Below are 57671 nucleotides of genomic sequence, written 5' to 3' on the forward strand. Positions count from 1 at the left end.
CAGAGATGACTTTTTAACAGGTCGACTAGTTGGTGAAATTGTGACAGCCCAAGTAAAACAAGCTACTCTTGAGAAATGGAGAAAAGAATTAAAACTACCCAAAGAAAGAATGATTGCCATCGGTGATGGTGCCAATGACCTCTTGATGTTAAAGTCAGCAGGTCACGGTATAGCCTTTTGTGCCAAAGAAGTCGTAAAAGCTGAAGTAGTTTGTCATGTAGATACGAGGGATCTTTTAGAAGTTTTGCCTTTGATTGATTTCTTAGAATGAGAGGGAACTATGAAAATTGTAATTGCACCCGATTCTTTTAAAGAAAGTTTGACGGCAGAAGAGGTCGCTCAAGCTATAAAAAGAGGCTTCGAACAGTCAATAGCGGATGTAGAATGTCTGCTTTGCCCTGTAGGTGATGGTGGGGAAGGAACTGTAGATGCTATTCGCCATTCTCTTGAACTCAAAGAAAAATGGCAAGAGGTGACGGGACCTTTTGGTCAAAAAGAAACCATGCGCTACTTTCAGAAAAATCAAACAGCGCTCTTTGAAGTTGCTGACTTGGTTGGTTTAGGAAAGATCCCTCATGAGAAACGAAATCCTCTCCACATCCAAACTCGCGGTATTGGAGAGTTGATTCGCCATCTCATTGATCAAGGGATGAAAGAAATCTATATCGGTGTAGGTGGTACGGCTAGTAATGACGGTGGGATAGGCATTGCTGCTGGCTTAGGTTATCGTTTTTATGATAAGAATGGAAAAGAATTGCCAGCTTGCGGTCAGACTTTGCTTGAGTTCGAGTCAGTTTCAAATAGCAAGTTGTATAGGATTCCCGAAGATGTACAAATTCGCATTTTAGCAGATGTCGTGAGCCCTCTATGTGGTCATCAAGGGGCAACCTATACATTTGGCAGACAAAAAGGTCTGGATCCTGCTCTGTTTGAGACAGTAGATCTGGCTATACAGCGGTTCTATGAAAAACTTTCGCCATCAATCCTATCTCTGAAAGGAGCAGGAGCCGGCGGTGGCATTGCTGCTGGGCTATGTGCCTTTGCTGAGGCCTGTATCGTATCTGGGATTGATACTTGCTTGGATTTGATAGACTTTGAGAAGAAAGTTGCAGGGGCCGACTTGGTTATCGTTGGTGAAGGTAGACTGGACAGTCAAAGCTTTGTTGGAAAAGCTCCTATCGGTGTAGCAAAAAGAACTCCTGAAGGAGTTCCAGTTATCGCTATTTGTGGTAGTCTTGCTGATGATTTGCCTCCCCTACCATTCGAAAATATACAAGCAGCCTTTTCTATTTTAGAGAAAAGTGAACCTTTAGAAGATAGTCTGAAAAATGCAAGTCTCTATTTGGAGCACACAGCTACTAATATTGGTCGTTTGTTAAATTTGAGAAAGGATTAACCAAACCATTTTTTCCAGACGGATTTTTTAGGTGGATCTGCCTTTTTCTCTTCCCAAAGACTTGAAAATGCAAGTCTAAGGTCCTTTTCGTCCACTTGAACAGGTTCATTCGTGTGAATGACAAGGCCAAAAGGAGAGGTGATATGATCATCTGAAACAATAGTCGCCTGACAGTTGCTTTCCTTTGCTTGTTTTAAGTAAAAGACCTGTTTGTCAAACTCGATATTTGGTGAGATTTTCACAAAAAGCATCTCTACCTTTTCTTGAAAACCCTCTAAAATAGAGAAAAATCCATGTTCTAATTCAGGACTATTGGCAGTACTGATATCAGCGTAGCCAAGAACTCTTTCCTCGAAAGTGCCGAGAAAACGACGTTGTTCATCCGGGTTTAGTTTTGGCCCACCGTGAGCCTTTTCTAGTAGTTGTTTTGATAAATCTGTCATAAAATTAGTATATCACAAAAGCTATGAGAAAACAGACCAAAGAAAGCGATTACTTTATAAAGTTAAGGAAAATTTGCACAAAGATAACGTTTTTTCTTGAAAAACGCTTATTTTTAAGGTATCATAGAGGTGTAAAAAATTTAACTCAAAGGAGAGTAAAAAATGTCAATTATTACTGATGTTTACGCTCGCGAAGTCCTAGACTCACGCGGTAACCCAACACTTGAAGTAGAAGTTTATACTGAATCAGGTGCTTTCGGACGTGGTATGGTTCCATCAGGAGCTTCTACTGGTGAACACGAAGCAGTTGAACTTCGCGACGGTGACAAATCTCGTTACGGTGGTCTTGGTACACAAAAAGCTGTTGACAACGTAAACAACATCATCGCTGAAGCAATCATCGGCTACGATGTACGTGACCAACAAGCTATCGACCGTGCTATGATCGCACTTGACGGTACTCCTAACAAAGGTAAATTGGGTGCAAACGCAATTCTTGGTGTGTCTATCGCTGTAGCTCGTGCTGCTGCTGACTACCTTGAAATCCCACTTTACAGCTACCTTGGTGGATTCAACACTAAAGTTCTTCCAACTCCAATGATGAACATCATCAACGGTGGTTCTCACTCTGATGCTCCAATCGCTTTCCAAGAATTCATGATCGTACCTGCTGGTGCACCATCATTCAAAGAAGCTCTTCGTTGGGGTGCTGAAATCTTCCACGCTCTTAAGAAAATCCTTAAATCACGTGGTTTGGAAACTGCCGTAGGTGACGAAGGTGGATTCGCTCCTCGTTTCGAAGGAACTGAAGACGGAGTTGAAACTATCCTTGCTGCGATCGAAGCTGCTGGATATGTTCCTGGTAAAGACGTATTTATCGGATTTGACTGTGCTTCATCAGAATTCTACGATAAAGAACGTAAAGTTTACGACTACACTAAATTCGAAGGTGAAGGAGCTGCTGTACGTACTGCTGCAGAACAAATCGACTACCTTGAAGAATTGGTAAACAAATACCCAATCATCACTATCGAAGATGGTATGGATGAAAACGACTGGGACGGTTGGAAAGCTCTTACTGAACGTCTTGGTGGTAAAGTTCAATTGGTTGGTGACGACTTCTTCGTAACAAACACTTCTTACCTTGAAAAAGGTATTGCAGAAGGTGCTGCTAACTCAATCCTTATCAAAGTTAACCAAATCGGTACTCTTACTGAAACATTTGACGCTATCGAAATGGCGAAAGAAGCTGGTTACACTGCCGTTGTATCACACCGTTCAGGTGAAACTGAAGATTCAACAATCGCTGATATCGCAGTTGCAACTAACGCAGGACAAATCAAGACTGGTTCACTTTCACGTACAGACCGTATCGCTAAATACAACCAATTGCTTCGTATCGAAGACCAACTTGGTGAAGTAGCTGAATACCGTGGATTGAAATCATTCTACAACCTTAAGAAATAAAATAGTTCAGTGAACTATTTTATCCCGAACCTTGAAATTCAACAGTTCGGCCGTTGATTTAACAACGTTTTTAGCCCCTCGGATTTTATCTGAAGGGCTTTTTGTATGTAAAGGCAAAAAATAGAAAATAGTTTATGGTATAATAGACAAAAAACTTGTATTAGAAAGCAATTATGTCTAAAGAAATTGATATTGAGTATTACCACCAGCTAGCCTTGCAAAAACAGAAGGAGCACCGCAAAGTTTTAGCAAATCTAAAGAAAAAGCCACTAAAGAATCTAGATAAGATTGCCCAGCAGATCCACCAAGAAGTCTTTGCTGAGATAGATTGTACTGCCTGTGCTAACTGTTGCAAGACATTGGGACCCGACTTTAAAGAGGCAGACATCACCCGTATTGCCAAGTATTTTAAGATGAAATTACCAGCCTTTGAAGCAGAATTTTTACAAGTAGATGAAGATGGGGATAAGGTTTTTAAATCTATGCCTTGCCCCTTTCTAGGAGGAGATAATCTCTGTTCCATCTATGATGTTCGTCCCAAGGCCTGTCGAGAGTTCCCCCATACAGATCGTAAAAAAATCCATCAAATTAATCATTTGACGATTAAGAATACCTTGACCTGCCCAGCAGCTTATCTCTTTGTTGAGAAATTAAAAGATAAGTTATAGAATTTACACCTTTAAATCTTGTACAAAGATTCTAGGGTGGAAGTATCTTGTATTTGTTAGAATATAGATAGAATTGAACACGGCCTAAAGCTGTGTTAAAAAGAAAAAATTTCTAGGACTAGAAGCTGCAGCGTCAATTTTTCTGTTTTCACTTTGCTTTTAAGGACTTTTGTATCTTGTGGAGGTAAGAAGAAACGAATATGATGCATCAATTCAACCAAACCATGGATTATTTGGAGCAGCAGCTGACTGGAGAAGTGGATATGAAAAGATTTCAGCAGCTATCAGGCTATTCTTATCCTCTTTTTAGCAGAATCTTTTCCATCATGGCTGATATGACATTAGCAGAATACTTGCGCAATCGCAGGCTATCAGAAGCTGTGACAGACTTGCGGGAAAGCTCTGACAAAATCATTGACATAGCAATGAAGTACGGCTACGAATCTGCGGATTCCTTCAGCGCAGCCTTCAAGAAATTCCATGGGGCAACTCCCTCAGAAGTTCGAAATGGAAAACCTTATCGGGTCTTTCCTAGACTTCAATTATCCTTAAAAATCACAGGAGGAAAGAACATGGATATCAAGATTCAAAAGAAACCTGCATTTACCGTGGCAGGTGTCCTATTGGAAGCTATTGACAATAGCCAATGCCCATCTGCTTGGGAACAACTCTATGAGAAACACAGCTTTGAAAATCTAGAAAGTCTGGGTAGTGGCCAATCCTTTGGTGTCTGCTCCGATGTCAAAGAAGGCGAAATCATCAACTATATGGCTGCTTATGATGTGACGGATAAAGTCAAAGCAGAAGAGCTAGGTCTATCAATCAAAGACATCCCAGCAGCTGAATATGCTATCGTACCAGTCAAGGGGGCTATACCAACCAGCATCCACCATGCTTGGAAATATGTTCTAGAGATTTTTTTCCCAGAAACTGGTTATCGTCACTCAGGAGCACCAGACTTTGAAGTTTACACCAAGGGAGACATGTCCTTACCTGACTATCAAATGGAACTCTGGATACCAGTGATTAAGAACTAGATAATTTTCTGACATTTTATAAAGATGTAAATCGAACTCTGTAGAAGATATCTTTTACAGAGTTTTTTATTGTTGAAGTTCATGACTATAGATCACAAATACCCATATTTTTTGTTTGGATTTTATGGGGCATGCGAATAGTTTTCTCGGTATAATAGTCCCATAGAAGATAAGGAGGCAGGAATATGCAGATGTATTTTGGAGATGTGTCACTTTGCTATAGCTATTCATTGGCAATGGCACTGGATAGCTATGGTTATGACTTTAAAGCAGATTTTTTAGAGGCAATCATGGTGATGGGAAATGGCGCTAGTATCGTAAAGAAAGATGACCAGCACCCTCTAGTATTCTTTGATAACGGAATGCCAGATCTTTCTATTTCTCATTCTTTAAAAATACTTGGATTTGACTATGAGGACTTCTATCTAAAAGGTGGAACTGAAGTAGATTTGGAAGAGATTAAAGGAAAGTTGGAAACCTTTCTGTCCAATGGACCTGTCGTTCTGGGACCTCTTGATATGGGCCATCTGACTTACAATCCCAATCACACAATCCTTTATGGTGTGGATCACTTCGTAACCGTGTATGGCATTGATCATCAGCACCTCTATTTGCATGATCCAGCTGGGTTTGCCTGTATGAAGGTTGCTTTTAATGACATACTAGAAGCCTGGAAGGCAGAGGCTATTGACTATAAGCGTGGAGCCTACTCCATGTGGGGAAATTTTAAGAAGGTTAAGAGTCCTAGTCAGACTGAAATCTATCAGGAAACAGCAAAGATTATAAAGTCCCGATATCTGAATGGTCAAAACGGTGTTTTGAAATGCTATGCAAAAGCAGTTGCTGAAAGCGGCTTAAATACGGAGCAAAAACAATTGCATCAGTATTTTAGCTTCAAACTTGCTGCTGTTCGAAATCTCTACCTCAGTGAGTTCTTAAAAGACCATGATCCAGAAGGGGCAAGATTAAAAGAAGAATTGGCATCTCTATTTGGCCAAGCCCACCTTTCATGTTTAAAAGAAGATTACCAAGAACTATCCCGCTTGCTCTATCAGATAGCAGAAGTGGATGGTCGCTTTAGAGATTTATATGTAAAGTAGTGACTATAAGCATAAAAAAATAGCTCGTAAAAGCAGTTGTTCGTAAAATGAAGAACTGCTTTTTGATTATGGTATAATGAAGTAAGAAAATACCTCAACCTACTAGAAAATGAAGGGAGAACGCCTATGCCAAGACCAAAAACAAAAGAGGAGCTAGTGTTAGCCTCTAAGGAAAACTATGAGAAGCTCAATCGCTTTATCTCTAAATTAAGCGAAGAGGAGCTACAGACTCCTTTTGATTTTTCAAAAGATCAAAAGAAAAAAGAAGCTCACTGGAAAAGAGATAAAAATCTAAGAGATGTTCTGATCCATCTCTATGAATGGCATCAGTTACTTTTGACTTGGGTACATTCCAATCAAAAGGGTCATAAAAGACCTTTTCTCCCTGAACCTTATAATTGGAAAGCTTATGGGGAAATGAATGTCGCTTTTTGGAAGAAGCACCAGAGAACGTCCTTAGAAGAAGTGACCAAACTCCTCAATCAATCACATAAAGAGGTTTTAGAGTTGATGGAAGACTTCAGCAATGACGAATTGTTCACAAAAGGTGTCTATAAGTGGACGGGAGGAACAAGTCTAGGCTCCTACTTTGTGAGTGCCACTTCCAGTCACTATGATTGGGCTTTGAAAAAACTCAAAGCTCATCAAAAGAATTGTAAGTCCTACTAGTTAAAGTGAGTATGAAGTTTAGAAAAAGGTCTTCTAAGCTTCGAATTGCTTCATTCTCGTTATTTTTGAACAATTCTAGCTTTAGAATCCTTCTAAAATTAAAATTTAGGGTTGTCATAAACTTAGAATAGCACCAAAACATTTATATCAATGCAATTCTAAGTTTAGAATTACACTGATATTAAAGGAATTGAGCTGTTCGATGCTTAGAATGCCTTTGTTCTGAGAAATGTTGACTAGAAAATGGTTCGAATGGCTTTTTTCTGATATAGGATGATAGATAGATGGGGGAAATGATGAACATACAAAAAGAGAAAGTTAGAAAAGAGTTGGTGTCCCTCTGTTTTGGAGAGTTCACAGCCGTCCTATCCATTTGGTTTTGCTTTTTCCTTTTGAAAAATCGGCTTGGTGACGTGAATAGTCTAGTAACCATTCTCTATCCTTTGTCTTTACTGACATTTATATTGCTTCAAGGTTCAATCTATTGGGCGATTTTGATTAGAAGACTCTCGAAACCTCAGTTCGGAAGCGCTAGTGTCCCCAAACTATATGGTGGTTTCAGAATACTAGACCTTGTTTTACTTATTTCAGGCTTTCCTTTTATAGTCTGGAACACCCAGAGTTTCCAAGTGGCTATCTTAGCTACACTGATACAACTTTTTGCCCTAATCGAATGGGTTAATTATTACCTCGTACGCCTATCTTATAGCTTGAATCCACTTGTATTATGGAAACGAATTGCAAAGGGAAAACTTGAAAAAAGCAAAATAGCCAAGGAGTTGGGGTAGGGGAGTGTAGTATTTGAAAGTATTTCAGTCCTTTAAATTAATTCAGATATAGATTAATGCATATTTAAACTAGTAATAACTTATAATAAATTTCAATGAAAAACTCAAGTATGTATTTGTAGAGAAAATCTTAATAATAAATTACGGATATCAAATGTAGTTAGTCAGTTTTTATTTGTGTAGTATGTTATAATTTGAATTGAAATGTATTATTTATGGAATAGGAACTGATAACAAATGATAAATTTTCGCGATTATTTTTCTATTTTCAATAGAAAACAATATCCAAATTTCAAAAGTTTTAGTGAAGATATCTTACTTGATGAAACCGGTCCGTGTTTATGTTTATCGGGAAAAATATTTAATGATTGTTGTAGAAAAAAACGGGAAGAAGCTTTTAGCCTTCCAGGAATTGAACGGAAAAAAAGACTAAGTGAATTTTATCAACTTTCTTTATATGAGAAGGACCATCATATTGCACCAAAGTCAAATAGTGTGATCTTTGAAAAAGATTCAAGAGGAAAGAAGAAAAGAATCAAATATTGTACCGCGAAAAAAATTTATTCAAAAGATTGTGAAGATCTTATAAAAAATGCTCATACATTGTCAAGAGGAAACAATTTTAAAAGTTTGACTGATGAAAATTCTGTATACACTTTTAATGAACACGTTCCAATTATATTCTGGAATATTGATAAAATCGATTCTTGCTATATTAATCAAAAAGTTGAAAATCAAGCTAGTGCTTACCCCATGTATTGCGACAAACATGATACTTTAATTTTTAAGGAAATTGAACAAGCGGGCAAATCTCCATTCAAAAACACTTACATAGAAAATATTGAGTACGCAATTAAAAGTTGCTCTTTCGAACTATACTACAAGGTTTTAAATCTGAAGTATTTAGCAAACATGTTTGAACAAGAACCTTTAGTTTCAGATAATAGCTTTATTGATTATTATTTTTTAACCCAAAAATCTATGTTTGAGACTAATAAAGTATCAAACAAACTACTAGATTTACACAAAAGATATTCTAGAAAGGAGTACAAGTTCAAGAAATTTAAAACAGTTGTTATTGATATTCCTTCAAAAAAAATTGAATGTATATTGTCAGAAATGATGAAAGTTGATGGCAAAAATGTTTTTATTAATATGATAAATTGCCCTTTGCCTAAAATAATTATTTCTTGGTATGATAATGGTCAAGTGTGTAATCGTGATTGGGAAGAATGGGTGAACTTAATACTAATGAATTCAACTAATATTTTTTTTAGTAATCAATTTATCAGTGGTTTAGATCAATACGAAAAAACGTACCTATTCCTCAATCACAGAAGAACTCCCGAACTTTCTCAAGAACAACAAAATTTTTTAAAAATAAACGATAAATTATTAAAAGGGATAATTAATAAATTATGTAATCTCGCCCCCTTTTAGATTTATTGCCTCCCCTAGAAAGGAAACTCAATGCCCTACAAATTTCTACTCTTCGATCTTGACCATACTCTTCTTGATTTTGATGCTGCTGAGGATGTAGCTTTGACACAACTTCTAAAAGAAGAAGGAGTTGCGGATATCCAAGCCTATAAAGACTATTACGTTCCTATGAACAAGGCTCTCTGGAAGGACTTGGAGCAAAAGAAAATCAGTAAACAAGAACTGGTTAACACGCGCTTTTCTCGTTTATTTTCTCATTTTGGACTGGAGAAGGACGGTGTTATACTTGCCCAGCGTTATCAATTTTATCTGGCCCAGCAGGGACAAACTCTTTCAGGTGCTCATGAACTCTTGGACAGCCTCATCGAGCGTGACTATGACTTGTATGCTGCGACAAATGGGATTACTGCCATCCAGACAGGTCGTTTGGCTCAATCAGGTCTGGCTCCCTATTTCAACCAAGTCTTTATCTCCGAGCAATTGCAAACACAAAAGCCTGATGCACTATTCTATGAAAAAATCGGTCAGCATATTGCTGGTTTCAGTAAAGAAAAGACACTGATGATTGGAGATTCCTTAACGGCTGATATTCAAGGTGGCAATAATGCAGGGATTGACACTATCTGGTACAATCCCTATCACCTCGAAAATCACACACAAGCCCAGCCAACTTATGAAGTTCATTCTTACCAAGACTTGCTGGATTGTTTAGATATAAATACTCTTAAAAAGATCACATTTTAAAGGAGACGCTCTAATGACTAAAAAAAATGCCAATATTACTATCGAAGAGTACATTAAAATTTCTGAAGTTGATTTTAATGAAGCTGTGAATTATGAATTTATATCTGACAATTGTCGATTAGCAAATAGTATTTATCAATCTCTTTTTAAGTTTTTTGATAAAGAAAATTTCTCCGGAGATTTAATTTTTACTTGGAACTCCCCATCGTTAGTTAAAGACGGAGATTATATTGGGAAAAGGGATTCTCAAATAGATAATCTTAGAGTAATAGGAAACATATTTCCGAATTATGTTACTAATCGAAAATATAGCCTCAATATGAATCGTAATGGTTGTATGGGAGATTTTCCTCATGACTTTTTTGATATATACCTAGATCATGTAGCAAAATATGCCTACAAACAAAAAGTTAATAATATTAAAGAGTATTATCCTTTAAAAAGAGCGATTTTACACCAAGAGAATGTATTGTATTTTCAAAAGTTTTCTAATTTTGACGACTTTTTAGAAAAAAATTATTTAAAGACTATATGGAAAGTTTCTAAAGAAACTCCTTTTTCTGAAATGGATTTTAATAAGTTTAAAAATATTTCAGAAAAGATAATCTTCGAAAGAGGAAGTAAAATGCTTAATGATTTAAAAAGTAATTATAAAAAATAGCCATTCTTTATAAACCGTATTCACGTATTCAAATCGTATATATAGTCGATTTATTAAATCTATAGATAAACTGTAAAAAGTGGTTTAGATAGCCACTTTTTGCTATAATAGAGGCAGTAAAAATGAAGGAATAGTAAACGATGTCAAGACCAGAACTTTCTCTTTATGAACCATTGTATACACTAAAGGAAGTTGATCAGAATATCTGGATAGTAGATGGTGATTTGATTCAAATGGACATGAAGATCTTCAACCTTCCTTTTCAGACACGTATGACGGTGATTAAGTTAAATGATGGCAAACTTTGGATTCACTCTCCGATTGCGCCAAATGAGAAACTGTTTACTGAACTGGACGCTTTGGGCAGAGTCGCTTACCTGATTTCACCAAATAAGATTCACTACGCCTATATTGAAGATTGGAAAAAAAGATATCCTTATGCACAAGCATGGTCTAGTCCAGGAGTTGAAGAGAGAGCAAAAAGTCAGAATGTCATGGTGGAATTTGATGCTCCTTTAACAGATAAGGCACCTGACTTATGGTCTGATGAGATTGATCAACTTATTTTTAAGGGAAGTTCTGTGATTGAAGAAGTGGTGTTTTTTCATAAATCAACTAAAACACTCATTGTAACGGACCTTATAGAGAATTTTGAACCAGAAAAGATAGCTAGTCCAATCCGAAGAAAAGTTTATCGTTTAGCTCGTGTAACAGCCCCTGATGGTCAAACTCCTATTGACTATCGGATGACTTTTTTAGGAAGACAAAGGGAAGCAAAGGTTTCCTTTTCCCGTATGTTAAACTGGAAACCGGATAAAATCATACTTGCACATGGTTTATGCTTTTTTAAAAATGGTACGGATGAATTAAGACGTGCTTTTAGATGGATACGATAAAGGAGAGAAAGATGCAACACTCATCTTGGCATGCTTTGATTAAGGAGCAATTACCTGAGGGGTATTTCGGGAAAATCAATCAGTTTATGGATCAGGTCTATGCTCAGGGAACTGTATACCCACCCAAGAAAAAAGTTTTTCAGGCTCTATTAACTACACCGCTTGAAGAGGTTAAGGTGGTGATTCTGGGGCAGGATCCTTATCATGGACCAGGTCAGGCGCAGGGCTTAAGTTTTTCGGTACCTGACTCTATCCCAGCTCCACCATCCTTGCAAAATATCTTGAAAGAATTAGCAGATGATATTGGAGTTAAAGCATCTCATGATTTGGCTGCTTGGGCTGAGCAAGGAGTTTTACTTCTCAATGCTTGCTTGACGGTTCCTGCTGGTCAGGCCAATGGTCATGCTGGGCAGATATGGGAGCCTTTTACGGATGCTGTGATTCGGGTGGTCAATGATCTAGACAGACCAGTCGTTTTTGTACTCTGGGGATCCTATGCACGTAAGAAGAAAGTCTTGGTTACCAATCCTCATCACTTGATTATTGAATCAGCTCACCCAAGTCCTTTATCTGTTTACAGAGGATTTTGGGGTTCCAAGCCTTTTTCCAAGGCTAATGCATTCTTAAAAGAGACAGGACAAGTGCCAATAGATTGGCTTAGATAAGGAGAAATTATGCCTCAGTTAGCGACGATTTGCTACATTGATAACGGAAAAGAACTACTCATGCTCCATCGCAATAAAAAGCCCAATGATGTCCATGAAGGCAAATGGATTGGTGTGGGTGGTAAGCTAGAGCGAGGGGAGACTCCACAGGAATGTGCAGCGCGTGAAATCCTCGAAGAAACAGGGCTCAAAGCCAAGCCAGTTCTAAAAGGTGTTATTACTTTTCCAGAATTTACGCCTGATTTAGACTGGTACACCTATGTTTTTAAGGTAACGGAGTTTGAGGGGGACTTGATTGACTGCAATGAAGGAACTTTAGAATGGGTTCCCTATGACGAGGTTTTGAGCAAGCCAACTTGGGAGGGTGATCACGCTTTTGTTGAGTGGCTTTTAGAGGACAAACCTTTCTTTTCAGCCAAGTTTGTTTATGATGGGGATAAATTATTGGATACCCAAGTTGATTTCTATGAATAAAGGAGAAAGCAGATGCTACTTATCAAAAATGGTCGTGTAATGGATCCCAAGTCTGGTTTGGATCAAGTGTGTGATATTTTAGTCCAAGATGGGAAAATTGTCAAAATAGCTGCCGAAATCAAGGAAGAAGGAGCAGAGGTGCTTGATGCTACTGGTCTTGTAGTTGCGCCTGGACTAGTTGATATTCATGTTCATTTCCGTGAACCTGGTCAGACCCACAAGGAAGATATCCATACTGGTGCCCTAGCAGCCGCTGCAGGTGGCTTTACAACCGTTGTCATGATGGCTAATACTAGTCCAACCATTTCGGACGTAGAAACTTTGCAAGAAGTTCTTCAGTCAGCTGCCAAGGAAAAAATTAATGTCAAGACAGTTGCGACTATTACCAAGAACTTTAATGGCCAAGACTTGACAGACTTTAAGGCACTCTTAGAAGCTGGAGCTGTTGGTTTTTCTGATGACGGTATTCCGCTTGAGAGCAGCAAAGTGGTCAAGGAAGCCATGGAAGAAGCTAAAAAACTTAATACTTTTATTAGTCTTCATGAGGAAGATCCAGGTTTGAATGGGATTCTTGGCTTTAATGAAAACATCGCTAAGGAACATTTTCATATCTGTGGAGCGACTGGGGTGGCAGAATACGCTATGATTGCGCGTGATGTTATGATTGCCTATGCAACCAAAGCCCATGTTCACATCCAGCATTTGTCTAAGGAAGAAAGTGTCAAGGTGGTGGAGTTTGCTCAAGGACTAGGTGCGCAGGTCACAGCAGAAGTAGCGCCACAACATTTCTCTAAGACAGAAGCTCTTCTTTTAACTCAAGGAAGCAATGCTAAAATGAATCCTCCGCTTCGTTTGGAGTCAGATCGTCGTGCCGTGATTGAAGGTCTTAAGTCAGGAGTCATATCCGTAATCGCGACAGACCACGCGCCTCACCATGCAGACGAGAAGAATGTCGAGGATATCACTAAAGCACCATCTGGTATGACAGGCTTGGAAACATCACTTTCTCTCGGTTTGACTTATTTGGTCGAAGCTGGAGAGTTGAGCCTGATGGAATTGCTAGAAAAAATGACTGTTAATCCAGCCAAACTTTACAACTTTGAAGCAGGCTACTTAGCTGAAAATGGTCCAGCGGATATCACTATCTTTGATGACAAGGCTGATCGGACTGTTGGTCCAAACTTCGCTTCAAAATCATCAAATTCTCCATTTATCGGGGAAACTTTAAAAGGGCAGGTCAAGTATACTATCTGTAAGGGACAAATCGTCTACCAAAACTAGATGGGACTCTGCTCTTAAATTGAAAAGAATAGAGAGCGTTCATGTATCCAACCCATCAATTTAAAGATAAGTTTATCTTATTTCTTAAGATATTTTTCCCTATCCTGATTTATCAGTTTGCCAATTATTCTGCCTCTTTTGTTGATACAACCATGACTGGGCAGTACAATACTATGGACTTGGCTGGTGTTTCAACTGCAACGAGTCTATGGAATCCTTTCTTTACTTTTTTAACAGGGATTGTTTCGGCCATGGTTCCCATCATAGGCCATCATCTGGGACGGGGTAAAAAGGAAGAAGTAGCATCTGACTTTTACCAATTCATCTACTTAGCTTTCGGACTGTCTTTGGTCTTGCTTGGCATGGTAGTGTTCTTAGCGCCGCCTGTCTTAAACCATATCGGACTAGAAGCTCAAGTAGCTACGGTTGCAGTTTCCTATCTTTGGTACCTGTCTATCGGGATTATTCCCTTGTTGCTTTTTAGTGTCATTCGGTCATTGTTAGATTCTCTTGGTTTGACCAAACTATCGATGTATCTGATGCTCCTATTACTTCCGCTAAATAGTGGTTTTAACTATCTCTTGATATATGGAGTATTCGGTTTTCCTGAGCTTGGTGGTTCAGGAGCAGGGCTAGGAACTTCGCTAGCCTATTGGGTTTTATTGGGCATTTCCCTGCTTGTTTTGTTCAAACAAGAAAAGTTAAAAGCGCTACATCTTGAAAAACGTATTCCACTCAATATAGATAAAATCAAGGAAGGTGTTCGATTAGGTCTACCAATCGGAGGAACCGTCTTTGCGGAAGTGGCTATTTTCTCCGTTGTGGGACTGATCATGGCTAAGTTTTCATCGCTCATCATCGCTAGTCACCAGTCAGCTATGAACTTTTCCAGTCTCATGTACGCTTTTCCCATGAGTATTTCCTCTGCTATGGCGATTGTTGTGTCTTACGAGGTTGGGGCTAAACGGTTTGAGGATGCAAAAACCTATGCTCGTCTGGGAAGAGTAACCGCCCTTATTTTTGCAGGTCTTACCCTATCTTTTCTCTACATTTTTAGAGATCGTGTAGCAAGTCTATATGGGAATGACTCTCACTTCATTGAAACAACTGCTGTATTTCTAACCTACAGTCTCTTTTTCCAGCTAGCTGATACCTTTGCGGCTCCGCTCCAAGGAATTTTAAGAGGGTATAAGGACACTATCGTTCCTTTCTATCTTGGTCTAATCGGATACTGGGGAGTAGCGATACCTCTAGGATATCTACTAGATCAAGTAACTGACTTAGGGGCATTTGCCTACTGGATTGGGTTAATTGCCAGCTTGATTGTTTCTGGTTGTTTGTATCAATGGCGTTTGAAAACCGTAATGAAAAGATTGAGCTAATTTTAAGAAAATATCCTGATAAACGACTTTGTGAAATAATGCTCTAACTAGAGAGAATCCCTGTTTTAACAGGGATTTATTTTTTTATATTGTGAAATTTTAATAGCCATATACTTTGACAGTGTATACTAAAAAAGGTAAAATAGTAAGGTAAGTACAAAGTTAGAAAGGCAAGATTATGTCAACTTTAGATAAGAATCTTTTGCTAGAGATGTTCCGTAAGATGGAAGAAATCCGTCGCATGGACTTAAAAATTGCTCAGTTAGTGAAAAAGGGGAAAGTTCCCGGTATGACTCACTTTTCTGTCGGAGAGGAAGCTGCTAACGTCGGAGCGATGCTGGCTCTTAATCCAGATGATCTGATTACCTCAAATCACCGTGGCCATGGTCAAGCTATCGCTAAGGGGATTGACCTCAACGGCATGATGGCTGAAATCCTTGGGAAGTACACTGGAACCTGTAAAGGAAAAGGTGGTTCTATGCATATCGCTGACCTGGATGCTGGTAACCTTGGTGCCAATGGTATCGTAGGTGGTGGTATGGGAATCGCTGTCGGTGCAGCCCTCAGTCAGCAAATGCAAAACACTGGAAAAATCGTCGTTTGCTTCTTTGGAGATGGTGCGACCAACGAAGGTGTCTTCCACGAAGCAGTAAACATGGCTTCTATCTGGAACCTTCCTGTGATTTTCTACTGCATTAACAACGGTTATGGGATCTCTGCGGATATCAAGAAAATGACCAATGTGGAGCATATCCATCAACGTAGTGCGGCATATGGAATTCCTGGAATGTTTATCGAAGATGGAAACAATGTCATCGATGTTTATGAAGGATTTAAGAAAGCTGTAGACCATGTTCGTGGTGGCAATGGACCAGTTTTGATCGAAAGTATCACTTATCGCTGGCTTGGTCACTCATCATCTGACCCTGGTAAATATCGTACGCGTGAAGAAGTGGAATTGTGGAAACAAAAAGACCCAATCGAAAATCTACGCAAATACCTCATTGAAAACAATATTGCAAGTGCAGAAGAATTGGAAGAAATTCAAGCACAAGTCAAGGAAGCAGTAGAAGCTTCTGTTAAATTTGCAGAAGAAAGCCCATTCCCACCACTAGAATCAGCATTTGAAGATATTTACGCGGACTAAGGAGAAAGAGATAAAAATGGAAACAAAAACAATGTCCTTCCGTGACACCATTATCCTTGCTATGTCTGAGGAAATGCGTCGCGATGAAAATGTGTTCTTGATGGGAGAAGACGTCGGTGTCTTCGGAGGAGACTTCGGAACTTCTGTTGGAATGCTTGAAGAATTTGGTCCAGAGCGTGTCCGTGACTGTCCTATTTCTGAAGCTGCCATTTCTGGAGCAGCAGCAGGAGCAGCCATGACGGGACTTCGTCCAATCGTCGATATGACATTCATGGACTTCTCGGTTATTGCCATGGACAATATCGTTAACCAAGCTGCTAAAACACGTTATATGTTTGGTGGTAAAGGTCAGGTTCCAATGACAGTTCGATGTGCAGCTGGTAATGGAGTTGGTTCTGCAGCCCAGCACTCGCAATCCCTAGAGTCTTGGTTTACTCATATCCCAGGACTTAAGGTTGTGGCACCAGGTACACCTGCGGACATGAAAGGACTGCTGAAGTCTTCTATCCGTGATAACAACCCAGTTATCATTCTTGAATACAAATCAGAATTTAACCAAAAGGGGGAAGTGCCAGTTGATCCAGACTATACAATCCCACTTGGAGTTGGCGAAATCAAACGCGAAGGAACGGATGTAACAGTCGTTACTTACGGTAAAATGCTTCGTCGTGTGGTTCAAGCTGCTGAAGAATTAGCTGAAGAAGGAATTTCAGTTGAAATTGTGGATCCACGTACATTAGTGCCACTTGATAAAGAAATTATCATCAACTCTGTTAAAAAGACTGGTAAGGTGGTGCTTGTCAACGACGCTCACAAAACAAGTGGCTATATCGGAGAGATTTCAGCTATTATTTCAGAATCAGAAGCATTTGATTATCTAGACGCACCAATCCGCCGTTGCGCCGGAGAAGATGTGCCAATGCCTTACGCGCAAAACCTTGAAAATGCAATGATTCCAACAGTTGAAAGCATCAAAGATGCAATCCGTAAGACTTATAACAAGGAATAATACATAATATAAGTTATGTAAATAAAATAAAAAAGACGAGAAACTTTGTATCTTTTAGGTGCAGAACTCTTTTCGTTCTTAATATCTTAGATTAGAGCACGGGCTAAAAGCTCGGAAAAAAGATAAATCTCCTTGGCTTTATCAAAGCCAGCGTCGATTTCCTATTTTTCAGTCGCTTTTAACACCCTTTGTATCATGTAATTGAATTCGGACGGAGGTCTGTGAAAAAAAGATAGATTTCCTTGTGTTCATCGAACACATCGTCAATCTCCTATTTTTTCATTGCCCTCTGCGTCCTTAATATCTTAGTATAGAATTGGAGAGGTCATGGCTGATGACAAGCTAAGAGCGACTCCTGCGGCTAGAAAGTTAGCGGATGATCTAGGGATCAACCTCTACGACGTTTCTGGCTCAGGTGCAAACGGTCGTGTCCACAAAGAAGACGTGGAAACTTATAAAGACACAAACGTGGTTCGCATTTCGCCACTTGCAAAACGAATTGCCCTCGAACATAACATTGCTTGGCAGGAAATCCAAGGAACGGGTCATCGTGGTAAAATCATGAAGAAGGATGTTTTGGCCTTGCTTCCTGAAAATATCGAAAATGATACCATCAAGTCTCCTGCTCAGATCGAAAAAGTGGAAGAAGTTCCAGACAATATCACTCCTTATGGTGAGATTGAGCGTATCCCGATGACGCCAATGCGTAAGGTTATTGCCCAACGTATGGTTGAATCCTACCTAACTGCGCCAACCTTCACGCTCAACTATGATGTCAATATGTCAGAAATGTTGGCTCTTCGTAAGAAGGTTCTTGAGCCAATCATGGAAGCAACTGGCAAGAAAATTACGGTTACAGACCTTCTTTCTCTCGCTGTTGTGAAGACCTTAATGAAACACCCATACATCAACGCTTCGTTGACCGAAGATGGCAAAACTATTATCACTCACAACTATGTCAACCTTGCTATGGCAGTTGGAATGGATAATGGATTGATGACACCTGTTGTTTACAATGCTGAAAAGATGAGCTTGTCAGAGCTGGTTGTAGCCTTCAAGGATGTCATTGGTCGTACCTTGGATGGTAAATTGGCTCCAAGTGAGTTACAAAACTCAACCTTCACAATCAGTAACTTGGGAATGTTTGGTGTTCAGTCCTTTGGCCCTATCATTAACCAACCAAACTCAGCAATTCTTGGTGTCAGTTCAACAGTAGAGAAACCTGTAGTTGTCAATGGTGAGATTGTCATTCGCCCTATCATGAGCCTAGGATTAACCATTGACCACCGTGTCGTAGATGGTATGGCTGGTGCTAAGTTTATGAAAGATTTGAAAGCCTTGATTGAGAATCCGATCTCAATGTTGGTTTAAGTCAGCTATTGTATTTTAGAGATTTAGATAAAGGAAGTAAGACATGGCCTTAGAAGTAATTATGCCAAAAGCCGGCGTGGATATGACAGAAGGACAAATCGTCCAATGGAATAAAAAAGTAGGTGAATTTGTAAAAGAAGGAGAAATCCTTTTGGAAATCATGACTGACAAAGTCAGCATGGAATTGGAAGCCGAAGAAGATGGATACTTGATTGCCATCCTTAAAGGAGATGGTGAAACTGTTCCAGTAACTGAAGTTATCGGTTACCTTGGCGAAGAAGGGGAAAACATCCCAACTGCTGGAGCGGCTGCGCCAGAATCAAAACCTGCACCCGCAGCTAGTGCCTCAAACGACGATGGTAAGAGCGATGATGCCTTTGATATCGTTGTGATTGGTGGAGGTCCTGCTGGTTATGTTGCAGCGATTAAAGCTGCGCAACTCGGTGGTAAGGTTGCCCTTGTTGAGAAATCTGAACTCGGTGGAACGTGCTTGAACCGTGGATGTATCCCAACTAAGACCTACCTTCACAACGCTGAAATCATCGAAAACATCGGTCATGCAGCAAACCGTGGTATCGTCATCGAAAATCCAAACTTCACTGTAGATATGGATAAACTCCTTGAAACCAAGTCTAAGGTTGTCAATACTTTGGTTGGTGGAGTTGCAGGTCTTCTTCGTAGCTACGGAGTTACAGTTCATAAGGGAATTGGTACCATCACTAAAGACAAGAATGTCTTGGTAAATGGTTCTGAATTGCTTGAAACCAAGAAAATAATCCTTGCTGGTGGTTCAAAAGTCAGCAAGATCAACGTTCCTGGTATGGAATCATCACTCGTGATGACAAGTGATGACATTCTTGAAATGAACGAAGTTCCAGAAAGCCTTGTTATTATCGGTGGTGGCGTTGTCGGTATCGAACTCGGTCAGGCCTTCATGACATTTGGTTCAAAAGTGACTGTTATCGAAATGATGGACCGTATCGTTCCAGCCATGGATGCTGAAGTTTCTAAGAACCTTCGTTTGATTCTTGAGCGTAAAGGAATGACCATCTTAACTGGTACAAAACTGCAAGAAATCATCGAGGAAAATGGTCAACTTCGTATCAAGGTTGAAGGAAAAGACGATATTATTGCAAGCAAAGCTCTTCTTTCAATCGGTCGTGTTCCAGATCTTGAAGGTATGGGCGAAGTTGAGTTTGAATTGGATCGTGGACGTATCAAGGTCAATGAATACATGGAAACTTCTGTTCCTGGAATCTACGCACCAGGTGACATCAACGGTACCAAGATGTTAGCCCACGCAGCTTTCCGTATGGGTGAAGTTGCTGCTGAAAATGCCCTCAAGGGAAACCATGCTGTTGCTAAATTGAACTTGACTCCAGCAGCTATCTACACTCTTCCTGAAGTAGCGGCAGTAGGTCTAACAGAAGAACAAGCTCGTGAGAAATACGATGTCGCCATCGGAAAATTCAACTTTGCAGCTAACGGTCGCGCGATTGCTTCTGATGCAGCTCAAGGTTTCGTAAAAGTTATCGCAGATAAGAAATACGGAGAAATCCTTGGTGTGCACATCATTGGTCCTTCAGCTGCAGAATTGATCAACGAAGCATCAAGCATTATCGAAATGGAAATCACTGTTGAAGAAATGCTGAAGACCATCCACGGACATCCAACCTACTCTGAAGTTATGTACGAAGCATTTGCAGATGTACTAGGAATGGCCATCCATTCACCTAAGAAAAAATAAATCGAAGATAGTTCAGACTGGAAAGGTATTTTCCAGTCTCTATCGTATAAAGGGATATCATGAAATATATTATCAATCATTCAAACGACACTGCCTTTAATATCGCCTTGGAAGAATATGCCTTTAAACACCTTTTGGATGAGGATCAAATCTTCCTACTTTGGATAAATAAACCATCTATCATTGTCGGGCGTCACCAGAACACTATCGAAGAAATTAACCGTGATTATGTTCGAGAAAATGGCATTGAGGTAGTCCGCCGTATCAGTGGTGGGGGAGCCGTTTACCACGATTTAAATAACCTCAACTACACGATCATCTCAAAAGAAGATGAAAACAAGGCCTTTGACTTCAAGAGCTTCTCAACTCCAGTTATCAATACTCTAGCTCAACTCGGCGTTAAAGCTGAGTTCACAGGCCGTAACGACCTTGAGATTGATGGCAAGAAATTCTGTGGAAATGCTCAAGCCTATATCAATGGGCGTATCATGCACCACGGTTGCTTACTCTTTGACGTTGATTTGTCAGTCCTTGCTAACGCCCTCAAGGTTTCAAAAGATAAATTTGAGTCAAAAGGCGTGAAATCCGTCCGTGCCCGTGTAACCAATATTATCGATGAATTGCCAGAAAAAATCACAGTTGAAGAATTCCGTGATTTGCTATTGGAATACATGAAAAAAGAATACCCTGAGATGACTGAATACGTCTTTTCAGAAGAAGAATTGGCGGAAATCAATCGTATCAAGGATACCAAGTTCGGAACTTGGGACTGGAATTACGGTAAATCACCTGAATTTAACGTCCGTCGAGGAACAAAGTTTACCAGCGGTAAGGTTGAAGTCTTTGCCAACGTCATTGAATCAAAAATCCAAGATATCAAGATTTACGGTGACTTCTTTGGTATCGAGGACGTTGCAGCTGTAGAAGATGTCCTTCGTGGAGTGAAATACGAACGTGAAGATGTCCTTAAAGCTTTAGAAACTATTGACATCACACGCTACTTTGCTGGTATTAGTCGTGATGAAATTGCTGAAGCAGTAGTGGAGTAAGGAAAAAGAATCCATTTATGATGGATTCTTTTATTACATTTAGACTTGATAATCAATCTGATTAGAGTATAATTGAGAGGAAAAATGAAAAGGAGTTATTCATTAATGTTAGAAATTCCAGTAGAAAGTCTTAATCTATTTGAACAGTTAGACCGCAATGTTGTTGCTTTTTATAGAAATGAAGAAATTTCCCAAACAGAAAGTTTAAATATAAGTATCACACAAGAACATTATGATAAGAAAAATAAAGAGCTGCAGCCTTTAGGATACCAAGCTGTTCAAATACCTTTAGGAATGGCTTTAGATAATGTAATCCAGCAAGCCTATTTCCAAAATCTTATAATTGGCGGTCTTCTTCCCGATGAAATCAAAGTAAAGAAAGAGGACTTAATGCCTTTGAAAGACATTGTTGATAGTTTTTGTATTATGTACGCTGCAGCAAATAACCGACTGGAAAATGGTAAAGCTTATGAACTGATGAAGGATAAGACAGTGTATTTTATTGGTAAACTGTTGACTGACAGTCTTAAAAAAGGTGACGAAATTTCGTATATGCGAATCGAAAGAGAATCAGCTGATGGAACTTCTTATGAAGCAGTAAAATGCTTTCTAACTAAAGAGAGCGCTGAGCAATATAATGATGCAAAAAGACCAGTAAGCCACGCAAATTTAGCTTATCTGAAAGCCTTTTGGGGTAATCCAGTAATAATCGAGCCCCATCGTAACTACTGGATTGAGTTTAAATAAACAAAAAACGAAAGATAATAGGAATTGGTCTTTCGTTTTTAAGTAATCTTTAATTTACATAATTAATTTTATGTATTTTACAAACTATCCAAAGCATTCTTTTGTTCATCATTGACGATATGGGTATAGAGGTCAGTGACTTGCGTACTGGCATGTCCTAGCTGATGACTGACCAAAACTTGCGATTTAGTTGCATCATAGAGTCTAGTTGCTAGGGTATGGCGCAGTTTGTGGGGAGTTACACGGACTTTGAAATCCTCTGAGTACTTGGCGACCATTTTTTCAACGCTGGAAGCATCAATACGGTTCGGAACACCTCGGTAGAGTGTCAGAAAGAGTGCTGTATCCGTCTTTTCAGTCTTATATCGTTGATTTCGAATGGCGAGATAATTCTCTAGGTAAGGCTTGGCAAAGGCAGCGACATTGACAGAATCACGTTTGCCACCTTTTCGAGTGACATCGATAACCATCATTTTGAGATTGAGATCTCTTAGATCCAGATTAACAGCTTCAGATAGGCGGACACCAGACGCTAGGAGAAGGGCGATAATGGCCAAATCACGCTCCTTATTTTTATTAAAGGAGGATAAGGCACGATTTGAGAGCTTGTTTGGATACTCTTGGTCGATATAAGTCAGAAAACCTTCTGTTTCATCACCTAGAAAGAGCTTTTGCTTGATGTTTTCAGCTCTGGCAGCAAGGGTTTCTTTCTTTTTCTTAGTTGAAACTTTCTTCATTACATTACGATAGAAATAAGGCTCCCCTTGGTCGTTTTCAACTTCCTCAGTTAGATACTTGTAAAGACTGGAAAGAGCTGATAAGGTCCGATTGATAGTTGTCTGTGAAACACCTTGTTTGGTTGTATTAGCATTCAGCAAAGGTCGTTCTCGTAGATAAAGGATAAAGGATTCCATATCTTTCTTTGACATGTTTTCCAAAACCGATAAAGGAATATCAGACATTTTATCAGCATTTGAAATCCCAGACTCTAAAACCCAGCTAAAAAATCGATCATATTCCTTAAGGTATTCGTACAAGGTTGTAAAACTATAGGGGACAGCAAGCTTAGATTGGTAGTATTCCAGAACATACCAGGGCATGATTTGTTTTAGTTTGTCGATTCGTTCCAGTAAAATCTCACGTTTCATGTGTTCTCTCCATATATAAGTCTACTAGTAGTATAGCATAGACTCGTATATTTTTCAAGAAAATTATAGTTTTTCGGAAAGATGTTAATAAGAAACTTAAAACAGAAGTCTAACTTTTTTATAAAACTTAATTTTTTAAAAATCAAAACTTCCACTTAAAATGTACATCATTAGAGTGAGAACTGAAATTTCTTCAAATATAGATATTGCATCTATACTCTATAACTACAAAAAAGTCTCAATAATATTGAGACTTTTCATTTAACTATTCTTAATACAGGACCTTTTTGTGCCAATTGATAATTATCATTAATTGAAATATCTAATGATTTTTCTAACTCATCTTTGGGTAGAGATAAGTAAGAAATTAGTTCATTTTTTTGTAAAATATCATTACTGATAATTAAGTCAAATACTTTACGGTAAAGACTAGGTTTCTCAGGAGTCAATTCATCATCCAAAGGCTCACGCTTCTTCCATTTATTAAAGCCAATTTTCCTAAACAAATATAATTTTTGATCATCATTGATTAACTCTAACTGATAAGTTCTCATAATCATTGATTGAATAGAAACTTTCCAATATTTTTTTAACTCAATATAAAAGTCTAAATTAGTAGATAACAAAGATTTTAAAAAACCATTCTCAGGTAACAATAAACAAGAAGCAAAATAGTTTGCCTGATTCTCAATAATATTCTTTAATTCCTGAGAGGTATAGTCGTGAATACTTTCAATATCTCCATGAAGTAAAATATGACCTAATTCGTGTGCAATATTAAAACGACGACGTACAGCAGATTCTCCATTATCTGTCAGCATGATATACGGTCTGTCTTCAATCCATTCTGACACTGCATCCAATTTGTCATCAGACATATTGGACTCAACAACAATAATACCATTAACTTCTGCAATCTCAGTGAGATTAGAAATTGGTATATCTTTACCTAATCCCCATAGTTCTCTTAATTCTTTAGCTTTTTCCTCAATATCGTTATTAGTAATATCGTAAATAGTTTTCGTTAAAATGTCAGGTAGAGTTAATTCAGGAAAATTAACATACTGAGACAGCAAATCATAAATTTCCTTTTGAAATTCTAACCTGACAGCTTGCATATCCCTTGCTCTTTTAGTGGCCGCAGATTGACTACGAAAAAAAGTGGCCCCTTCGTAAAACCTTTTAGGTTCAGAAGTAAAATAGGCGTATGGAAAATCTAGTTCAGCAACAATTGTCATTAACTTACTTGCTCCTGGATGTGTTTTCCCTAATTCATAATTAGAAATCATTTGTCTAGATATTCCTGTTCGTTCAGCCAATTCTTTTTTAGTTAATCCTCTGGCTATTCTAGCCTTTGTTAATTTAGAGGGACTAAATATTCCTTGTTCCATTTACTTCTCTCCTAAGAAGCTCTTCTGACAGCTCCGTTAAAGTCAAATCTAGTTTCTTTTGAGTGGTCTGCTCTTGGTCTTTCGAGGCAACAATCCGCTGGGCATTCATAATATCTACTTTCTCAATCCATTGCTCTGTATCAACATTTGGCAAACCCAGCTGAACAAATTGCAGGTGATGATTCTTTCCGCCGTATGTTAAGAGGAGAAACGGTGGGTTATCAGCATCATAATGCTTATTGATATCCTCTTGGGTTGTAAAAAGATCAAATTGTTTATTTTTCACACTAGCCACACTTCTGTGAAGAGCTTTTTTCGGCATTGTTTTTATACTTCTGGTTTTTACTGGAGAAATAATGGCTCCTTTTGTTTCAATCATCGTATAAGTATAGCCGTTCACTTTATTATTCACTGCAGATAACATTTGCACATCTGTTCTCATTGATGAATCTTCTAAAACTAGTCGCAGCGCTACATCGACTAATGCTTGTCGGATATGCCCATAAGTCTTTCGCATTTCTGGGTGCCGCAATACAGGTGTGGTATCAATGAGTTCCCACAAAAAACGATAGGCCTCCTTAATACTGTATGCTAATTCACCGGCTAATCGTGGGTCACACTCTGCTTCTAAATGAGTTCTTAAAATTCCCATCTTATCTCCTAACTATTAACTTTATTCATGTCATGTTAATAGTTTACCTTTTTTTAAAAAAAATGTCAATAACAAAACATACTAAGAATAGTAGGTAGAAAATTTCTGACGGGAAAATTACGCACTACTTTTTTTGGGCAAAGTAAAGGTGTCTTTTTAAATCAAGAGGCTTTTCCAAAATATCCATTTACTATTTACTATTTACTATTCAGTATTCCCATCGATACAAACCTTATACAATATTCTTTTTTAAAATAATGTACAAACATAAAATAAAATACTTTTTTCAATATATGTATTTTATGTTTCTATCTCAATATTATCAAGGGTTTAGACCATCCTAAGTCAATTGTACATAAACTTTTAGTTTTATAAGAAATAGGTCTTTTATGTGTATGTAATCCAGCAATATGTTTATATTTCAATTTCTCTAAAATATTGCAATTGCCATTTTTGTGTTGCTCGAGCTGTTGTATTTAAATTTGAACACCAAGGAGGATAAAATCTCATAGACATTTTTCCCTTGCTATCTTTTGTCGAGAGAATGTTTTTACGAATAGCCACCTCATTTGGAATAATAAATAGTCCCCTCTTATCATTGTCGATGGCAACGATAACAAGTTCATTCCCTAAGTCTTCATTGGTATAAGGAATGTTCTTGTTGTTTTGGTCTTTTTTCCAAAAAACAGTAAAATATCCTTCTTTTTTTGGTGTTCTTTTTGCCAAGCGGCATCTTTTATACCCTTGCTCTTCCTTTATCTTGATAAGAATACCTTCGTATTTTTCATTCCATTTTTCTTTAATGAAATCAAAATCACCATAAAAATTATATAGAACATCGAGTATTTTCATTATGATGTATGTCCTCCTTAGCAAATAACTTTTCCAAAGAATAATACTGTTTCTAACAAAATCAGCTACCGACTATGCACATCTTTTTTATGTACTACCATATAGCAGGATACCAAGATGACGAAAATTTTGATTAGGTAGGTTTCGTATCGATTAGTATCTATGGTTAGCTGAGACAAGACGTTAATGATCGAATGTGTCATAACGCAAATCAAGAGATTCTTTGTTTTGTTATAAAGAGCTGAGAGTATGAAAGAATTCGTCAGCAATCCAATTAGAAACGGTAGAGTTTGCAGTGTTGCTAGGGAGCCATCTATGTAAAAGAACAACAGATGCCAAATTGCCCAGCTGAAAAAGGTTAGGATTGTTGAGTAAAAATATGGCAACTTTTCTTGTAAAATTGGTTGAAAGACATATCGCCATCCAATCTCTTCTATACCACCAAAGACAATAAATTTGAAGAACATCAAAAATGGGAGATACCAGCTAAATTCTACTATTTTCCCACCAAACATTAGAAAAGAAAAATCAAGGACAATAAGGAAAAAAGATAATAAATAATGTTTGTAACTGGTATGAATGTTCAAAAAATCGTTAACGATCTTCTTAAAATGAATATGAAAATAGTGATTTGCAACAATTATTCCCCAAAGAGCTGAAGAAATGCCACCTAGAAAGATTCCTAAAATAGATAATAGATTGGACTGAACAGAAAAATGATTCAAGAGAAAGAAAAGGAGACAAACTGATACTATTTGGCTAAATGTGCCTAGCAAATATACCGCAATTGCCTTATTTCTTTTCATTGAGAATCCTTTCAATAATATTCTACGTAAAATAAATTATGTAAACATCACCTACAACAACAAATCTTTGACTTTTCCAATTTCACTTTTTGGAATCACCAGGTGAATCATATCACCCAGATACATTCTAGTTGAGCCATGAACTGTTTGGCTGTTGCCATTATGGACTTGGGTGGTGATGAGTACGTTATGTGGCAAGTTGAGCTCGTGAACCTGTTTTCCTGCTATTTTATCTGAAACAGGAATTTCAATTAGTGTTACTTCTCCTTCGTCTGTTGCTTCTTCTGGTAGCATTTTTTCTAACATGGCCTCATAGACTGGGGCACCCTTGAGTAGATCCATGACGATGTAGGCAACCAAGGTCACTAAGCCAAGTGGCATGAGGTTGCGAATGTCACCCACCATCTCAGTTACGAGTATCATAGCTGTTAAGGGAGCCTTAGATATTGCTCCAAAGTAGCCACTCATTCCTAAAATGACAAATATAGGGAATTGCTCCTGACTGACAAGCCCAAGATTCACACAAATAACACCAACCAGGGCACCAAGTAAGGAACCGAGAGCCAGAATGGGAAGGAAAATTCCTCCTGGGAGACCACTTCCATAACTAATCATGCTCCAAACAAAGCGAATCAAAAAGTAAGCTAATAGAATTTGGAAACTAAAATCTTGCTCAGTCAAAGAAAGAACGACCTGATTTCCACCACCAAGGATTTGTGGCAAGAAAATCCCGACTGGTATGATAAGGATAAAGGCCAAGATTGGATAATAATCTCTATCCAAATGGATTTTTTGACCAAGCCAATCATAAACTCGACCAACATTGAGTACAGCTTTCTCATAGAGATAACCAGAAAGCCCGAGAAAAACTCCCATAAGGAGGTATATCCAATACTGGTCTAGGGTCATGAGAGGGATGTTATCTGGCATATCCAGTACGGGGGTTAGGCCAAATATGAGCAGAGAAACAAAGTTTGCTACGAGACTAGCTGCTAAAGTTGAGACCCAAAAAAAGCGTGAAAAATGGTGGTAAACTTCTTCTATAACAAAGAGAAGACCTGCGATTGGTGCATTAAAGGCAGCTGCTAATCCTGCTGCAGCACCACTGGCAATCAAGGAACGTTCCTCTACTGGGCTAGATTTGAGCCACTTGGCAATGCCTTTACCACCAACTGCTCCAAGTTGAATACTTGGCCCTTCTCTACCTAGCATAAGGCCACTGGCAATAGCAAGAATCCCTAGAATATATTTTTTCCAGAGGACACTCCACCAGTTAAGAGTCATGAGTCCTTTTAATTCGGCTTCGACTTGAGGAATTCCTGAACCCTTGATATCTTTTTCCGATCGAGTCAATTTCGCACTGAGCCAGCTAACAATTAGATAAAATAGACCAATGATAAAAAGATTGCGGACTAGGTGCGCTTGATCTTGATAGAGTCCTTGTATCAGGTGGAATCCCTTTTCGATTAAGAAACGAAAGGATCCGACGATGAGACCGACGACGAGACCGACAATGACTCCTCGCCCAACTTGGGATAATATGGTACTTGATGCAAAGGCAAATTCTTTCTTGGAACTGAGTGTTTCTGACTGTTCCTCCATAATCATTTCCTCTTACTTATCTTTCTTAGTTGAAACCAGTGTTTTGACTGGTTCAAAGCTGGTTCGGTGAATTTGGGTGACACCTAGTTTTTCTAGTCCTTCTAGGTGTTTAGCTGTTCCATAGCCTGCATTAGCCCTGAAATCATAGCCAGGATATTGATTATCATAGTCCTTCATAATATTATCCCGTGTCACCTTGGCCACTATAGATGCAGCTGCAATAGAGAGAGAGTTTGCATCTCCTTTGATGATTGCTGTTTGAGAAATCGGCAACTCCAGTTTCATGGCATCTATCAAGAGGTGCTCAGGTTGTGGACTGAGCTGGGAGATTGCTTCCTTCATGGCAAGTTTGGTAGCCTCGTAGATATTGACTTGGTCAATGATGTGATTATCCATGATACCAATACCGATTGCCAAAGCTTGGTCTTGAACGGCTTGATAAATTTCCAGATGTTTCTTTTTGGGGATCTTTTTGCTATCGTTGAGGCCTCTAATCTTACAATTTTTTGGTAAAATAACGGCTGCAGCGACTACAGGCCCAGCCAGAGGACCACGACCGACCTCGTCAACACCTGCTATTAAGGTCAATCCTTGTTTATAAAGCTCTTTTTCATAGGAAAGCATGGATTCCAAACGAAGGTTTTCATCCAGTTCTGCCTGAATGGCTTTTTTACGCTTGCTGATTTCCTTTTGAACTCCAGAACGACTATCCTTTTCCAGTTCAAGAAAAAGGGGATTGTCTAATTCTTTGGCAGCAGCAAGAAGTTCTTTGATTTCTTTAATCGTCGTCATCGATGTCGTCCAATGTATCTAAGGTGTAGTTACCGAGTTTTCCATCACGAACTTCCTTGACGAAAAGACTGTAAAAGCGGTCGTAGTCGTCTCGGAAACCAAGGGCACGTGTCATATCCATAATGATAACAGGTGCTTCTTCTTCAATTTTCATTTGTTTGAAGCGTTCAGCTAGCTTTTCTGGATAATGTTTTTTGAAATAATTGAGACCAAAAATGGTCACTTCGTCCATAGGAAGCAACTGGTCTTTAATTGCTCCAGTCAAGGCCAGTTTTAGAGCGACGGTTTCATCTTCGAACTTAGGCCAGAGAATCCCTGGTGTGTCTAGGATTTCAAGGTCTTTATTGGTTTTGAGCCATTGTTGCCCCTTGGTAACACCTGGTTTATTGCCAACCACTGCAATCTTTTTCCCAGCCAAACGGTTCATGAGAGTTGACTTACCGGCATTTGGAATTCCGATAATCATGGTCCGCAAGGTTTCAATTTTTATACCGCGTTCTTTCTGGCGTGCAATCTTATCAGCCATAAGCTTTTTGGCTGCATCTGTCACAACTTTTACAGTAACTTGCTCTTTGGAATTGATAGCCAGTGTTTGAATCCCTTGTGATTCAAAGTACTGATGCCATTCTTTTGTCATCGCTGGATCAGCTAGATCTGCCTTGTTTAAAATCAGAAGTTTTGGTTTATCCCCAACAATCTTTGTTAACATAGGATTTTGACTAGATAAAGGTAGCCGAGCATCCACCAAAATCGTCACAAAATCAACAAATTTTAAATTCTCCTGAACCTGTCGCCGAGCCTTAGACATGTGGCCCGGAAACCATTGAATAGTAGCCATAATATTTTCCCCTTCCGACTAAAAAAACGTAATAAAACGTTTTCTTTCTCACCATCTATTCTATCATAAATTAGGTGTTTTTGCACAGGCTTTGACTAAAATAAAATCACACTATAGTACATAACTAAATTTATGTAATTCAATATTCACTTGACTTAATGTATTGTTTGGTATATACTTTGTATATACGGTTTCGTGGAGGTAGAGCGATGAATACAGTAAAGACTCGGAAGGTGGGAAATTCTCTCACAGTGACCATTCCTAAAAATTTGGGTATGACGGAAGGTCAAGAAATGGTTGTCTATAAAGGAATTGATGGGGTTATTGTCTTGGCTCCTAAGCTAAAAGATCCTTTTGATGGGATTGCTGATTTAAGAATGACAAATGATTTTGAAGGGGTAAAAATCATTGACAGCGAAATGTGATTATATTTCTGAAAAGCAGGATATCATTTGGCTCGACTTTGATCCATCAGTTGGTCGGGAAATTCAAAAACGGCGCCCTGCCTTGGTTGTGTCTAGGAGAGAATATGCTTTGCAAACTGGTTTTGTGGCTGTCTGTCCCATCACCCATGGTCAGAAACATTTAGCAGAAAGAGGCCTGCTCGTTCCTGTCTCGTCGGATAAGGTAGATGGTGATGTCAATCCATTTCAACTTTATACCTTTGATTTTCGGATGCGCAATGCTCAAAAAATAACTAGAATGGATACGCAACGTTTTCAGAAAGTGGTTCAACTGTATCAATATATCTTTGAAGATACTTAAATCCTACCATGTATAGACAAGGTAGGATTTTTCTATATGACTAATCTTTCTAAAAATGGTTGAAGGCAGTTGGTCAAAATCCCCCTAATCCAAGTTGATTGAGCTGAAGATAGGTGGTCCGCTTCTAGACATTCTTTTAAGAATTCAGCAACTTGATCTGGAGCAATTTCAAACTCAAAGGCTTTCATCTTGTAGAAAAAGTCGATTAAATGATCAGACATGTAATCCTCTGAAAAGGGCACTTCTCCAGTTTTTCGATATTCTAGTAAGAGTCGAGAAAATTTGGCTTTTTCATCAGGCAAATCACGAAAATAAGAATTGAGAAGCCAAATCTGCTTTTGCTTTCTCTCGAGAGGATCTTGATTCACAATTCTCTGGTCTTTTTCAAGCTCTTTTTGATTTTGCTTTGCCTTGATGGCCCGCTCTTCCCTATTCTTTCCAAAAAGGATTTTTTCCCATTTTCGTTCTTCTGGTGTGAGAGTTTCTGTAAAGCCAAAGTAATCTTGATAGGCGCGTTCAGCAGGCCCCATGGCTAGAATGAGATTGTCAGCGTATTGCTTGGCGATTTTGTCTCTTTTCTTACGTTCTTTCTCTGCCTGGATCCGTAAATGTTGCTCGTAGTCTATTTTCTCCTTACCTAGCTTGATAAGGTATAGTTGATCATCAGACTTACCAAGTAGAAAGGGTTTGATACACTTTTCAAGGACTTCTTCCAGACGAGCCTTCTTTTTTGGCTCTGCCTTGGTCCAACTTCCACCTTGAAAGACTTCTAGGAAAAGCTGGTAATCTTTCTCAGGTGCAAATTGATTGCCACGATTGGCTTTGAAAACACCTTTTTCCCAAAACCATTTTAGAAGTTTTTCGTCAAAATCGCTTTTATTGACCTTGATTTTTTCCTTTTTCTTAACTTTTCTAGTCAGATTTTCAAGCTTTCTGAGAAGTTTCTCTTCCTCTTCTAGTTGTTGGTCAAGGCTTAATCGATGAAAATGGCGAACACAGTCACTGCCGATGGGAAAGAGACGTTGTCCTGTGACATTGTTAAAGAGTTCGTAAGCGTACTTAATGGCATTTCCGCAGATACAATTGCTACGTCCAATACCATTAAAAATCAAGGAAACTTCATTCCATTCCTTGGTAGCTTGATCCCAAGTATTTGCTTGCGAAGCTTGTAAAACTGCATCATGCAGGGATTTTCTAACTGGAAGTGGCATGAGGTCTCCTTTCTAGATTATACTTTTACAACTTGAACCTCGTCTTTACCTAGTAAGATCAAGTATTTTTCAATATTTTTAATCGAATAGGCTCGTGATAAAGCTTCTCCGTAGAGGGCTAACTGCCCACGATAGCGGTCTATGAGTTGACTTGGTTGATCATAACGGTCAGTCTTGTAGTCAAAAAGAACGATGCGATCCTCATAAAGCAGATAGCCATCCAAGATCCCACGGACAACGAAGTCTTCCTGACTCTTTTGGTCTCGTTTAAGCATGGAGAAAGGTTGCTCGCGATAGGGATGGCCGGTATTAGCGAGAATTTCCTGACCAAGTGCTGTATCAAAGAATGCGAGAATTTTAGAAAGATTGATCTTGTCTCTAACAGCTGGACTAGTCTGAACTTGTTTGAGTGTTTCTGTCAGGCTAGCAAGTGTTGGTTGCTGACTAAGGTCAATTCTCTGCATAAGTTCATGGGTGGCACTACCAATCTCAGCTCCTGTTACCTTTTCTTTTGTTGAAAAGTCTGGCAAATCGAATCTGATTTGCTTCTCTGATGATTTTGTTTGGTTAGTAATTTCTACCCCTTCCATATCCATAACGGGTTCGTAGAATTTCTTGATTTGGCTTGGGGTTTGAACACTTGGTAGTTCAATGGCTGCACGGTGAAGAGTATTATAAACTTCCACCTCTTTCAGCATTTCCAGAGCTTCTTTGATGGTTTCTGACTGGCGGTTGTCTGCTTGAGAGCTATCTTGTAGAGGGCTCTTGTTTTCCAATTGACCGATAGCTTCTCTGGTCAACTGGTCTTCACCAACAAAACGATAGCTAAAGTTGAGAGTTTCCTTGGCAAATACTTTGGTTATAGCCCAGATCCAATCTTGAAAATTCTTGGCTTGCAGTCTGGTATTACTATCTAATTTTCCGTTATTTGCTACTGGGTATTCCTTGGCTTCTAGCTTTTCACGAGAGCCCTTACCGACAAGATAAAGCTTTCTCTCGGCCCGCGTCATGGCAACATACAGCAAACGCATCTGCTCTGAATAGCTAGCCAGTTGCAATTCCTCTTCATTCTGCGTATAAGTTAGGCTAGGAATGGAGAGTTTGATGTTTTTAGGATAGTGTGCTTCCACTGCTCCTGTTTCCACCTTGGCAATGTATTTGACACCAAGCCCATTTTGACGACTGAGAATGACGTCTGACATCGAATCTTGCTTGTTGAAGTCCTGATCCATGTTGAGGATAAAGACGTAAGGGAACTCCAGCCCTTTGCTCTTGTGAATGGTCATGAGTTCCACGGCATCTTTAGGCGGTGCGACGGCTACGCTTGCGAGATCGTGCTGGGCTTCTAGGACTTGGTCAATCATACGTATAAAACGCGACAAACCCTTGAAATTACTCTTTTCAAACTGGTCTGCTCTCAAAGCTAAGGCATAGAGATTGGCTTGTCTGGCAGGACCGTTAGGCAAGGCTCCAACATAATCATAGTAAAAACGATCGTTATAAATCTTCCAAATCAAGTCATAAAGGGAGTGGGTTTTGGCATATAAGCGCCAAGAATACAAAATATCCATGAATTGGCTTAGTTTTTCCGCTAAAGCTGAATGAATTAACTCTTTCCGCTCAGTTTCCCGTTTTTGAGCATGAAGCAGTTTCTCATAAAGATTCTCTTGGACTTTATCAGCTGCTTTCTGAAGAGACAAGCGTGCTAACTCGTCCTCATCAAAGCTAAACATTGGAGACTTCATAAGCGCAACCAAGGCATAGTCTTGCAGGGGATTGTGAATAACACGAAGAGTGTCTAGCATGACTTGCACTTCTAGAGATTGGAGGTAATTGTTTTGTTCTCCATCTGTTTTTACAGGAATCCCGTACTCAGACAGAGCTAGGAGTATCTGGTCATTACGACTGCGACTGGAAGTCAAAAGGGCAATTTCCTTAAAGGCCACACCTTTCTCTTGATGGAGCTTCAGGATTTCCTTGATGACTAAGCGCATTTCACCTGTGAGTTTCGTATCTGTCTGACCCTCTTCTTCCTCTTGCCCACTGTCGTCCTTATCGTAGAGGAGAAATTCTGCCTTGTTTTCTGAATTAGGAGTTAGTTTGGTATTGGCAAAAACAAGCTGGTGCATGCTGTCATAGTTGATTTCGCCGACTTCTTTGTCCATAAGGCGTGCAAAAACATCATTGGTTGCAGACAGCACTTCTGAACTACTACGGAAATTTTCCTTGAGGAGAATCAACTTGCCTTCTTTAGGATTTTGCGCATAGCGTTGGAATTTTTCATTGAAAATCTGCGGGTCTGCCTGACGGAAACGGTAGATGGACTGCTTGATATCCCCCACCATAAAGCGATTGTGGCCATTAGACAGCAATTCCAGCATCCGTTCTTGAATGTGGTTGGTATCCTGATACTCATCGACCATGACTTCGTGGAATCGTTCCTGATAAGCCTTGCGGACTTGTGGGAAATTCTCTAAAATCTCAATGGTGTAATGGCTGATATCAGCGAATTCAAAGGCATTTTCCTGGCGTTTACGTTCTCGATAAGCCTCCACAAAATCACTCATAAAGGTTTGGAAGGTTTTAGCTAGATTCCAGGTGTCTTCATGATAATGTTCTTGGTAGTCGAGAACCGTTATCTGGTCTGCTAATTGTCCCAGTTTAGCAAACCAGGCCTTTCTTGCTTCGTTGTAGGCATCAGCCAGTGGCTTCAAATCAGCCTTTCGACTAGAGTTAGCAAGAGCCCGACCATTTTTCTCCTTAGAGATAGCGACAACACGTGAAAGAACTTTTTGATAAGCCTGACTATCGGACTCTTGATTTAAGGAGGCAATTTGATCCAGAACCAACTGCACATTTTCTAAATAGGCAGCTTTGGGAAACTCCTTGGCATCATTATCCAGATGATAACGGAAGAAACTTTCCAAGTCCCAAAGCGCCTGTTTGATTTGCTCAGTTAGTTTGTCTTTTTCATTTGCAAAGTCAGCTTCTTCAAACCCTTTGAGAAAAGACTCGTTCAGCCATTTTTGGGGGCTACTGGTGGATTGAAGAAAATCATAGATTTTGTAGACTTGCTGGCGCAGACCTCTTTCATCCTTGCCACGCCCAGCAAAGTTCTTCACCAAACGACTAAATTTCTCTTTATCCTCACCTTGGTAATGGGCTTCAAAGACCTGATGAAAGACTTCGTTTTTGAGGATTAACTGTTCACTTTCATTTTGTAGAATACGGAAATTTGGTGCGATATCAATCAGATAGCCATGTTTACCGAGGAACTTTTGTGTGAAGGAGTCCATAGTTCCGATGGCCGCGTTTGGCAGATCTGCCAACTGACGTCCCAAGTGTTGTTTGAGATCAACATCATCGGTTTCTTGGATTTGTTGGCTGATTTTTTTCTCCAAGCGTTCTTTTAGTTCTGTAGCAGCCTTAACGGTAAAAGTCGAGATAAAGAGTTGGCTGATTTCTACACCACGCGCTAACTGATCCAGAATACGCTCTGCCATGACAAAGGTCTTCCCTGAACCAGCAGACGCTGAAACAAGAATATTTTGCCCTGCCGTATAAATGGCTTCAATTTGCTCGGCAGTTTTCTTTTGTTCCTTGCTCGAACTCGCTTCTGCTTCTTGCAATTTTTGAATTTCTTCCTCAGTCAAAAAGGAAATGGGCTTCATCGATTCAACTCCTCTCTCATTTTTTCAAACCAAGCTTGCTTGAGCTTTTCTCCGACTAGGCGCTTGCCATCAGGTAAGTCTAACTTCTCTAGGAAACGGGCTTGAGCCAAGTGGTAATTAGCTTCAAAACCTGTGATAGCTTGGTGTTGCTGAACGTATGGGGCAATGCTTCTGCCATTTTCGGTATAGGGATTGATGGCGAACTGGCCTTCTAAAATCTTCTCAGCTGCTTTCTTGTAAAGATGGGCATTATAGTCTAGTAAGAGCTGGAACTCCTCATCTGTCAGCTGATTGACCTTGTTTTTGTTGTAAAATTCGCCCAAATGACCACTTTCTTTTTCTAAAAAGAGTCCCTGGTATTTCATTGACTTGCTGGCTTCTGCTACTGCTCCAGCCAAACTTTTAACAGCTAATAAAGATTGGACAGGTTCAGCCATTTCCAAGTACGTAGCACCGAAAAAGTTCTGCTCCCCTTTACTTTTTAGGGCAGCAAGATAGGTTGGCAACTGGGAATTAAGCCCATTGAAGAAATGAGGAAACTGGAACTGAGTCAGACTAGACTTGTAGTCCACCACTCCTAGCGCACCATCTGCTTTCAGGCGATCAATACGGTCAACCTTGCCTCGAACATGAACACTGCGACCATTATCCAATTGAATAAATGCCTGATCCTTGCCACCAAATGTTGCTTCCTCTTGGATGGTTTCAATGGCTGGGTTATGACGAAGGATGTGGCCCGTAGTTCGCGCAACATCAAGTAGAACTTCCTTGGTAAACTGGGCTTCCAAACTTTCCTGATAAATAGCCTCAAATTCGCGTTCTTGGCTGGTTTCCTTAATAGCTTGCTCCAGACGTTGATCAAACGGATTTTCAGCAGGCAGTTTCAAGGCACGTTCAAAAATACGGTGTAAGAAATTTCCGTGACTGCGAGCATCTGGACGAAGGCGCAATTCTTCCTGCAAACCTAAGACATAACGGAGGAAATAACTGTATTGGTTACGGTAAAACTCCGTTAAACCAGACGTAGACAGGTAAAACTCCTTGTCAGCTGGATAGAGAGCCTGCAAGGTTTCCCTAGCTAAAGGCTTGCTGCTTGGACTAGTTGGGATAGCTGGATTTGTAAGACCTTTTTGATCAAGTTTTTTCCCCATGACACGCGCTAGAACCTTGACAAAGGTCAAATCTTGCTCATTTTCACTAGAATTCGCTTGCTGATGATAAGCAACCAGACTAGACAAGAGACTGTGATAAGAACCCATATCATCCTTAGACAGACTTTTTTGATGAATCTTCTTCTCTATCCGGCTAAATCCAAAACTAACCAGTTCATGAAGATAGGCAGATTCCTTGCTCTCATTTTCATTGAGAAGACTTGGTGCTGACAACACCAACTGTTTACGGGCAGCATTAACTAAGGAAAGCATGGTATAGCGATTTTTCTTGAGGTTTTCACTGCTTGCAATCAGTAATTGCGCTCCCTCTTCAGTAGCTTGGTTTAGACTTTGTCTTTCTTCGTCTGTCAAAAGGCTAGTATTTTGCGCGATTTTTGGTAAATGATCCTGAGTGAGTCCAATGGCATAGACAAAGTTAGCAGTCAGTGGTGCAATCAAATCGTAACTCTGCACCAGAACAGTGTCCACTGTCGCTGGAATAGTGCGATACTGAGATAAACTCATCCCTGAGTGGAGCAAGGCTAGGAAGTCCTCCAGACTAACTTGTGAACCATCAAAAACTGTCGCAAATTGTTCTAAAACATGACAAAAGGCTTTCCAAACTTCAGCTTGTCTTTCCTGTTCTAGAGCTTCCATAGTAGCTGTCAAGTCTTGCATCTGCTTGCTTAAGGCAGCATTTTTTAGAAAAGTATTCCACTTTTGCAAGAGATTTTCAGCCTTTTGTTTTCGACTGGTAAATAAGGTTTCAAGTGGCGCTAAAACTCGCAGACGAATGGCGTTCAAACGCTCCAAATCAAACTTTCCATGGTGGGATTTAGTGAAGGTTTGCTGAAAAGCTGGCAAGCCATTGATGCCAAGATAGCGAAGATATTGCTCAAAAGCATCGATATCCGCTTGGCTAAGGTCAGTATACAAGCCTGTTCTGAGAAGATTAATCAAATCCTCCTGACGGAAACGGTAGCGTTTTAAATGCAAAATAGACTCCACATACTGGGTCAAGGGATGATGGGCCATGGATTCGCTTTTACCAAGATAGAATGGAATCTGGTACTGGTCAAAAATAGTCTTTAAGGACAACTGATAAGAAGCCACATCTCCTAACAGAATTCGGAAATGTTTGTAACTCAGTTCTGGATTGTCATGTAATTTCTGACGAATGCTACGGGCTACCAACTCCAACTCCTCTTTTTGCGTCAAGCAAGACCAGATTTGCAGATTCTCACGGTCATTCTCATCAACATCCAAAGTGAGTTCTGAAAAGTCATAAGAAGACTCCAGCAAACGAGAGGCCTTGTCAAAGCTATCCATCTTCTCATGAGTCTGAGAACGATTCTGAGCAGGTGTTTGATATTTTGCCCCCAAATGATGAAGAAATTCCACACTGGCTTGGTAGAGATTCCCTTCAGTGAAAGGACTGGTATAAGCCTTTTTACTTGCATAAGCACCAAGGACAATATCGGCACCTTTGCGATGGAGCAGATCCACCACATGCTCCTCCTCGGCAGAAAAACGGGTAAAACCGTCAATGACCAAGGCAAGCTGACTGAAATCACTACTTACCTTGTCATTCTCAATAGCCTCAACCAAATGGGTCAACTGACTTCCCTGAGCCAACTGATTTTGATTGAGATAAGCAGTTACTTTCTCAAAAATCAAGAGTAAATCCGCTCGCTTATCTTCATCTGTTAAACTTTCCATGTCTAAAAAGTTCATTTGAGCAGTCGTCATCTCATGATAAAGTTCAATCAACTGCTGGATAAATTGAGCATCCTGCTTAATTGCACCATAAACACGTAAGTCCTTGGGATCGAGTTCCGCAAGGCACTTATAAAAGGCCATACCAAGACCGATGTCATCTAGACTCGTCTTAGTTGGCAAATCATTCAAGAACAGGTAACGAGCCATCTGAGCAAAACGCGTGACGGTAATCGCAAAAGAAGCCTGCTGGGACAAGCATTCCAGCACGGCGCGTTCCTTTTCAAATGAAAGAGAGTTGGGTGCGATGTAGAAAACACGCTTGCCTGCAGCAACTAGCTCTTCTGCCTCTCTGGTTAGAATTTCAGTCAAAGAAGTCCGAATATCAGTATAAAGTAATTTCATCTCAGCCTCGTTTGGTTTATCAAAGTTTCTTACTCTATTATAGCAAAGTTCGCTTCACAGTCCAAATCCAAAATTCTAGTTGACAATCATTTAACTAGCAAATCAATCAAGCTTCATCTTCCACTTTCATATGATGAAAGATATAGAGGAAAAAGTCTTTGGAAACTTCAAAATGTCCATAACGAAGTCGAGAAGTATAGTCTCTCCATTCAGGGTGTTGTCTGGCTATTTCTATGGAGCAATCTTTGACCAGTAGATAATACTCGACATTTCGTCTAAAGGGAAAGAATCCTTCAAATTGCTCTACTTGATAGGCTTTGTCATCTATAATTTTACCTACGGCCACAAAAGCCTGTAACTTATCTTGACCATTCATATCGTATTTTGGACTATAGTATAAAAGATAGTCACCTTTTTTCATACGATTTAAGGGACCGCCCTTTCCATGACAGACCTGACAAAAATTTCCTTCAACTCCTCTCAAAACATGATTCTTCGAAACAACTCCGACCCAATATCTAGGCATTTTTCTCCTCCAACTCTGCTAACATGCGATTAAAACTTTCTCTATCGTTAGAAAGTTTTTCAAAAAATTCCTCATCAACCCCTTCTACTAAGGGTAAAGCTTGATTGACCTTCTCCGCACCAGACTTCGTCACTGAGACCAGTTTTGCCCGACTATCCTTTGGATGTTGATCACGTTTAATGTAGTCTTTCTTCTCCAGTAGCCTAACAATCTGGGAAACCGTCATGACATCCATACCAGTGAACCGAGCAATATCAACTTGCGTTAGATATTCCTCTCTATTAGACAGAAACAAAAGCGAAGTCAAAACGATAAATTGAGGCAGAGTAAGACCAACCGATTTTAAAACTCTTTTTAAGTTGCTTTCCCACTTGTTGTAAACTTTGATGAAAAGAAGACCTGTAGACTCTGTTTCATCATTTTTGTAAATTGAATTAAAGTGATACTTTGACATTATTTCTCCTAAAATATTAAGTATACATATTATATAAGAATTTACTTTGTTTTTCAAGAAAAGGAAAGCTGAATTTTACAATTCTGTCAGACATTTCATAGTCTATATGCTATAATAAAAGCAAAACACCTAGAAAAGGAAGTCTTATGATTAAACTACTAGCCTTGGATATGGACGGAACCCTCCTCAATGAAGCCAAGGAAATCCCACAAACCCACATCACTGCTATTCATCAAGCTATTGAAAAAGGTGTCAAACTGGTTCTCTGTACAGGTCGCCCGCTTTTCGGTGTCCTTCCCTACTATAAAAAACTAGGACTGGACCTCCAGAATGAGTACGTCATTGTCAATAATGGTTGTTCAACCCACCAGACCAGTGACTGGGGTCTAGTTGACTGGCAAGAACTCAGTCCAGCTGACATTGAATACCTCTATGACTTAGCAGAAAAAAGCGACGTCCAGTTAACTCTTTTTGATGAGAAACATTATTTTGTCCTCGGTGGCAAGCCAAATGAAATTGTTCAAAATGATGCCAAGCTAGTCTTTTCAGACCTGACTGAAATCTCCCTTGAGGAAGCGACCAGTGGCAAATATCGGATGTTCCAAGGTATGTTTTTAGGAACAAAAGAGCAAACAGATGATTTTGAGCAGCGGTTTGCTGAGGAACTCTGCAAACGATTCAGTGGAGTTCGTTCGCAGCCTGTTATTTATGAAGCTATGCCACTTGGAACAACAAAGGCTACTGCTCTTTCTCGACTAGCAGCGATTTTGAAGATCGAACCCTCAGAAATTATGGCCATGGGCGATGCAAATAACGATATCGAAATGCTTCAGTTTGCAGGACTTGGCATTGCTATGGGAAATGCCAGCGATTATGTCAAATCCCTTGCTAATGACGTTACAGCCAGCAACGAAGAAGACGGCGTTGCGCGTGCGATTGAGAAGTATATTTTATAGTAAAAAAGCCCAGTCATATCAACTGGGTTTTGTTTTTTTAAGAATCACAAAACTTTAGAAACTCTTTAGAATTACTTGAACTTTCTTTGATTTCTATACCTTATACTAAAGTTAGTAAAACAAATCAAAAGGAGAAAATCATGAAAACAGTACTCGAAATTCATGGACTGACCAAACAATTCGGCCAACAAGCTATTCTTCAAGATTTTAGTCTAACCATAAAAGAGGGAGATATTTATGGTCTAATTGGAAAAAATGGAGCAGGTAAAACTACTCTTATTAAAATCATTACACAATTATTGTTTGCGGACAAAGGTACAGTTTCCCTCTTTTCCAGCCAAGAACAAAATGAGTGGACCAAAGCTCTATCTCGAGTAGGTTCAGTTATAGAATCGCCTGTAGCCCATAATCACTTAACAGCATACCAGAATCTGAAATATTATTGTATGATACGTCATATTCCAAATGCTGATAAGGTGATTCAAGAAACACTGGATTATGTAGGTTTGTCAGATACAGGTAAAAAAGTCTTTCGTGATTTCTCGCTAGGAATGAAACAAAGGCTTGGCATCGCCATTGCCCTTCTATCCAAACCTGACTTCCTGATTCTTGATGAACCCATTAACGGCCTCGACCCAATTGGAATCAAAGAATTTCGTCTCATGATCCAGCGCCTCAATCAAGAAAAAGGCATAACTATCCTCATCTCTAGCCATATCTTATCAGAACTCTATCTCTTAGCTAATCGCTTTGGTATTCTAGATCAAGGTAAGATTATCCGTGAAATCAGTAAAGCCGAGTTTGAAACACTGAGTGAGGATTATATTGTGCTTAAAACAAGCGATAAAGAAAGAGCTTGTCAGGTATTGAAAGAACAAATCCAACTCCAGTTTAAGGTTGTCAATCCTGAAAATGAAATCCATATCTTTGGTAATGAACAAGATGTCAAACAGATTCTTAAGGAATTAACATTAGCAGATGTAGCCATTGACGAGATTTACCATGCCCGTCAAAACCTAGAAGAATACTTCACACAATTGGTAGAATAGGAGAAAAATCATGATACATACCATTCAAGCAGATTTTTACCGTCTTTTCCGCTCCAAAGGATTCTGGATTACAGAATTCATTCTCTTTGTACTCTTGCTAATGGGTGCCACTATCGGGGCTACAGGACATTTAATGTCAGTTCAGACAACACCTCCAGAGACTCGAACCCATGGTTGGAATGGGATAGAAGCTCTTATCAATGCGTCTAGCAATGATTCAAACCTCGTTTTTCTCTGCATTATTCTAGTGTGTTTAGTTCTTGGGGTTGATCTAATCGGTAAGCTTTATAAAAATAGTTTGACAGTTGGCGTTTCTCGTACAGAGTTTTTCCTTGCTAAATCCTTTGTTCTAGCAAGTATCGCTCTCTTACAACTCATCGCCAGCCTTGTGATTGCTTTTGTTCCCTCAACTCTACTAAACGGACTTGGTACGATACCTGATGGTTTTGTTACTAATCTCCTCTTAATGATTTTCCTTCAATTTCTCTGCCTTCTCGCTTGGCTTTCGATTATTTCCTTTATTCTCTACCTGACTCATTCTTATCTTGCCGTATTTATTGGTTATCTGATTAGCTCTATCATCCTTTCTATGCCAATGTTTATTTTCCCAGACATTGAAATTCTACGATATTTAAACTTAAATTTTGCCTATGCTATGACTAGTAATAGTCAAGCTATTCTCTATACCATCACGGTTTGCGTAACAGTCATACTTTTCTTCTCTTTCAGTGGACTGACTATTTTCAAGAAGAAAAGCTTATAAAAAGGACCTCCTCTAGGATATAGAGGAGGTTTCTTCTGTTAAAGATAAATAAAGACTGAAAACCATCCTCCATCAGTGGCTAGCTTCATATCCGCTCCAAGAAGATGAACTAATTCCTCAGTAATATAGAGACCTAAACCAGAGGATTCTTCGGTATCTGACATATTTTCAGAATAAAAACGATTGCTGAGATTGTCTATATTCTTGATAGGTTTTTTTACAAGATTATCAATTTCCAAAACAAGCCTATTTTTTTCCTTTTTCAAAGAAAGTCGAGCCTCCTCCTTGCCGTGCTTGAGAACATTTCCAAGGAGGTTTTGTATAATTCGATCAAGCAAGTCCTCATCAGTCGTCGTTTTCAATCCTGATTCAACGTTAAAATCAAGAACAATATGTGAAGATTGAAAAACGTCGTAATAAGCTAAAGTCTTTTTCGTTATAAAAGTTGATAAATCAAGTTCTTCCAGTTTCGGTTTGACTGCTCCTTCCATCAAATGACGGTATTCGAGGAGAGCCTCCAACCGTTTGGAAACCAAATCCTGATGATGGGCTATTTTATTTAAGGTTTCTGAACTATTATCGGGGTGTTTTATTAGTTGCTGGGTATATCCTGAAGCGATTGTTAAAGGTGTCCGAATATCATGAGCAATGTTACTGATTGCCATATCTAGGGTGCGTTTTTCACGCTTCATGATTAGCTCGTTTTGCTCCACTTCTTGAAATAGATTCTCTATTTGGTTATGTAGACGCAAAATGGTATTTGAAAAGAAATTTACACCAATCCTCTTCATGCTACCAGAGCGAATCTTTTCTTCCATTTGTCTGCTTAAATCTCTAATTGCTATATGATAGCGAATCAAAGAAATCGCCAAAATAATGTTAGTAAGGAGTAATATTGATATCAAAATGTAATTCATTATTTGTCTCCTTTTAATCGAACACCAACTCCCCAAATGGTTTCGATGTACTCATGATTTGGATCCAGTTGATGCAGTTTTTTACGGAGATTGCTTAGATGGGTGTTGAGCGTATTGTCTCCAGGCAGGTAACTTTCTTCCCAAATCAATTCATAGAGTTCTTCCTTTGTGAAGATCTTTTTAGGATACTGGAGCAACATTTGAAGAATCTGGCACTCTTTCTTTGCAAGGCGAATGGTTTCAGTTGCGTTACTTATTTCAAAACTATCCGCATCAAACTGGATATTTTTAAAGTTTTGTACGAAGTTATCAATTTCTCTTCGATCTCCTGACTGATGTTCACCACTTTGGCGTAATTGCACGGTGACTCTGGCAAAGACTTCGTCCAAATCAAAAGGTTTTACTACATAATCATTGGCACCATCTAAGAGATATTGGCTGATGAGCTTTTTATCACCTAAAGCAGTAAGCATGATGACCGGAGTCTGACTAGTTTGTCGAATAGCTTGCAAGACTTGGTCGCCATTTTTCCCAGGGAGCATGATATCTAGCAAGACGAGATCGATGCCACCTTTGTCAAATTGCATTATACCTTCTGTCCCAGAAAATGCTTGAATCACCTCGTGTTCCTCTGCAAGAAGTGTTCTTAAAATTTCCTGAATTTCATTATTATCTTCAACTACAAGTATGCTCGCCATAAACCTCATCCTTTCTAAAACTATTATAACATGTTTTGTTGGGAATTCCAGATACAGAAAAGCTCCTCTAACATTTTAAGCAAGAAGGAGCTAATGAATATTGAATCTACTTAACCAAATAAGCAATCAAGGCTATAATCCATAAATGGGCTGGGTAGAAAATATAAAAGAAATATTTACTCCAACTGGTTTCTTTTCCTCGCTGTCCATTATACAAGGCCATAAAAGGAAAGACGGTGATAAAGAGCCAGTCAGAATTGAAAAGCATCATTTCCAAGGTTTGGTACCAAGTATCATAGGTATGGATAGAAGTCAATAATAGGAAGGCCCAAAGGAGAGTATAGAGGAGATTTCGCAATCCCTTGCGATTCCGACAAGAGTAACTAATCAAGAGAAATGGAAGCATAGTGATACCACCCTCAGTAAAAAGACAACCGAAAATCAAGAGAACAGCAACCCCAATCCGACGCCACAACTTCTCTTTTTTATCCAGCTCTTTTCTGGGAAAACCAATCCAAAGCATGGTAACACCGATGGCCAAAGTAAAGAAAATATTATTAGTAACCATTACACCCTTAGAGGAAAATAGGGTATTGAGTAGGCTATTTCCAGCAAACATAATAAGAGCCCAACTCCAGAGACGGATGAGGTAGTTTTTCAAATTTCGAGTATGGATAAATCCTTCCATAGCCATATAGGCAAACCAAACTCCCACACAACGGGTCAAGGCGTGAAAGATACCTTCCCACAAAGGAGAAACGATTCCGGTAATATGCGGAATATGGTCTAGAACCATTACTGCCGCCATCAGATACTTCAACTGTGTCGCATTCCATTTTTTCATAATAAACCTCTTTCTTTTTGATCTACATAGAGTATAGCATACATTTCTACGCATAATCGTACACCCATCTTACATTTAAAAAGCCTATCTTACATTTTTGTAAGACAGGCGTGAATATCAAAAATTTATTATGAAATTTATCTTCTAGTCGGTAATCCGTTGGTACATTTCGGATCTCCTATCTCGAAACAGTCCCCAGTTTAGGCGCTCGCCTGCTCCCTTGTCCAGGTCATAAGTGGCTAACAGAACAGCTTCTCCTTGTCTTTCAGCTCTCTCTAGAATAGCTCCTGTTTCATCCGTCATAAAGGAGGAACCGTAGAAGTCAAGACTGGAACTCTGTCCGCCATTTTCCTCACTAGGAGTGACTTCCTCCAAACCATAACGATTAGCTGCAATGACCGGAACAATATTAGCTGCTGCGTGCCCTTGCATAGTACGTTGCCAGTGACCACAACTATCTGTATCCAAAATCGGTTCTGAACCGATAGCTGTTGGGTAAAAGAGTAATTCTGCCCCATTCAACGCAAGACAGCGCGCTGTTTCGGGGAACCATTGATCCCAACAGATACCGATCCCAATTTTAGCGTAGCGAGTATCCCAGACCTTGAAACCAGTGTTGCCAGGCGTAAAATAAAATTTTTCTTGATAATAATGATCATCTGGTATGTGGGTCTTCCGATAAACACCCAGCACTTCACCATCTGCATCAATGACGGCAATAGAGTTATACAAGACATTGCCATCTTTTTCGTAGAAACTAATGGGTAGAACAACTTCTAGTTCCTTAGCAATCACTTTAAAATGCTGGATGGCGGTATTTTCTGTCACTGACTGGGCATACTGGTAGTAGTCATATTGGCGTTCCTGACAGAAATAGGGACGTTCAAACAACTCGGGTAAGAGAATGATTTGTGCGCCTTGTTCTGCAGCCTGACGTACTAGACGTTCCGCTGTTTGGATATTTGTCGCCACATCCTTGGCGCATTGCATCTGGATCGCTGCAACTTTAACATTTCTCATCTTTTTCTCCTATTCTGGGATTTGTTGGGTGATACAGTGAATATTGCCACCACCTAAGAGAATATCTCTGGCTGGAATTCCTACGACCTTACGGTCTGGGAAACACTTGCTGAGGATATCTAGGGCCACTTGGTCGTTTACATCCTCAAACTGGGGCACTAAGACAGCCTTGTTGGCAATATAAAAATTGACATAGGAAGCTGCAAGACGTTCACCTGCATAACGCTCTTCTTCCCCTTCTTCATAGGTATAGCCTGGTAAATCTTCTTTAGTGACAACTTGACGAATAGCTGGGATAGGAAGCTTATGAATGGTGAAGTGACGCCCTTTTGCATCTGTTTCTTGCTCTAAGAGCTCTAAATCAGCTACTGACATGGCATATTGGGGATCATTTTGGTCATCTGTCCAAGCCAAGACAATCTCTGCAGGACCAACGAAAGCGGCAACATTGTCAACATGTTCATTGGTTTCGTCCTGATAAATACCATAAGGAAGCCAGATAACTTTTTCAGCGCCAAGGCTCTCTAATAAGGTGTTTTCAATTTGCGCTTTAGACAGGTGGGGATTGCGACCAGCGCTTAGTAGGCAACTTTCAGTCACAAGAATGGTTCCTTGACCATCGCTATGGATTGCTCCGCCTTCCAGTACAAAAGGTTTGGCATCGTAAACAGGCATTTCCAAGGCCTCAGCAAAACGACTAGCTACTTGGTTATCCTCTTCATAATCTTGATAAAGACCATCTACAGCTCCACCCCAGGCATTGAAAGACCAATCGACTGCCACCTTGTCTCTTTTATCATTGACGAGAATAGTCGGCCCAGTATCACGCGCCCAGGCATCATTAGTAGGAATATCTAAATAAACAACCTTGTCTCCAAGATAGGATTGAGCTTCGGATAGATGGTCCTGCTCCACCAAAAGATAGACTCTTTCCCCTTCTGCTATGGTCTTGATAATCTGAGTAAATGCTCTTTTAGCAGCCTTTCCTTGGAAGGGCCATGAACCTGGTCGAGTTGGCCAGATCATGAGGGTGCCTTGATGGGGTTCATACTCTGCTGGCATACGATAGCCTAATTTCTTTGGACTGTCCATCATGATAATCTCCCTTTAAAATCTTGATAGCCAAAGGATTTGACTAAGCTACAGTCTCCCTGTTCGTCCATAAGATAGAGACTTGGCAATCCAATACCATTAAAGGTATTATTTTTAACAAAGGAGTAGATTGCCATGTCTTCGAAATAAAGCCTATCACCGATTTGGACTGGATTTCCAAAGCTATAATCTCCAATCACATCACCCGTCAGGCAGGTATTAGAAGAAAGTCTATAGGTATGGGCTTTTTCTCGCGCCTCAAAGCCGTTTCTCAAAGGTGGTCGATAGGGCATCTCAAGTACGTCAGGCATATGGCAGGTCGCGGAGGCATCTAAAACCAAAATATCCATACCGTTTTCGACAATGTCCAATACTTCAGTTGCTAGATAACCCGCATTGAGAGCAATAGCTTCTCCCGGCTCGATATAGACTTCAAGATTGTAAGTTTCTTGGATACGCTTGATTTCAGAAATTAGCAAATCCACATCATAGTCTTCTCTAGTGATGTGGTGTCCACCACCCATATTGAGCCATTTGACCTCATGTAAATAAGGACCAAACTGCGCTTCGACTGCTTTCAAGGTTGTCTCTAAATCATCTGCCCCCTGCTCGCAAAGGGTATGAAAATGAAGACCATCCACCAAGTCCAGCAAATCACTAGGAATCTTGTCTATAGTGACTCCAAAACGGGATCCAGGTACACAAGGATCATAGAGCGCGTGATCACCTTGGGTAGAACATTGAGGGTTGAGGCGCAAACCGACACTGATACCAGCCTCTCGGCAACGAGGACCATGTTTACGCAACTGTCTCTCTGAGTTAAAGACGATATGGTCCGTTATCTCCAGCAATTCCTCCAAGTCTGCATCCTTGAAAGCAGGTGCAAATACATGGACTTCCCCCGGAAACTCTTCTCTAGCTAGCTTAGCCTCATAGAGACCACTAGCCGTCGTACCTGACAGATACTGGCTAATCATGGGGTAGGTTTTGTAGAGAGAATAAGCCTTCTGGGCCAGTAAAACCTTGCAGCCCGCTTCTTCCTGAACATATTGTAGAATGCGACAGTTTGCTTCTAACTTGGCCAAATCAATGACGTAAGCTGGTGTGGGTACTTGTTCTAACTTCATTAGTCCACCATTTGCGGATTTTCTACCACAACCCAAGGCAAACCGTATTTATTCAAAGCTTCCATAAATGGATCTGGATCCAATTCTTCAAGGTTATAGACTCCAGGTTGTTTCCAAGTTCCATTCATCACTAATTTAGTCCCAATCATGGCTGGAACACCAGTCGTGTAAGAAATTGCTTGTGAACCAACTTCTGCGTAACATTCCTGATGATCACAAACATTGTAGATATAGATGGTCTTTTCAACACCGTCTTTGACACCTGTAAAGATACAGCCGATATTGGTTTTTCCAACTGTACGTGGGCCAAGGCTGGCAGGATCTGGAAGCAAGGCTTTTAAGAATTGGATTGGTACAATTTCTTGTCCGTTAAAGTTAATAGCATCCGTACGAAGGAGACCAACGTTTTCCAAGCATTTCATATGCGTTAGATAAGATTGACCAAAAGTCATAAAGAAACGAATCCGTTTGACTCCAGGAATATTCTTGGCCAATGATTCAATTTCTTCATGGTGAAGGAGATACATGTCTTTTTGACCAACTTGAGGGAAATCATACTCACGCTTGATTGACATGGCTTCAACTTCGACCCATTTTCCATCTTCCCAGTAAGAACCCGGCGCAGAAACCTCGCGGAGATTGATTTCTGGGTTAAAGTTTGTTGCAAATGGATAACCGTGGTCACCACCATTACAGTCTAGAATGTCGATATAGTGGATTTCATCAAAATAGTGTTTGAGGGCATATGCTGAAAAGACGCTGGTTACTCCTGGGTCAAAACCAGATCCAAGCAGAGCGGTTAAGCCTGCTTCTTTGAATTTCTCCTGATAAGCCCATTGCCATGAGTAGTCAAAGTAAGCTGTAAAACCAAGTTCCTTGCAACGTTTTTCATAAATGGCGCGCCATTCTGGGTCTTCTGTATCTTCAGCCTCATAGTTGGCAGTATCGATATAGTGGACACCTGTCGCCAAACAAGCATCCATGATGGTTAAATCTTGATATGGGAGTGCTACATTCAAAACGGCTTCTGGCTTGTAGCTTTCAATCAAGGCAATCACTTCTTCAACCTTGTCAGCATCAAGAGCAGCAGTTTCAATTTTTGTACTTGTTTTGCCTTCCAGTTTAGCCTTCAAGTCATCACATTTTGACTTGGTACGGCTAGCAATCATAATTTCTGTAAAGGTTTCGCTATCTTGGCAAATCTTTGAAATAGCAACTTGGGCAACGCCCCCACATCCGATAACTAGTAAACGACTCATTTTTTTCCTTCCTCTTCTTCTAAAATGTCCTCAACATACTTGGGCAACATAAAGGCTCCCACGTGTAAGTTTGCAGTATAGTATTCCGTGAAAAGCTGGCGTTTTTTCCAACCTTCCTTGTCAAAATCTTTGATAGGGTGGTATTTTTTCGATGCAAATCCAAACAACCAATAGCCAGCTGGACTGGTTGGGATATGCGCCTGATAGACCCGGCTGATTGGAAAGGCTTGATTGACCTTGCGGTGCATGCTTCGGCAAGCTGACTCATCCTCGTCAAAGAAGGGACTCCCATGCTGATAAATCATGATACCGTCTTCTTTGAGAGCTCTGTAACTGTTTCCGTAAAATTCCTTGGTAAAGAGCCCTTCCGTATGTCCAAATGGATCTGTCGCATCGTTGATGATAATATCGTAATCATCCTCACAGTTTCTCAAAAATCGCAGTCCATTTTGGTAGTAAATGGTGACACGAGGGTCATCAAGCCCTGCAGCAAAGTCTGGGAAATACTCACGACAAACCTCTACCAACATTTCATCAGGTTCTACAATATCGATTTGCTCCAGTTCAGGATAGAGTGTTAATACTTGAGCAACACCGCCGTCGCCACCTCCAATAACCAAGACTTTCTTGGGATTTGGGTGGACAGCCATGGGAACGTGTACGGTCATTTCATTGTAAACAAAATCATCTGCATCTGAAAACAAGACATGGCCATTTAAGATTAATATTTTCCCAAAAGCTGGCGTATCTAATACTTCGATATCCTGCCATTCACTTTTTCCAGCGTAGAGTTGCTTGGCTGTTCTCAGGGACAATTTCACATCTGGAGTATGAACTTCAGAAAACCATAAATCCATCTAGTTCTCCTTTCTCTCAATAACATTAATGTGATTGACCTCTGGATCTTCCGTCCCTTGGAGGGAACAACCACGTTCTTTGGCAAATTGGATATAATCCACAATCTCTCGTGTAATGCGTTCACCTGGTGCTAGGATTGGAATTCCTGGAGGATAACACATGACAAATTCCCCACAGACTTGTCCAACAGAATCATCCAAGGTTAAACTTTTTCTTTCTGAATAGAAGGCTTCTTGTGGAGACAGCACTAACTCTGGTTGGATATATTCTCCAGCAATCAAGTCCTTCCCATCTCTCGAGTAAAGTCTCTTGATATCAGCTAAAGCACCAACCAGACGCTCAATGTCTTGGATGCGGTCACCAATTGAAATATAGGCCAAGATATTGCCAATATCCCCAAACTCGATCTGAATATCGTATTCATCTCGCAAGAGATCATAAACCTCGATACCTGTTAGCCCAATACCCTGAGTGTAAACGGACAGCTTGGTTACATCAAAATCACAGACCGACACACCGTCTATTAACTCTTTTGAGTAAGCATAGTAACCACCGATAGCATTGATTTCACGACGAGCGTACTCGGATAGCTCAATGACTTTCTCAAAAGACTCTTTGCCACGAAGGGCTAAGTTACGACGTGAAATATCCAGACTAGCCATCAACAAGTAAGATGCTGATGTTGACTGGGTCAGGTTGATAATCTGACGAACGTACTCAGGATTCATCTGCTCCCCGATAAGCAGGATGGAGCTCTGGGTCAAACTCCCACCAGACTTATGCATAGAGACCGCCGCCATATCAGCTCCAGCATCCATAGCAGATAGTGGCAATTTATCTGTAAAATGCAAATGCGCTCCATGGGCTTCATCTACTAAAACCATCATGCCAGCTTCGTGAGCCATTTCCGTTAAACCCTTGAGGTCTGAACAAATCCCATAGTAAGTAGGATTGTTGATTAGGATAGCTTTAGCATCTGGATGTTCCTTAATGGCCTGTGCAACACGGTCATTTTCAAGACCTAAAGCGATGCCGATTTTAGGATCTACACTCATCTCGATATAGATTGGAATGGCACCACATAGAACCAGCGCATTGATGGCAGATTTATGGACATTTCTCGGTAGAATAATCTTATCTCCTGCCTTACAGGTGGAAAGAATCATAGTCTGCACCGATGAAGTTGTTCCCCCAATCATGAGAAAGGCATGGGCTGCACCAAAAGCATCTGCAGCCAATTCCTCTGCATCTCGAATAATCGAAATGGGATGGCCTAGATTATCCAAGGGTTTCATCGAATTGACATCGATGCCAACGCATTTTTCTCCTAACAGTTCGACAAGTTCCGGATTTCCTCGTCCACGCTTGTGACCTGGCACATCAAAGGGAACAATCCTTTTCTTGCGTAGCTTGACCAAGGCCTCATAAATTGGGGCTTGGTTTTGATCTAACTTCTTCAAGACATACTCCTTTACCATATTTTTAGCACCTCAAGAAGATAAAGGCGACTAAAGGTTGACTTATGAAAAAAGAGCAGGTTTTCACCTGCTCTGCAATCTTCTGACGTGTGTATTTTGGTTTCTGTTGAGTATGTCTGTTCCTGATGTTTCCTAACTCTCTAGTAGCAAATATTACGTACTTTATTGATCGTTTCACAAGATGACGTGTGCTTTCACCACACTAAAATTTATGAATTAGGACAAGCGTCCTAACATCAACTTATAAAAGTAGGCTTTTAACCCTATCAATAATGTGGCTTTTTAACCACGCTTCGGCATTCAACCCTGCCTGTCCGTAGGCATTTTTTACTCGGGTTTATATTTGCTAGAAAACATCATCTCATTTTCTAAGCCTTATAACTATACCATGTTTATAAGAGCTTGTAAAGGATTTTGTGAAACTTTTTTAAAGAATTTTGTTTTTTTGTTCGTCAAATTCAGTTGAACTATAAAAAGAAATCGCTTTAAACCGTTATCTGTATAAGAAAAAATGAACTACAACCATTATTACTTTAATCATTCTTCAAGTATGACTTGATATTGAAAATCAGTTCTTTTCATCAGATTTTATATATATTTCCAGCTAGGAAGTGCAAATCAACTGCTCCAATTCTACTTTTGAAAGCTGTCCTTGATTGTAAAGTTTTCTAAGTAAGTCCTCATCTACGGTAATTGAATAGTAATCCGTCACAAACTCATGAAATTTCTCAAAACTGTCAAAGAAATAGGATAACAACCATTCGCCACCGTCCTGATCTTGGTGGCTATTTTGATGCTCTTGACCGTCATACCAGATAAAGAAAGTTGTTTCATCTTTTTGCTCTTCTGAGTAAAGGTTTTGATACTTTTCATCCAGTCCTTTATAAAATCCGTCTATGATGTCTTGATTCCACTCATCCGCAGCAAATTGACTCAAACTACTTTCATGATCAAAGCCCTTTATAAGGATCATTTTATCAGTCAAAATCACATCTAGAGAATCACCAGAACCGTTGTTGATAAGGTAACGGATCCCATAGCTTTCCTCAGTCTTAACGATCAATCGAAGCCAGGTCTTATTTGGATCTGTTCGATACTCATCAATGACAAGCAAGGCATCTAAACGCGTCTTTGCATTTTCCCATTCAATTTTTCCCATCTTTTTAATCCTCCATCTTAAAGTTTAAAATCTATTATGGTTACAAATTCTATAACCAATTTCTATCTATCCCGTCCGACTACACAGTGGAATATTTCCTCCACCAGACAAATCATCAGGTGTACGATTTTTATTGAATCTGAGTAGACTGTAATCTTATATTAATTATCATAGTTCAATCAATCGTTCGCTAAGAATAAGAGAGCCACTCATTAATCAAAGAAGCAATTTCTTTAGGTGCTTGAGTATAAAGCTCATGATCAAAGTTATCTAGAAAAATAGTATCGAAATAGTCTGGCAATTCTTTTAGAGCCTCTTCTCTCCATGCTACTTCATTAGGATATCGAGGACTAATAAACAAGGTATTTCCCACTTTTCTCTTAAACGCTTGCATTTTTCTCCGTAGCTGTAGTAACGTTTCTATATTTTCATAATTTATAGCTAACTCATATCTATTATACTGCACATTCCAATGATAGGAATGTCTTACAGCTTCTTCCATATTTTTTGACCAATGCTTTGCTTCAGATTTTTCTTTAGAGATAAGAAGATTTAAGTCCGAAACGACTTGAGATTCGATATAGTTTTTAGCTTCCTCTAACTCTGTATCTAAAGGTAAAATCTTATCTAAATCTAAATAGCCACCATCCAAAAGAATCAATTTTTTCACTTCTTGAAATTCCGATGCGAAATAACGAGCCAAATCTCCTCCGAGAGAATGGCCTATCAGACAGATAGATTCTTCCCCAACTATCTCCTTTTTAAACCATGATTTCAACTCTATTTCATCTCTAAAATACTTTTCATATGGATTTATAAAACAAGCAATCGAGTCTAGCTCTTGAAGAAAATCCTTGCTATGACAGACATTACTTCCCAAACCGCCAATAAAATATATTTTCATTCTCTAATTAATACTATGCTTATTCATCTTTTGTTCAAAGATAGTCGTGATAATCTGACGCAATTCTTCTTGTTCCTTTTCAGGAATTTCACCACTTCTCTTGGCAACTGCGTAGAGCTCTGGATGTTCGATAGAAATACGCTTTATTGTTCGAGTTGTAGCGTGTTTTCTGACAAAAAAAGGGATGCGCTTAATCAAGTCTTGTGGGACAAGCGCAAGAATTTTCTCAGCAGTTTCCTTGTCACCAATCTTAGACGTAGTCAGCCCTTTCTTAATCATTTCCTGTTCTTTTTCTGTAAAATCTTTTAATTCCATCTGATTAATCCTCCTATTCTCTCTAAGTTAAATTATATATCAGTTGTAGCAAGACACCAAATAGTCTGTTTGTAAAATGCTTTCTATACTAGAATTTTCTTTTCACTTTTAATTTCTCCCTAGTAAAAAATCACAAAACCTTTAGGCAATATCACCAGTTGCTGGTCCAATTCTTGGCAATGACTGGCCAGCGCTACAGCATCGCTATCGACAAGATAGTCTTCAGATGATTGATTAAAAATAGCTTGGACTTTTTGTCCATCATTATTCCATTCTAGAGCTAGAACATCCGGCTTGATTTCTTGCAGACTATAGGTTCCATGCTGGATAATGTTTGAAACATCCTTGCGAAACTGAATCAATTTCTTCATGAAATTCAACATCTCATTACTGTCGGAAACACGGTCCCAAGGCATGACACGACGACAATCTGGATCTGGTCCTCCATCTAATTCTAACTCAGTCCCATAGTAGAAACACGGTGTTCCCCTTTGCAAAAAGAGGCAGGCAAGGGCAGACTTAACAAGCTGGATATCTCCTTTGGCCGTTGCCAAAATGCGCTCCGTATCATGCGAATCCAAGAGATTGAACATCACTTCCGAAATCTGCTGTCTATAGTACATAGACTGGCTATTGATTTCATTGATAAATTGACTGGTCTTCTTGGCACCACGCAAGAAATAGTCCTTAATGCTATCAGATAGTGGATAGTTCATAACCGCATGGAACTCATCACCATTTAGCCAAGGCTGTGAAGTATGCCAGACCTCTCCAAGAATATAAAGGTCAGGCTTTTTAGCCAAGACAGCCTTACGGAAATCTCTCCAAAATTGGTGATCGACTTCATTAGCCACATCCAAGCGCCAAGCATCGATATCAAACTCTTCAATCCAGTAGGTCGCAACGCTTAGTAAATAGTCTCTTACTTGAGGATTTGCCGTATTGAGCTTGGGCATATAGCTGGCAAAGGCAAAGGTATGATAAGGGAGCTTTCTTGGATTCCCCAGCTTATCCTTGGTCACTGGGAACTCTTGAATATGGAACCAGTCTTTGTAAACGGAATCTTCACCATGTTTGAGAACATCCTGCCACTGTGGCGATTGGTCACCGATATGGTTGAAAACAGCGTCCAGCATGATTTTCATGCCTCTCTGATGAGCTTGGTCCACCAGTTTACGGAAAGTTCCCTTGTCTCCAAAATGATGGTCTATTTCGAAATAATCCGTCGTATTATACTTGTGATTGCTTGGGGATTCAAAAATCGGACAGAGATAAAGCCCTGTAATGCCCAAATCTTGCAAGTAATCCAGATGGTCAATAATACCTTGTAAATCACCACCAAAAAAATCGCTCGTCTTTGGTTTGATAGAGGAATCCCAAGCTAGCGCACCTTCAGGTGAAATCTCAGGGTTCCCATTAGCAAAGCGTTCTGGGAAAATCTGATACCAAACTGTATTTGCTACCCAGTCAGGAACATGACAAGCATCAATCTCATGGATATAAGGAATTTTAAATCCATTTCCTTCATAATGAAGATTTTCTAGAGTGTTTTCAACACATCCCTTATCACCATACAGAATACTCTGACCTTGCTTATCTTTAAGTTCAAAGAGATACTGGAGTCGGGCATAGCCAACTGTAATCTCCACTTGCCAATAATCAAACAAAGCATCAGAAGTTACTTTACTCATCTCCTTACTATCTTCATAACGGTCCTCTATAAAGATAAAAGGATCTCCATAATGTAAGCTAATGCTTTTAATATCGTCTTTCTTGGTCCGGATACGAATGTGCATTGTCTTGTCTTTATAAAGATAAGCATACTCTGACTCTGGTCTATGGTAAATGGCTGTTAATTCCATTGTTCTGTCTCCTAGTTTACTTTTATTCATCTTGCCGCGCAAACGTTTTCATAATTGTGATTCTAGTATACTACTTTAAAATTTTATTTTCAAGCCTTGTCTGTAGTTTTGAGTGGATTGTTTATATAAATAAAAAAGCAGCCAGTCTTACAACCTGCTACTTTTCAAATGATGATTTACAAATGTCTTTCCAGCCATTCTATCTTTTTAAAATCCTTATTGTTATTGTGGTCATTTCGATAGGAATCTTGGGAAGAAGCCTTGTAAATACTTAAATACTGTTCTAAACTTGGAACGCGAAAAGTGATGTTTTCAAGATGAATCAGCTCTATATCCGATTCCGAAACTCCTGCAAAATCAAGTAAAGAATCAATACTTCCAAACTCGACACTCAGATCATCTTTTTGGAATTCGTGCTCGTGAATATCTACCAAGGTATAGCCTAAGTGGTTCATCACTTTCATTATCTTGTCCCAGTCATAAATCCTGAGATGATCAGGCGCATCCCAGCCTCTAGGATCTCCAGAGACATGAATGTCAATGTCAGACGGCTCCCAATCTTCATTTGAACGGTATTCAAAACCCAAAGACCCCATGAGCGTAGGTATGATTCCGACTTGGTTTAAATGTGAACAAATTGTTCGAAATTCATCAAATAGAGAATTCATCCCTCCTCCAATCTTTGATATAAAACTTTATTTCTCAGTGAAAGACAAACTTGTTTCTACCTTCTACTCTTTCGGTTTTGAAAATACTTCTACTCGCTGAGCTAGGACTTTGATTTCAACAGGTAGGTTATCCGATTTATCGCCGTCAACATCTGACTCCAATTCACTATCTGAAGAGATCTTAATATTACGCGCTCTGATATACTCAATATTATCATTGCCGACAACATCTCCTTTTAGTAAATCCGGAATGACGGATAATTTAGAGAATATAGAAGCATCTTTTAGAATCAAAATATTGGCATAGCCATCTTTGTCTTCTTCAAAGATTTTCTTATCAGCGAAGTAATTTGTCAAGAGAACCAAAACATGACTAGCTTCACCATCATAATTTCCATTTTCCGTCTCAATCTTAATGTTAAAAACCTGATCCGTCATGACAGACTTCATGGTATTTACAGCATAGGCAAGAATACCGAATTTTGTCTTGTCCTCGATTTCCACATTGTGAATCGCCTCAGGCAGAGAACCGATACTAAAG

The 57671-nt window shown here is 39.6% G+C and carries 56 protein-coding genes (2 of these 56 running past the window's edge); 27 read left to right on the forward strand and 29 right to left on the reverse strand.

Going from position 1 to position 57671, the window contains the following annotated elements:
- Nucleotides 1-271: the final stretch of a phosphoserine phosphatase SerB gene (gene serB, locus E2R31_RS05820; protein ID WP_132973359.1), read on the forward strand. The gene continues 374 nt to the left of window position 1, outside the view; the window shows 271 of its 645 coding nt (coding positions 375-645); the start codon falls outside the window, past its left edge; the stop codon is at nucleotides 269-271.
- Nucleotides 272-280: 9 nt separating this feature from the next.
- On the forward strand, nucleotides 281-1396 hold the full coding sequence (locus E2R31_RS05825; protein ID WP_132973361.1) for a glycerate kinase: 1116 nt from the start codon (nucleotides 281-283) through the stop codon (nucleotides 1394-1396).
- On the opposite strand, the gene E2R31_RS05830 is transcribed toward E2R31_RS05825, so the two are convergent.
- On the reverse strand, nucleotides 1393-1839 hold the full coding sequence (locus E2R31_RS05830) for a DUF1694 domain-containing protein (RefSeq protein WP_132973363.1): 447 nt from the start codon (nucleotides 1837-1839) through the stop codon (nucleotides 1393-1395). The genes E2R31_RS05825 and E2R31_RS05830 overlap by 4 nt on opposite strands.
- 162 nt (nucleotides 1840-2001) lie before the next feature.
- On the opposite strand from E2R31_RS05830, the gene eno reads away from it, so the two are divergent.
- The 20 genes from eno to E2R31_RS05930 all read left to right on the forward strand — a co-directional run bounded on the left by eno (nucleotide 2002) and on the right by E2R31_RS05930 (nucleotide 22181).
- On the forward strand, nucleotides 2002-3306 hold the full coding sequence (gene eno / locus E2R31_RS05835) for a surface-displayed alpha-enolase (protein ID WP_000022821.1): 1305 nt from the start codon (nucleotides 2002-2004) through the stop codon (nucleotides 3304-3306).
- 173 nt (nucleotides 3307-3479) lie between these two features.
- Nucleotides 3480-3974 (forward strand): YkgJ family cysteine cluster protein, encoded by a 495-nt coding sequence (locus E2R31_RS05840; protein ID WP_132973365.1) that lies wholly within the window; start codon nucleotides 3480-3482, stop codon nucleotides 3972-3974.
- Between the two features lie 200 nt (nucleotides 3975-4174).
- Nucleotides 4175-5011 carry an AraC family transcriptional regulator gene (locus tag E2R31_RS05845; protein WP_132973367.1) on the forward strand — a complete coding sequence of 279 codons (837 nt, stop codon included), beginning with the start codon at nucleotides 4175-4177 and terminating at the stop codon, nucleotides 5009-5011.
- A 185-nt stretch (nucleotides 5012-5196) separates the two neighbouring features.
- A complete protein-coding gene (locus E2R31_RS05850) occupies nucleotides 5197-6111 on the forward strand; it encodes a peptidase (RefSeq protein WP_132973369.1) in 915 nt (304 codons plus the stop codon).
- Between the two features lie 126 nt (nucleotides 6112-6237).
- The gene (locus E2R31_RS05855) at nucleotides 6238-6780 is read left to right on the forward strand and encodes a ClbS/DfsB family four-helix bundle protein (RefSeq protein ID WP_132973371.1); all 543 of its coding nucleotides are present in this window, start codon (nucleotides 6238-6240) and stop codon (nucleotides 6778-6780) included.
- Between the two features lie 284 nt (nucleotides 6781-7064).
- Complete coding sequence (locus E2R31_RS05860; protein ID WP_132973373.1) at nucleotides 7065-7568, forward strand: hypothetical protein; 504 nt, start codon at nucleotides 7065-7067, stop codon at nucleotides 7566-7568.
- A gap of 237 nt (nucleotides 7569-7805) precedes the next feature.
- Entirely contained in the window at nucleotides 7806-9008 is a 1203-nt protein-coding gene (locus E2R31_RS05865) for a hypothetical protein (protein WP_125384548.1), read from the forward strand.
- 30 nt (nucleotides 9009-9038) lie between these two features.
- The gene (gene pynA, locus E2R31_RS05870) at nucleotides 9039-9752 is read left to right on the forward strand and encodes a pyrimidine 5'-nucleotidase PynA (RefSeq protein WP_132973375.1); all 714 of its coding nucleotides are present in this window, start codon (nucleotides 9039-9041) and stop codon (nucleotides 9750-9752) included.
- Nucleotides 9753-9765: 13 nt separating this feature from the next.
- A complete protein-coding gene (locus E2R31_RS05875; RefSeq protein ID WP_125384549.1) occupies nucleotides 9766-10413 on the forward strand; it encodes a hypothetical protein in 648 nt (215 codons plus the stop codon).
- 140 nt (nucleotides 10414-10553) lie between these two features.
- Nucleotides 10554-11309, forward strand: coding sequence for a DUF4336 domain-containing protein (locus E2R31_RS05880; protein ID WP_125384550.1), 756 nt, complete (start codon nucleotides 10554-10556; stop codon nucleotides 11307-11309).
- Nucleotides 11310-11320: 11 nt separating this feature from the next.
- Nucleotides 11321-11974 (forward strand): uracil-DNA glycosylase, encoded by a 654-nt coding sequence (locus E2R31_RS05885; protein ID WP_125384551.1) that lies wholly within the window; start codon nucleotides 11321-11323, stop codon nucleotides 11972-11974.
- A 9-nt stretch (nucleotides 11975-11983) separates the two neighbouring features.
- Nucleotides 11984-12448 (forward strand): NUDIX hydrolase, encoded by a 465-nt coding sequence (locus E2R31_RS05890; protein WP_125384552.1) that lies wholly within the window; start codon nucleotides 11984-11986, stop codon nucleotides 12446-12448.
- A gap of 12 nt (nucleotides 12449-12460) precedes the next feature.
- A complete protein-coding gene (locus E2R31_RS05895) occupies nucleotides 12461-13729 on the forward strand; it encodes a dihydroorotase (RefSeq protein ID WP_125384553.1) in 1269 nt (422 codons plus the stop codon).
- A gap of 41 nt (nucleotides 13730-13770) precedes the next feature.
- Nucleotides 13771-15111 carry an MATE family efflux transporter gene (locus E2R31_RS05900; RefSeq protein ID WP_125384554.1) on the forward strand — a complete coding sequence of 447 codons (1341 nt, stop codon included), beginning with the start codon at nucleotides 13771-13773 and terminating at the stop codon, nucleotides 15109-15111.
- 178 nt (nucleotides 15112-15289) lie between these two features.
- Nucleotides 15290-16258, forward strand: coding sequence for a thiamine pyrophosphate-dependent dehydrogenase E1 component subunit alpha (locus E2R31_RS05905; RefSeq protein ID WP_096753559.1), 969 nt, complete (start codon nucleotides 15290-15292; stop codon nucleotides 16256-16258).
- A gap of 16 nt (nucleotides 16259-16274) precedes the next feature.
- The gene (locus tag E2R31_RS05910; protein ID WP_000448715.1) at nucleotides 16275-17267 is read left to right on the forward strand and encodes an alpha-ketoacid dehydrogenase subunit beta; all 993 of its coding nucleotides are present in this window, start codon (nucleotides 16275-16277) and stop codon (nucleotides 17265-17267) included.
- A 327-nt stretch (nucleotides 17268-17594) separates the two neighbouring features.
- A complete protein-coding gene (locus E2R31_RS05915) occupies nucleotides 17595-18638 on the forward strand; it encodes a dihydrolipoamide acetyltransferase (protein WP_132973377.1) in 1044 nt (347 codons plus the stop codon).
- A gap of 43 nt (nucleotides 18639-18681) precedes the next feature.
- Nucleotides 18682-20385, forward strand: coding sequence for a dihydrolipoyl dehydrogenase (gene lpdA, locus E2R31_RS05920; protein ID WP_132973379.1), 1704 nt, complete (start codon nucleotides 18682-18684; stop codon nucleotides 20383-20385).
- 59 nt (nucleotides 20386-20444) lie between these two features.
- On the forward strand, nucleotides 20445-21434 hold the full coding sequence (gene lplA / locus E2R31_RS05925; protein ID WP_132973381.1) for a lipoate--protein ligase: 990 nt from the start codon (nucleotides 20445-20447) through the stop codon (nucleotides 21432-21434).
- A 105-nt stretch (nucleotides 21435-21539) separates the two neighbouring features.
- Nucleotides 21540-22181: a hypothetical protein gene (locus E2R31_RS05930; RefSeq protein WP_132973382.1), complete on the forward strand. Its 642-nt coding sequence runs from the start codon at nucleotides 21540-21542 to the stop codon at nucleotides 22179-22181.
- 77 nt (nucleotides 22182-22258) lie between these two features.
- On the opposite strand, the gene xerS is transcribed toward E2R31_RS05930, so the two are convergent.
- The 8 genes from xerS to ylqF all read right to left on the reverse strand — a co-directional run bounded on the left by xerS (nucleotide 22259) and on the right by ylqF (nucleotide 30262).
- Entirely contained in the window at nucleotides 22259-23329 is a 1071-nt protein-coding gene (gene xerS, locus E2R31_RS05935) for a tyrosine recombinase XerS (protein ID WP_132973384.1), read from the reverse strand.
- Between the two features lie 257 nt (nucleotides 23330-23586).
- Nucleotides 23587-24720, reverse strand: coding sequence for a helix-turn-helix domain-containing protein (locus E2R31_RS05940; RefSeq protein ID WP_132973386.1), 1134 nt, complete (start codon nucleotides 24718-24720; stop codon nucleotides 23587-23589).
- Nucleotides 24701-25372 carry a hypothetical protein gene (locus E2R31_RS05945; RefSeq protein WP_084926366.1) on the reverse strand — a complete coding sequence of 224 codons (672 nt, stop codon included), beginning with the start codon at nucleotides 25370-25372 and terminating at the stop codon, nucleotides 24701-24703. The genes E2R31_RS05940 and E2R31_RS05945 overlap by 20 nt, the downstream gene beginning before the upstream one ends.
- A 414-nt stretch (nucleotides 25373-25786) precedes the next feature.
- Entirely contained in the window at nucleotides 25787-26224 is a 438-nt protein-coding gene (locus E2R31_RS05950; RefSeq protein ID WP_132973388.1) for a MepB family protein, read from the reverse strand.
- Between the two features lie 65 nt (nucleotides 26225-26289).
- Nucleotides 26290-27030 (reverse strand): CPBP family intramembrane glutamic endopeptidase, encoded by a 741-nt coding sequence (locus E2R31_RS05955; protein WP_132973390.1) that lies wholly within the window; start codon nucleotides 27028-27030, stop codon nucleotides 26290-26292.
- A 51-nt stretch (nucleotides 27031-27081) separates the two neighbouring features.
- Complete coding sequence (locus E2R31_RS05960) at nucleotides 27082-28632, reverse strand: ClC family H(+)/Cl(-) exchange transporter (RefSeq protein WP_132973392.1); 1551 nt, start codon at nucleotides 28630-28632, stop codon at nucleotides 27082-27084.
- Nucleotides 28633-28644: 12 nt separating this feature from the next.
- Entirely contained in the window at nucleotides 28645-29424 is a 780-nt protein-coding gene (locus E2R31_RS05965) for a ribonuclease HII (RefSeq protein ID WP_132973394.1), read from the reverse strand.
- The gene (ylqF, locus tag E2R31_RS05970; RefSeq protein WP_132973396.1) at nucleotides 29411-30262 is read right to left on the reverse strand and encodes a ribosome biogenesis GTPase YlqF; all 852 of its coding nucleotides are present in this window, start codon (nucleotides 30260-30262) and stop codon (nucleotides 29411-29413) included. Before ylqF ends, E2R31_RS05965 begins: the two co-directional genes overlap by 14 nt.
- 209 nt (nucleotides 30263-30471) lie before the next feature.
- Here ylqF and mazE point away from each other — a divergent pair, with 209 nt between their 5' ends.
- On the forward strand, nucleotides 30472-30687 hold the full coding sequence (mazE, locus tag E2R31_RS05975; protein ID WP_001098938.1) for a type II toxin-antitoxin system PemI/MazE family antitoxin: 216 nt from the start codon (nucleotides 30472-30474) through the stop codon (nucleotides 30685-30687).
- On the forward strand, nucleotides 30671-31027 hold the full coding sequence (locus E2R31_RS05980) for a type II toxin-antitoxin system PemK/MazF family toxin (RefSeq protein ID WP_132973398.1): 357 nt from the start codon (nucleotides 30671-30673) through the stop codon (nucleotides 31025-31027). Before mazE ends, E2R31_RS05980 begins: the two co-directional genes overlap by 17 nt.
- 32 nt (nucleotides 31028-31059) lie before the next feature.
- Here the strand turns inward: E2R31_RS05980 and E2R31_RS05985 are convergent, their stop codons facing one another.
- The 5 genes from E2R31_RS05985 to E2R31_RS06005 form a co-directional block, all read right to left on the reverse strand.
- On the reverse strand, nucleotides 31060-32238 hold the full coding sequence (locus tag E2R31_RS05985) for a hypothetical protein (RefSeq protein ID WP_132973400.1): 1179 nt from the start codon (nucleotides 32236-32238) through the stop codon (nucleotides 31060-31062).
- Nucleotides 32239-32255: 17 nt separating this feature from the next.
- Nucleotides 32256-35909: a helicase-exonuclease AddAB subunit AddA gene (gene addA / locus E2R31_RS05990; RefSeq protein WP_132973402.1), complete on the reverse strand. Its 3654-nt coding sequence runs from the start codon at nucleotides 35907-35909 to the stop codon at nucleotides 32256-32258.
- Entirely contained in the window at nucleotides 35906-39181 is a 3276-nt protein-coding gene (gene rexB, locus E2R31_RS05995; RefSeq protein WP_132973404.1) for an ATP-dependent nuclease subunit B, read from the reverse strand. The genes addA and rexB overlap by 4 nt, the downstream gene beginning before the upstream one ends.
- A gap of 106 nt (nucleotides 39182-39287) precedes the next feature.
- Nucleotides 39288-39707, reverse strand: coding sequence for an EVE domain-containing protein (locus E2R31_RS06000; protein ID WP_132973406.1), 420 nt, complete (start codon nucleotides 39705-39707; stop codon nucleotides 39288-39290).
- Entirely contained in the window at nucleotides 39700-40161 is a 462-nt protein-coding gene (locus E2R31_RS06005; protein WP_132973408.1) for a MarR family winged helix-turn-helix transcriptional regulator, read from the reverse strand. The genes E2R31_RS06000 and E2R31_RS06005 overlap by 8 nt, the downstream gene beginning before the upstream one ends.
- A 146-nt stretch (nucleotides 40162-40307) precedes the next feature.
- Here E2R31_RS06005 and E2R31_RS06010 point away from each other — a divergent pair, with 146 nt between their 5' ends.
- From E2R31_RS06010 to E2R31_RS06020, 3 genes are all read left to right on the forward strand, one after another.
- Nucleotides 40308-41117: a Cof-type HAD-IIB family hydrolase gene (locus tag E2R31_RS06010; RefSeq protein WP_132973410.1), complete on the forward strand. Its 810-nt coding sequence runs from the start codon at nucleotides 40308-40310 to the stop codon at nucleotides 41115-41117.
- A gap of 140 nt (nucleotides 41118-41257) precedes the next feature.
- On the forward strand, nucleotides 41258-42166 hold the full coding sequence (locus E2R31_RS06015) for an ATP-binding cassette domain-containing protein (protein WP_132973412.1): 909 nt from the start codon (nucleotides 41258-41260) through the stop codon (nucleotides 42164-42166).
- Between the two features lie 10 nt (nucleotides 42167-42176).
- Complete coding sequence (locus E2R31_RS06020) at nucleotides 42177-42929, forward strand: hypothetical protein (RefSeq protein ID WP_132973414.1); 753 nt, start codon at nucleotides 42177-42179, stop codon at nucleotides 42927-42929.
- Nucleotides 42930-42967: 38 nt separating this feature from the next.
- On the opposite strand, the gene E2R31_RS06025 is transcribed toward E2R31_RS06020, so the two are convergent.
- The 15 genes from E2R31_RS06025 to E2R31_RS06095 form a co-directional block, all read right to left on the reverse strand.
- On the reverse strand, nucleotides 42968-43846 hold the full coding sequence (locus tag E2R31_RS06025) for a sensor histidine kinase (RefSeq protein ID WP_132973416.1): 879 nt from the start codon (nucleotides 43844-43846) through the stop codon (nucleotides 42968-42970).
- Complete coding sequence (locus E2R31_RS06030) at nucleotides 43846-44544, reverse strand: response regulator transcription factor (protein WP_132973418.1); 699 nt, start codon at nucleotides 44542-44544, stop codon at nucleotides 43846-43848. Before E2R31_RS06030 ends, E2R31_RS06025 begins: the two co-directional genes overlap by 1 nt.
- A 106-nt stretch (nucleotides 44545-44650) precedes the next feature.
- On the reverse strand, nucleotides 44651-45388 hold the full coding sequence (locus E2R31_RS06035) for a TraX family protein (RefSeq protein ID WP_132973420.1): 738 nt from the start codon (nucleotides 45386-45388) through the stop codon (nucleotides 44651-44653).
- Between the two features lie 144 nt (nucleotides 45389-45532).
- Nucleotides 45533-46408 (reverse strand): N-carbamoylputrescine amidase, encoded by an 876-nt coding sequence (gene aguB, locus E2R31_RS06040; RefSeq protein ID WP_132973422.1) that lies wholly within the window; start codon nucleotides 46406-46408, stop codon nucleotides 45533-45535.
- Nucleotides 46409-46417: 9 nt separating this feature from the next.
- A complete protein-coding gene (gene aguA / locus E2R31_RS06045) occupies nucleotides 46418-47503 on the reverse strand; it encodes an agmatine deiminase (protein ID WP_132973424.1) in 1086 nt (361 codons plus the stop codon).
- Nucleotides 47500-48627 carry a carboxynorspermidine decarboxylase gene (gene nspC, locus E2R31_RS06050; protein ID WP_132973426.1) on the reverse strand — a complete coding sequence of 376 codons (1128 nt, stop codon included), beginning with the start codon at nucleotides 48625-48627 and terminating at the stop codon, nucleotides 47500-47502. Before nspC ends, aguA begins: the two co-directional genes overlap by 4 nt.
- Entirely contained in the window at nucleotides 48627-49886 is a 1260-nt protein-coding gene (locus E2R31_RS06055) for a saccharopine dehydrogenase family protein (protein ID WP_132973428.1), read from the reverse strand. Before E2R31_RS06055 ends, nspC begins: the two co-directional genes overlap by 1 nt.
- Nucleotides 49883-50743, reverse strand: a complete 861-nt coding sequence (gene speE / locus E2R31_RS06060; protein ID WP_000366710.1) for a polyamine aminopropyltransferase — start codon at nucleotides 50741-50743, stop codon at nucleotides 49883-49885. Before speE ends, E2R31_RS06055 begins: the two co-directional genes overlap by 4 nt.
- Nucleotides 50744-52204 carry an aminotransferase class I/II-fold pyridoxal phosphate-dependent enzyme gene (locus E2R31_RS06065; RefSeq protein ID WP_132973430.1) on the reverse strand — a complete coding sequence of 487 codons (1461 nt, stop codon included), beginning with the start codon at nucleotides 52202-52204 and terminating at the stop codon, nucleotides 50744-50746.
- A gap of 622 nt (nucleotides 52205-52826) precedes the next feature.
- Nucleotides 52827-53381, reverse strand: a complete 555-nt coding sequence (locus E2R31_RS06070) for a hypothetical protein (RefSeq protein WP_132973432.1) — start codon at nucleotides 53379-53381, stop codon at nucleotides 52827-52829.
- A 190-nt stretch (nucleotides 53382-53571) separates the two neighbouring features.
- Nucleotides 53572-54285 carry an alpha/beta fold hydrolase gene (locus E2R31_RS06075; RefSeq protein ID WP_000708293.1) on the reverse strand — a complete coding sequence of 238 codons (714 nt, stop codon included), beginning with the start codon at nucleotides 54283-54285 and terminating at the stop codon, nucleotides 53572-53574.
- A gap of 3 nt (nucleotides 54286-54288) precedes the next feature.
- Nucleotides 54289-54600 (reverse strand): hypothetical protein, encoded by a 312-nt coding sequence (locus E2R31_RS06080; protein WP_000420550.1) that lies wholly within the window; start codon nucleotides 54598-54600, stop codon nucleotides 54289-54291.
- 119 nt (nucleotides 54601-54719) lie between these two features.
- On the reverse strand, nucleotides 54720-56462 hold the full coding sequence (locus E2R31_RS06085) for a glycoside hydrolase family 13 protein (protein ID WP_132973434.1): 1743 nt from the start codon (nucleotides 56460-56462) through the stop codon (nucleotides 54720-54722).
- Between the two features lie 176 nt (nucleotides 56463-56638).
- A complete protein-coding gene (locus E2R31_RS06090; protein WP_132973436.1) occupies nucleotides 56639-57130 on the reverse strand; it encodes a phosphoribosylanthranilate isomerase in 492 nt (163 codons plus the stop codon).
- A gap of 63 nt (nucleotides 57131-57193) precedes the next feature.
- A protein-coding gene (locus tag E2R31_RS06095) for a diacylglycerol/lipid kinase family protein (protein WP_132973438.1) crosses the window boundary here: on the reverse strand, nucleotides 57194-57671 show its 3' portion. The gene runs 404 nt beyond the window's last position; only the last 478 of its 882 coding nucleotides appear in the window; its start codon lies beyond the right edge, outside the window; it ends in the stop codon at nucleotides 57194-57196.

The sequence above is a fragment of the Streptococcus downii genome (genome assembly GCF_004353325.1).
Lineage (GTDB): Bacteria > Bacillota > Bacilli > Lactobacillales > Streptococcaceae > Streptococcus > Streptococcus downii.

Bases quoted from the DNA above. Each gene is read 5' to 3' on its own strand.
- E2R31_RS05960 (WP_132973392.1), bottom strand. From the start codon at position 28,632: ATGGAGGAACAGTCAGAAACACTCAGTTCCAAGAAAGAATTTGCCTTT.
- E2R31_RS06090 (WP_132973436.1), bottom strand. From the start codon at position 57,130: ATGAATTCTCTATTTGATGAATTTCGAACAATTTGTTCACATTTAAAC.
- E2R31_RS06085 (WP_132973434.1), bottom strand. From the start codon at position 56,462: ATGGAATTAACAGCCATTTACCATAGACCAGAGTCAGAGTATGCTTAT.
- E2R31_RS05905 (WP_096753559.1), top strand. From the start codon at position 15,290: ATGTCAACTTTAGATAAGAATCTTTTGCTAGAGATGTTCCGTAAGATG.
- addA (WP_132973402.1), bottom strand. From the start codon at position 35,909: ATGAAGCCCATTTCCTTTTTGACTGAGGAAGAAATTCAAAAATTGCAA.
- mazE (WP_001098938.1), top strand. From the start codon at position 30,472: ATGAATACAGTAAAGACTCGGAAGGTGGGAAATTCTCTCACAGTGACC.
- E2R31_RS06030 (WP_132973418.1), bottom strand. From the start codon at position 44,544: ATGGCGAGCATACTTGTAGTTGAAGATAATAATGAAATTCAGGAAATT.
- E2R31_RS06015 (WP_132973412.1), top strand. From the start codon at position 41,258: ATGAAAACAGTACTCGAAATTCATGGACTGACCAAACAATTCGGCCAA.
- E2R31_RS05900 (WP_125384554.1), top strand. From the start codon at position 13,771: ATGTATCCAACCCATCAATTTAAAGATAAGTTTATCTTATTTCTTAAG.
- E2R31_RS05950 (WP_132973388.1), bottom strand. From the start codon at position 26,224: ATGAAAATACTCGATGTTCTATATAATTTTTATGGTGATTTTGATTTC.
- E2R31_RS06020 (WP_132973414.1), top strand. From the start codon at position 42,177: ATGATACATACCATTCAAGCAGATTTTTACCGTCTTTTCCGCTCCAAA.
- E2R31_RS06075 (WP_000708293.1), bottom strand. From the start codon at position 54,285: ATGAAAATATATTTTATTGGCGGTTTGGGAAGTAATGTCTGTCATAGC.
- E2R31_RS05985 (WP_132973400.1), bottom strand. From the start codon at position 32,238: ATGCCACTTCCAGTTAGAAAATCCCTGCATGATGCAGTTTTACAAGCT.
- pynA (WP_132973375.1), top strand. From the start codon at position 9,039: ATGCCCTACAAATTTCTACTCTTCGATCTTGACCATACTCTTCTTGAT.
- eno (WP_000022821.1), top strand. From the start codon at position 2,002: ATGTCAATTATTACTGATGTTTACGCTCGCGAAGTCCTAGACTCACGC.
- E2R31_RS05840 (WP_132973365.1), top strand. From the start codon at position 3,480: ATGTCTAAAGAAATTGATATTGAGTATTACCACCAGCTAGCCTTGCAA.
- E2R31_RS05955 (WP_132973390.1), bottom strand. From the start codon at position 27,030: ATGAAAAGAAATAAGGCAATTGCGGTATATTTGCTAGGCACATTTAGC.
- aguB (WP_132973422.1), bottom strand. From the start codon at position 46,408: ATGAGAAATGTTAAAGTTGCAGCGATCCAGATGCAATGCGCCAAGGAT.
- E2R31_RS05875 (WP_125384549.1), top strand. From the start codon at position 9,766: ATGACTAAAAAAAATGCCAATATTACTATCGAAGAGTACATTAAAATT.
- E2R31_RS06000 (WP_132973406.1), bottom strand. From the start codon at position 39,707: ATGCCTAGATATTGGGTCGGAGTTGTTTCGAAGAATCATGTTTTGAGA.
- E2R31_RS06070 (WP_132973432.1), bottom strand. From the start codon at position 53,381: ATGGGAAAAATTGAATGGGAAAATGCAAAGACGCGTTTAGATGCCTTG.
- E2R31_RS05880 (WP_125384550.1), top strand. From the start codon at position 10,554: ATGTCAAGACCAGAACTTTCTCTTTATGAACCATTGTATACACTAAAG.
- E2R31_RS05930 (WP_132973382.1), top strand. From the start codon at position 21,540: ATGTTAGAAATTCCAGTAGAAAGTCTTAATCTATTTGAACAGTTAGAC.
- E2R31_RS05890 (WP_125384552.1), top strand. From the start codon at position 11,984: ATGCCTCAGTTAGCGACGATTTGCTACATTGATAACGGAAAAGAACTA.
- speE (WP_000366710.1), bottom strand. From the start codon at position 50,743: ATGGATTTATGGTTTTCTGAAGTTCATACTCCAGATGTGAAATTGTCC.
- E2R31_RS05965 (WP_132973394.1), bottom strand. From the start codon at position 29,424: ATGACGACGATTAAAGAAATCAAAGAACTTCTTGCTGCTGCCAAAGAA.
- E2R31_RS06025 (WP_132973416.1), bottom strand. From the start codon at position 43,846: ATGAATTACATTTTGATATCAATATTACTCCTTACTAACATTATTTTG.
- E2R31_RS05830 (WP_132973363.1), bottom strand. From the start codon at position 1,839: ATGACAGATTTATCAAAACAACTACTAGAAAAGGCTCACGGTGGGCCA.
- E2R31_RS05895 (WP_125384553.1), top strand. From the start codon at position 12,461: ATGCTACTTATCAAAAATGGTCGTGTAATGGATCCCAAGTCTGGTTTG.
- E2R31_RS06055 (WP_132973428.1), bottom strand. From the start codon at position 49,886: ATGAGTCGTTTACTAGTTATCGGATGTGGGGGCGTTGCCCAAGTTGCT.
- E2R31_RS05865 (WP_125384548.1), top strand. From the start codon at position 7,806: ATGATAAATTTTCGCGATTATTTTTCTATTTTCAATAGAAAACAATAT.
- E2R31_RS05825 (WP_132973361.1), top strand. From the start codon at position 281: ATGAAAATTGTAATTGCACCCGATTCTTTTAAAGAAAGTTTGACGGCA.
- E2R31_RS05910 (WP_000448715.1), top strand. From the start codon at position 16,275: ATGGAAACAAAAACAATGTCCTTCCGTGACACCATTATCCTTGCTATG.
- aguA (WP_132973424.1), bottom strand. From the start codon at position 47,503: ATGATGGACAGTCCAAAGAAATTAGGCTATCGTATGCCAGCAGAGTAT.
- E2R31_RS05850 (WP_132973369.1), top strand. From the start codon at position 5,197: ATGCAGATGTATTTTGGAGATGTGTCACTTTGCTATAGCTATTCATTG.
- rexB (WP_132973404.1), bottom strand. From the start codon at position 39,181: ATGAAATTACTTTATACTGATATTCGGACTTCTTTGACTGAAATTCTA.
- E2R31_RS05945 (WP_084926366.1), bottom strand. From the start codon at position 25,372: ATGGGAATTTTAAGAACTCATTTAGAAGCAGAGTGTGACCCACGATTA.
- E2R31_RS05940 (WP_132973386.1), bottom strand. From the start codon at position 24,720: ATGGAACAAGGAATATTTAGTCCCTCTAAATTAACAAAGGCTAGAATA.
- nspC (WP_132973426.1), bottom strand. From the start codon at position 48,627: ATGAAGTTAGAACAAGTACCCACACCAGCTTACGTCATTGATTTGGCC.
- lplA (WP_132973381.1), top strand. From the start codon at position 20,445: ATGAAATATATTATCAATCATTCAAACGACACTGCCTTTAATATCGCC.
- E2R31_RS06010 (WP_132973410.1), top strand. From the start codon at position 40,308: ATGATTAAACTACTAGCCTTGGATATGGACGGAACCCTCCTCAATGAA.
- E2R31_RS05915 (WP_132973377.1), top strand. From the start codon at position 17,595: ATGGCTGATGACAAGCTAAGAGCGACTCCTGCGGCTAGAAAGTTAGCG.
- E2R31_RS06080 (WP_000420550.1), bottom strand. From the start codon at position 54,600: ATGGAATTAAAAGATTTTACAGAAAAAGAACAGGAAATGATTAAGAAA.
- E2R31_RS06035 (WP_132973420.1), bottom strand. From the start codon at position 45,388: ATGAAAAAATGGAATGCGACACAGTTGAAGTATCTGATGGCGGCAGTA.
- E2R31_RS05855 (WP_132973371.1), top strand. From the start codon at position 6,238: ATGCCAAGACCAAAAACAAAAGAGGAGCTAGTGTTAGCCTCTAAGGAA.
- E2R31_RS06005 (WP_132973408.1), bottom strand. From the start codon at position 40,161: ATGTCAAAGTATCACTTTAATTCAATTTACAAAAATGATGAAACAGAG.
- lpdA (WP_132973379.1), top strand. From the start codon at position 18,682: ATGGCCTTAGAAGTAATTATGCCAAAAGCCGGCGTGGATATGACAGAA.
- E2R31_RS05845 (WP_132973367.1), top strand. From the start codon at position 4,175: ATGATGCATCAATTCAACCAAACCATGGATTATTTGGAGCAGCAGCTG.
- E2R31_RS05885 (WP_125384551.1), top strand. From the start codon at position 11,321: ATGCAACACTCATCTTGGCATGCTTTGATTAAGGAGCAATTACCTGAG.
- xerS (WP_132973384.1), bottom strand. From the start codon at position 23,329: ATGAAACGTGAGATTTTACTGGAACGAATCGACAAACTAAAACAAATC.
- ylqF (WP_132973396.1), bottom strand. From the start codon at position 30,262: ATGGCTACTATTCAATGGTTTCCGGGCCACATGTCTAAGGCTCGGCGA.
- E2R31_RS05860 (WP_132973373.1), top strand. From the start codon at position 7,065: ATGGGGGAAATGATGAACATACAAAAAGAGAAAGTTAGAAAAGAGTTG.